Annotated in this window: 54 protein-coding genes (1 of these 54 running past the window's edge); 28 read left to right on the top strand and 26 right to left on the bottom strand. The window is 32.5% G+C overall.

Going from position 1 to position 57,671, the window contains the following annotated elements; translation table 11 throughout:
- The 16 genes from B0A75_RS17295 to B0A75_RS17220 all read right to left on the bottom strand — a co-directional run.
- Positions 1 to 1,004, bottom strand: the 5' portion of a protein-coding gene (locus B0A75_RS17295) for a RagB/SusD family nutrient uptake outer membrane protein (RefSeq protein WP_089055519.1). It extends 883 nt beyond the left edge of the window; the window shows 1,004 of its 1,887 coding nt (coding positions 1-1,004); it begins with the start codon at positions 1,002 to 1,004; its stop codon lies off the left edge, out of view.
- A gap of 17 nt (positions 1,005 to 1,021) precedes the next feature.
- On the bottom strand, positions 1,022 to 4,171 hold the full coding sequence (locus B0A75_RS17290) for a SusC/RagA family TonB-linked outer membrane protein (RefSeq protein WP_165765137.1): 3,150 nt from the start codon (positions 4,169 to 4,171) through the stop codon (positions 1,022 to 1,024).
- A 758-nt stretch (positions 4,172 to 4,929) separates the two neighbouring features.
- On the bottom strand, positions 4,930 to 6,906 hold the full coding sequence (hepC, locus tag B0A75_RS17285; protein WP_089055517.1) for a heparin-sulfate lyase HepC: 1,977 nt from the start codon (positions 6,904 to 6,906) through the stop codon (positions 4,930 to 4,932).
- A 29-nt stretch (positions 6,907 to 6,935) separates the two neighbouring features.
- Positions 6,936 to 8,138 (bottom strand): glycoside hydrolase family 88 protein, encoded by a 1,203-nt coding sequence (locus tag B0A75_RS17280; RefSeq protein ID WP_089055516.1) that lies wholly within the window; start codon positions 8,136 to 8,138, stop codon positions 6,936 to 6,938.
- Positions 8,139 to 8,369: 231 nt separating this feature from the next.
- Positions 8,370 to 8,969, bottom strand: coding sequence for a hypothetical protein (locus tag B0A75_RS17275; protein WP_089055515.1), 600 nt, complete (start codon positions 8,967 to 8,969; stop codon positions 8,370 to 8,372).
- Between the two features lie 158 nt (positions 8,970 to 9,127).
- Positions 9,128 to 9,505 (bottom strand): DoxX family protein, encoded by a 378-nt coding sequence (locus B0A75_RS17270; protein WP_089055514.1) that lies wholly within the window; start codon positions 9,503 to 9,505, stop codon positions 9,128 to 9,130.
- Positions 9,506 to 9,511: 6 nt separating this feature from the next.
- Positions 9,512 to 9,982: an SRPBCC domain-containing protein gene (locus B0A75_RS17265; RefSeq protein WP_089055513.1), complete on the bottom strand. Its 471-nt coding sequence runs from the start codon at positions 9,980 to 9,982 to the stop codon at positions 9,512 to 9,514.
- Between the two features lie 4 nt (positions 9,983 to 9,986).
- Positions 9,987 to 10,313: an ArsR/SmtB family transcription factor gene (locus B0A75_RS17260; RefSeq protein ID WP_089055512.1), complete on the bottom strand. Its 327-nt coding sequence runs from the start codon at positions 10,311 to 10,313 to the stop codon at positions 9,987 to 9,989.
- A gap of 165 nt (positions 10,314 to 10,478) precedes the next feature.
- Positions 10,479 to 10,847 carry a hypothetical protein gene (locus B0A75_RS17255; RefSeq protein ID WP_089055511.1) on the bottom strand — a complete coding sequence of 123 codons (369 nt, stop codon included), beginning with the start codon at positions 10,845 to 10,847 and terminating at the stop codon, positions 10,479 to 10,481.
- A gap of 187 nt (positions 10,848 to 11,034) precedes the next feature.
- Positions 11,035 to 11,967, bottom strand: coding sequence for a transglutaminase-like domain-containing protein (locus tag B0A75_RS17250; protein WP_089055510.1), 933 nt, complete (start codon positions 11,965 to 11,967; stop codon positions 11,035 to 11,037).
- An 18-nt stretch (positions 11,968 to 11,985) separates the two neighbouring features.
- On the bottom strand, positions 11,986 to 12,837 hold the full coding sequence (locus tag B0A75_RS17245) for a substrate-binding domain-containing protein (protein WP_089055509.1): 852 nt from the start codon (positions 12,835 to 12,837) through the stop codon (positions 11,986 to 11,988).
- Positions 12,838 to 12,882: 45 nt separating this feature from the next.
- The gene (locus tag B0A75_RS17240) at positions 12,883 to 13,356 is read right to left on the bottom strand and encodes a DUF4265 domain-containing protein (protein WP_089055508.1); all 474 of its coding nucleotides are present in this window, start codon (positions 13,354 to 13,356) and stop codon (positions 12,883 to 12,885) included.
- Complete coding sequence (locus tag B0A75_RS17235) at positions 13,356 to 13,748, bottom strand: VOC family protein (protein ID WP_089055507.1); 393 nt, start codon at positions 13,746 to 13,748, stop codon at positions 13,356 to 13,358. Before B0A75_RS17235 ends, B0A75_RS17240 begins: the two co-directional genes overlap by 1 nt.
- A 29-nt stretch (positions 13,749 to 13,777) precedes the next feature.
- Positions 13,778 to 14,647 carry a nucleoside phosphorylase gene (locus B0A75_RS17230; protein ID WP_089055506.1) on the bottom strand — a complete coding sequence of 290 codons (870 nt, stop codon included), beginning with the start codon at positions 14,645 to 14,647 and terminating at the stop codon, positions 13,778 to 13,780.
- A 221-nt stretch (positions 14,648 to 14,868) separates the two neighbouring features.
- Entirely contained in the window at positions 14,869 to 15,201 is a 333-nt protein-coding gene (locus B0A75_RS17225; RefSeq protein ID WP_089055505.1) for a translation initiation factor, read from the bottom strand.
- 105 nt (positions 15,202 to 15,306) lie between these two features.
- A complete protein-coding gene (locus B0A75_RS17220) occupies positions 15,307 to 16,257 on the bottom strand; it encodes an isopenicillin N synthase family dioxygenase (protein WP_089055504.1) in 951 nt (316 codons plus the stop codon).
- A gap of 169 nt (positions 16,258 to 16,426) precedes the next feature.
- Between B0A75_RS17220 and B0A75_RS17215 the strand changes: the two genes are divergently transcribed.
- Positions 16,427 to 18,403, top strand: coding sequence for an alpha-ketoacid dehydrogenase subunit alpha/beta (locus B0A75_RS17215; RefSeq protein ID WP_089055503.1), 1,977 nt, complete (start codon positions 16,427 to 16,429; stop codon positions 18,401 to 18,403).
- Positions 18,404 to 18,471: 68 nt separating this feature from the next.
- Complete coding sequence (locus B0A75_RS17210; protein WP_089055502.1) at positions 18,472 to 20,214, top strand: DUF885 domain-containing protein; 1,743 nt, start codon at positions 18,472 to 18,474, stop codon at positions 20,212 to 20,214.
- Positions 20,215 to 20,553: 339 nt separating this feature from the next.
- On the opposite strand, the gene B0A75_RS17205 is transcribed toward B0A75_RS17210, so the two are convergent.
- Positions 20,554 to 20,958, bottom strand: coding sequence for a glyoxalase (locus tag B0A75_RS17205; RefSeq protein WP_089055501.1), 405 nt, complete (start codon positions 20,956 to 20,958; stop codon positions 20,554 to 20,556).
- Positions 20,959 to 21,027: 69 nt separating this feature from the next.
- Between B0A75_RS17205 and B0A75_RS17200 the strand changes: the two genes are divergently transcribed.
- On the top strand, positions 21,028 to 21,411 hold the full coding sequence (locus B0A75_RS17200) for an acyl-CoA thioesterase (protein WP_089055500.1): 384 nt from the start codon (positions 21,028 to 21,030) through the stop codon (positions 21,409 to 21,411).
- 89 nt (positions 21,412 to 21,500) lie between these two features.
- Complete coding sequence (locus tag B0A75_RS17195; protein ID WP_089055499.1) at positions 21,501 to 21,926, top strand: hypothetical protein; 426 nt, start codon at positions 21,501 to 21,503, stop codon at positions 21,924 to 21,926.
- A 30-nt stretch (positions 21,927 to 21,956) separates the two neighbouring features.
- Here the strand turns inward: B0A75_RS17195 and B0A75_RS17190 are convergent, their stop codons facing one another.
- Both B0A75_RS17190 and B0A75_RS17185 read right to left on the bottom strand, forming a co-directional pair.
- Positions 21,957 to 22,400, bottom strand: a complete 444-nt coding sequence (locus tag B0A75_RS17190) for a thiol-disulfide oxidoreductase DCC family protein (protein ID WP_089055498.1) — start codon at positions 22,398 to 22,400, stop codon at positions 21,957 to 21,959.
- Between the two features lie 114 nt (positions 22,401 to 22,514).
- Positions 22,515 to 24,680: an endonuclease MutS2 gene (locus B0A75_RS17185; protein ID WP_089055497.1), complete on the bottom strand. Its 2,166-nt coding sequence runs from the start codon at positions 24,678 to 24,680 to the stop codon at positions 22,515 to 22,517.
- Positions 24,681 to 24,792: 112 nt separating this feature from the next.
- On the opposite strand from B0A75_RS17185, the gene B0A75_RS17180 reads away from it, so the two are divergent.
- Together B0A75_RS17180 and B0A75_RS17175 are read left to right on the top strand one after the other, a co-directional pair.
- Positions 24,793 to 25,146: a hypothetical protein gene (locus B0A75_RS17180; RefSeq protein ID WP_089055496.1), complete on the top strand. Its 354-nt coding sequence runs from the start codon at positions 24,793 to 24,795 to the stop codon at positions 25,144 to 25,146.
- Between the two features lie 9 nt (positions 25,147 to 25,155).
- Complete coding sequence (locus B0A75_RS17175; protein ID WP_089055495.1) at positions 25,156 to 25,827, top strand: uracil-DNA glycosylase; 672 nt, start codon at positions 25,156 to 25,158, stop codon at positions 25,825 to 25,827.
- Positions 25,828 to 25,985: 158 nt separating this feature from the next.
- Here the strand turns inward: B0A75_RS17175 and B0A75_RS17170 are convergent, their stop codons facing one another.
- The 6 genes from B0A75_RS17170 to porX form a co-directional block, all read right to left on the bottom strand.
- Positions 25,986 to 26,372, bottom strand: coding sequence for a DUF4258 domain-containing protein (locus B0A75_RS17170; protein WP_089055494.1), 387 nt, complete (start codon positions 26,370 to 26,372; stop codon positions 25,986 to 25,988).
- Between the two features lie 36 nt (positions 26,373 to 26,408).
- A complete protein-coding gene (locus B0A75_RS17165; RefSeq protein ID WP_089055493.1) occupies positions 26,409 to 27,608 on the bottom strand; it encodes an alanine dehydrogenase in 1,200 nt (399 codons plus the stop codon).
- A gap of 84 nt (positions 27,609 to 27,692) precedes the next feature.
- On the bottom strand, positions 27,693 to 28,166 hold the full coding sequence (locus B0A75_RS17160) for a GNAT family N-acetyltransferase (RefSeq protein WP_089055492.1): 474 nt from the start codon (positions 28,164 to 28,166) through the stop codon (positions 27,693 to 27,695).
- Between the two features lie 18 nt (positions 28,167 to 28,184).
- On the bottom strand, positions 28,185 to 28,982 hold the full coding sequence (locus tag B0A75_RS17155) for a hypothetical protein (protein ID WP_123872390.1): 798 nt from the start codon (positions 28,980 to 28,982) through the stop codon (positions 28,185 to 28,187).
- Positions 28,979 to 29,389, bottom strand: a complete 411-nt coding sequence (gene tsaE / locus B0A75_RS17150; protein ID WP_089055599.1) for a tRNA (adenosine(37)-N6)-threonylcarbamoyltransferase complex ATPase subunit type 1 TsaE — start codon at positions 29,387 to 29,389, stop codon at positions 28,979 to 28,981. The genes B0A75_RS17155 and tsaE overlap by 4 nt, the downstream gene beginning before the upstream one ends.
- Positions 29,390 to 29,489: 100 nt before the next feature.
- Positions 29,490 to 31,043, bottom strand: a complete 1,554-nt coding sequence (gene porX / locus B0A75_RS17145) for a T9SS response regulator signal transducer PorX (RefSeq protein WP_089055490.1) — start codon at positions 31,041 to 31,043, stop codon at positions 29,490 to 29,492.
- A gap of 219 nt (positions 31,044 to 31,262) precedes the next feature.
- On the opposite strand from porX, the gene B0A75_RS17140 reads away from it, so the two are divergent.
- The 21 genes from B0A75_RS17140 (at position 31,263) to B0A75_RS17040 (ending at position 55,455) form a co-directional block, all read left to right on the top strand.
- Positions 31,263 to 32,492: an HD domain-containing protein gene (locus tag B0A75_RS17140; RefSeq protein ID WP_089055489.1), complete on the top strand. Its 1,230-nt coding sequence runs from the start codon at positions 31,263 to 31,265 to the stop codon at positions 32,490 to 32,492.
- Positions 32,493 to 32,531: 39 nt separating this feature from the next.
- On the top strand, positions 32,532 to 33,575 hold the full coding sequence (gene lpxD / locus B0A75_RS17135; RefSeq protein ID WP_089055488.1) for a UDP-3-O-(3-hydroxymyristoyl)glucosamine N-acyltransferase: 1,044 nt from the start codon (positions 32,532 to 32,534) through the stop codon (positions 33,573 to 33,575).
- On the top strand, positions 33,568 to 34,956 hold the full coding sequence (locus tag B0A75_RS17130; protein ID WP_089055598.1) for a bifunctional UDP-3-O-[3-hydroxymyristoyl] N-acetylglucosamine deacetylase/3-hydroxyacyl-ACP dehydratase: 1,389 nt from the start codon (positions 33,568 to 33,570) through the stop codon (positions 34,954 to 34,956). Before lpxD ends, B0A75_RS17130 begins: the two co-directional genes overlap by 8 nt.
- A 72-nt stretch (positions 34,957 to 35,028) precedes the next feature.
- The gene (gene lpxA, locus B0A75_RS17125) at positions 35,029 to 35,814 is read left to right on the top strand and encodes an acyl-ACP--UDP-N-acetylglucosamine O-acyltransferase (protein ID WP_089055487.1); all 786 of its coding nucleotides are present in this window, start codon (positions 35,029 to 35,031) and stop codon (positions 35,812 to 35,814) included.
- A gap of 92 nt (positions 35,815 to 35,906) precedes the next feature.
- A complete protein-coding gene (efp, locus tag B0A75_RS17120) occupies positions 35,907 to 36,473 on the top strand; it encodes an elongation factor P (RefSeq protein WP_089055486.1) in 567 nt (188 codons plus the stop codon).
- Positions 36,474 to 36,609: 136 nt separating this feature from the next.
- Positions 36,610 to 37,539 (top strand): UDP-3-O-(3-hydroxymyristoyl)glucosamine N-acyltransferase, encoded by a 930-nt coding sequence (locus B0A75_RS17115; RefSeq protein ID WP_089055485.1) that lies wholly within the window; start codon positions 36,610 to 36,612, stop codon positions 37,537 to 37,539.
- 1 nt (position 37,540) lies between these two features.
- Positions 37,541 to 37,903, top strand: coding sequence for a nuclear transport factor 2 family protein (locus tag B0A75_RS17110; RefSeq protein ID WP_089055484.1), 363 nt, complete (start codon positions 37,541 to 37,543; stop codon positions 37,901 to 37,903).
- An 86-nt stretch (positions 37,904 to 37,989) separates the two neighbouring features.
- Entirely contained in the window at positions 37,990 to 38,862 is an 873-nt protein-coding gene (gene sucD, locus B0A75_RS17105) for a succinate--CoA ligase subunit alpha (protein WP_089055483.1), read from the top strand.
- A gap of 144 nt (positions 38,863 to 39,006) precedes the next feature.
- Positions 39,007 to 39,435 (top strand): hypothetical protein, encoded by a 429-nt coding sequence (locus tag B0A75_RS17100; RefSeq protein WP_089055482.1) that lies wholly within the window; start codon positions 39,007 to 39,009, stop codon positions 39,433 to 39,435.
- A gap of 328 nt (positions 39,436 to 39,763) precedes the next feature.
- Positions 39,764 to 40,375: an RNA polymerase sigma factor gene (locus B0A75_RS17095; protein ID WP_089055481.1), complete on the top strand. Its 612-nt coding sequence runs from the start codon at positions 39,764 to 39,766 to the stop codon at positions 40,373 to 40,375.
- Positions 40,376 to 40,464: 89 nt separating this feature from the next.
- Positions 40,465 to 41,577, top strand: coding sequence for a FecR family protein (locus B0A75_RS17090; protein ID WP_089055480.1), 1,113 nt, complete (start codon positions 40,465 to 40,467; stop codon positions 41,575 to 41,577).
- Positions 41,578 to 41,884: 307 nt separating this feature from the next.
- Entirely contained in the window at positions 41,885 to 45,613 is a 3,729-nt protein-coding gene (locus B0A75_RS17085; protein WP_089055479.1) for a SusC/RagA family TonB-linked outer membrane protein, read from the top strand.
- Positions 45,614 to 45,624: 11 nt separating this feature from the next.
- The gene (locus tag B0A75_RS17080) at positions 45,625 to 47,100 is read left to right on the top strand and encodes a RagB/SusD family nutrient uptake outer membrane protein (RefSeq protein WP_089055478.1); all 1,476 of its coding nucleotides are present in this window, start codon (positions 45,625 to 45,627) and stop codon (positions 47,098 to 47,100) included.
- A 16-nt stretch (positions 47,101 to 47,116) separates the two neighbouring features.
- Positions 47,117 to 47,977 carry a substrate import-associated zinc metallohydrolase lipoprotein gene (locus B0A75_RS17075; RefSeq protein ID WP_089055477.1) on the top strand — a complete coding sequence of 287 codons (861 nt, stop codon included), beginning with the start codon at positions 47,117 to 47,119 and terminating at the stop codon, positions 47,975 to 47,977.
- Positions 47,978 to 47,987: 10 nt separating this feature from the next.
- Positions 47,988 to 49,334, top strand: coding sequence for a DUF4302 domain-containing protein (locus B0A75_RS17070; RefSeq protein WP_089055476.1), 1,347 nt, complete (start codon positions 47,988 to 47,990; stop codon positions 49,332 to 49,334).
- A 267-nt stretch (positions 49,335 to 49,601) separates the two neighbouring features.
- Complete coding sequence (locus B0A75_RS20540; protein ID WP_165765136.1) at positions 49,602 to 49,760, top strand: hypothetical protein; 159 nt, start codon at positions 49,602 to 49,604, stop codon at positions 49,758 to 49,760.
- Positions 49,761 to 50,044: 284 nt separating this feature from the next.
- A complete protein-coding gene (gene fabG / locus B0A75_RS17060; protein ID WP_089055474.1) occupies positions 50,045 to 50,791 on the top strand; it encodes a 3-oxoacyl-[acyl-carrier-protein] reductase in 747 nt (248 codons plus the stop codon).
- Between the two features lie 103 nt (positions 50,792 to 50,894).
- Positions 50,895 to 52,922, top strand: a complete 2,028-nt coding sequence (locus B0A75_RS17055) for a hypothetical protein (RefSeq protein WP_089055473.1) — start codon at positions 50,895 to 50,897, stop codon at positions 52,920 to 52,922.
- 31 nt (positions 52,923 to 52,953) lie between these two features.
- Positions 52,954 to 53,514, top strand: a complete 561-nt coding sequence (locus B0A75_RS17050; RefSeq protein ID WP_089055472.1) for a TPM domain-containing protein — start codon at positions 52,954 to 52,956, stop codon at positions 53,512 to 53,514.
- 3 nt (positions 53,515 to 53,517) lie between these two features.
- Positions 53,518 to 54,414, top strand: coding sequence for a LysR family transcriptional regulator (locus tag B0A75_RS17045; protein WP_089055471.1), 897 nt, complete (start codon positions 53,518 to 53,520; stop codon positions 54,412 to 54,414).
- 75 nt (positions 54,415 to 54,489) lie between these two features.
- Entirely contained in the window at positions 54,490 to 55,455 is a 966-nt protein-coding gene (locus tag B0A75_RS17040) for a YeiH family protein (RefSeq protein ID WP_089055470.1), read from the top strand.
- A 5-nt stretch (positions 55,456 to 55,460) separates the two neighbouring features.
- Here the strand turns inward: B0A75_RS17040 and B0A75_RS17035 are convergent, their stop codons facing one another.
- Positions 55,461 to 56,264: a hypothetical protein gene (locus tag B0A75_RS17035; protein ID WP_244284413.1), complete on the bottom strand. Its 804-nt coding sequence runs from the start codon at positions 56,262 to 56,264 to the stop codon at positions 55,461 to 55,463.
- A 322-nt stretch (positions 56,265 to 56,586) separates the two neighbouring features.
- On the opposite strand from B0A75_RS17035, the gene B0A75_RS17030 reads away from it, so the two are divergent.
- A complete protein-coding gene (locus B0A75_RS17030; protein ID WP_089055469.1) occupies positions 56,587 to 57,585 on the top strand; it encodes a zinc dependent phospholipase C family protein in 999 nt (332 codons plus the stop codon).
- Positions 57,586 to 57,671 lie beyond the last annotated feature (86 nt).

Raw genomic sequence — 57,671 nt, 5'->3', positions numbered from 1 at the left:
ACGACGCATCTTGAGTTTGTTGAAGAATAAAAACCATTTGCAGTTGTTACACCGTTAAAATTACCAATGTTAGAGGAGTTTTCTCTATATCCTGCTGGATTGTAAAAGGCAACTTGAAAAATGTTTTCAGTAGGCTCTAAAACGTGCAGACATTGGTTTTTAAAAACCTTTGAATACGATGGATTCAACTTATACGGGTTTTGTGCCATTACTTCGTTGATTTGCTGTTGTGCCAATTTATAAAAGTCTTTATAGTTGGCAGGACGGCTCATTACACCGTCAGCACCTAATGAATATCCGCCTGCAAATAGGGCAACTCTTGCCAGCATAGCTTTGGCAGCCCATTTATTTACACGTTCATCTGTAGGGATTTGTTCCGGCAATACGAGGGCAGCTTCCTGCATATCTTTGATAATCTGGGTGTAGATTTCTTTTCGATCTACAAGACCGCCTTTTAAATCATCTCCTGCCTGTGAACTTTTTATTTTAAAGGGAACATCGCCCCATAAACGCACTAACTCAGAATAGTAAAAGCCGCGTAAAAATTTAGCTTCACCAATGAATTTGTTTAATTGATCTTTCTGAGCCTGTGTTCCTTCGGTGTACAATGTCATTTGCGGAATTCTTTCAATCGCAACATTGGCTCTGTCAATTCCTTCGTATAATTTACTCCAAACGGCATAAAAAACGTTTGTCTGTGAAATACCTTGATAATGGGGTATCATACGCCAGTCATCGGCACTTAAACCGTTGATTTGTTGAATGTCAGTATCGGTATCAAAAAGTATAGAGATATTCCATCCATAACTGTCAAAAGAGGACATTGCTTCATAAACTCCTAATACAGCCATATTGGCTTCGTCTGAAGTTTTAAAGAAATTGGCTGTTGTAAAATAAGAATATGGAGTAACTTCTAATTCTTTTTCACATGAATTAAGCGGCAGTAAAAGAAAAGATACACTCGCTGCTATAATTGCTCCAGAGGAAAATATTTTGTTTTTCATTTTTTCTAATCTTTAAATTATAGTGAAATATTTAAACCAGTGATAAAGGATTTACTTCTTGGATAAGCACTAAAATCTACTCCTCTGGTAATAGCATTATTAAGTACGCTGACTTCTGGATCAAATCCTGAATATTTCGTAAATACATATAAATTATAAGCTGTAAAATAAACTCTCAAATTTGAGATATACGATTTTTTCAGCCACGCTTTAGGCAATGTATAACCTAAACTAATATTGTTGATTCTTAAAAAAGAACCATCTTCAATAATATCGCTGTACAAACGTCCTGTAGCATTACCGTTGAAAGCAGGATTCGTTTTTCCAACATTTAAAGCGGCAAGTTCAGCAGGATCAGTTACACGTTGTCCAGCAGCATTAATAGTTGTCCATCTGTCAGCAAACATTGCGAATGTATTTAGATTGTCTAAATTAAGTCTTGAATTGTTTAGTACGTTGGCATTGTAAATGTCGTTACCAACTGTAAAATCTAAAAAGATACTTAAGTCAATCCCTTTATAACTAAAAGTATTGTTTAAACCTCCTGTATATTTCGGGTTTGCATCTCCTATTGCAGTTCTGTCAAGATCATTGATAACACCGTCTGGAGTACCATTTGGACCGCTGATGTCTTTAAATTTAATAAAACCTGGCTGTACAGCAAGATTATCACTTACTACACCGCTTTTTAAAGTATAAGTTCCGGCAGTTGCGTTATAATCAAAATCACTTACTTGATACAAACCGTCGTTTACATAACCATACATTACTCCAACTGGTTGTCCGACTTTTAGAATGTAGTCATTCTTGTCTGTATAACTATTAGTGATAAGTGATGTTTCGCCTTCACTTAAAGCCAGTACTTTTGTTTTGTTAAAAGCAATATTAAAAGTGGTGTTCCAGTTAAAATTGTCGTTTTTAACATTAGTTGTATTCAAGGTAAATTCTATACCACGGTTTGAAGTTGCTCCAATATTCTGAAATTGTTTTTTAAATCCAGAACTTGCAGGAACACGAGTGTTGTAAAGCAAATCTTTAGAACGATTTTCATACAACTCAGTAGTAAGAGAAATTCGTTGTTTAAAGAATCCTAAATCTAAACCTATGTTGGTCGATTTAGTAGATTCCCATTTCAAATACGGGTTTGGAAGATTACTTTGAAAAGCAGTAATATTTACTTGATTGTTTAATGGATATGATCCTGAATTGAAAATACCTAAAGCGGCATAATTTGCAATTCTGTTATTTCCAGCTTCACCATAACTTAAACGGAATTTTAAATCAGAAAATGCAGGAATGTTTTTCATGAAATCTTCTTCAATAACTCTCCAAGCGGCAGAAACCGAAGGGAAAATTCCCCATTGATTTTCAGTTCCGAATTTAGAAGAACCGTCTGCACGTAAACTTGCCGATAGTAAATATCTGCTTTTGAATGAATAATCTGCTTTTCCAAAAAAGGATAATAATTTATCATCTTCAGCAAAAGAGGTTGGCATTGCCGCAATTGTTCCCAATTGTAATTTATCCCATCCTAAATTTACATCAGGAAATGCCGATGCAGATGCAGAGATTCCTTCAGAATAATTATAAATATACTCTTGACCTGCAGTTACACTAAGTTTGTGTTTTTTAGCGAATGTATTATTGTAGGTTAATACGTTGTTGTAATTTAAACGAGTCGAGAGATTATGTGTAATACCTCCATTTGCTCCGCCGGATCTAATAGCTTGAATTCCATCAGCACCATTAAAGTACTTACTTTTAACGCTGTTATCCGTGTAACTTACCAAGCCGCTGTAAACTAATTTTGGTGTAAGGTAGTACGAAAGTTGAAAGTTCATGTTGATAGAACGATTTACTGTTTCTCTTTTTTGACTGTCAATAGTAATAAGCGGACTTTGAAATGCTGGTGAAGCTTGATTGTCTAATGGATCAATCAACAAATATTTAAGATCATCGTCAGAACCATTTTTTCCAATAGTAGGACGATACTGTAATAGCGTTTGCAGCATACTTAATCTAGCATTTCCACCATCATTTGTAGATAATCCTGTAATTTTTTGATTCGAATAATTGACAATAGCATTAACTGTAAATTTTTTGCTTATCGCTTGTGTTACCTGCAATTTTGCAATGTTTTTTAAAGATTCACTGCCAATCATGATTCCTTGATCGTTATTAACAGAATAAAACGCATTGTATTTTGTATCGCTTTCGCCGCCGCTGATACCTATTTTATGATATTGATTTACAACAGCGTTTCCAAAAACTTCATCTTGCCAGTTGATTCCCGATCTATTTTTGTAAAGCCCTTCCATTTCTTCATAGGTGCCAAAAGTGTTCAGGTATTTTTGCATTCTGGTGTCATCTGTCGCACTTTCGTAAACCAATTGTGTGTATTGGTACGGATTCATTACCGGTAAAGTTTTGGCAATGGTTTTTATACCGCCGTACGTATCGTAACTTAATCTAAGTTTTCCGCCGGCCGATTTTTTTGTCGTTACCAAAATTACTCCATTTGCACCTTGCGCACCGTAAATAGAGGTTGAGGATGCATCTTTTAATACGTCAATAGATTCGATATCCATTGGATCTAAAAAAGCAAGACCGCCAGTTTGTGCAACACCATCAACTACATAAAGTGGTTCATTACTCTGCGTAATCGAAGTACCACCTCTAATTCGTAACGTAGGCTGTGCTCCAGGAGTTCCGTCTGGCATGGTTACTTGTAATCCGGCAATACGACCTTGCATTGCCTGTGCTACATCTTGTACTGGAATTTTGGCTATTTCGGTTCCTTTTACAGAAGATATTGCCCCAGTAAGATTTTTTCGTGTTTTTGTTCCGTATCCTACCACAACAACTTCATCAAGATTATTGGCATTATCAATAAGTTTTGCATTGATAAGAGTTCTGTTCTTTACTTGTTCTTCAGTAGTTTTAGTTCCTATAAAAGTAAATACTAAAACAGCATTAGATTTTACTTTAATTTGATATTCACCATCCATAGAGGTAACTGTGCTGTTTTTAGTTCCTTTTTCAGAAACAGTTGCCCCAGGCATAGGCATATTTTGGGAGTCGGTTACAACACCTTTAACTGTAATAACATCTTGCCCGTACATCACACAAGTTGTCAGCAGTAAAAATAAAAATAGAGTCCTTTTCATAGTTTTGGTTTTTTACCGGAATACTTTTTCATTATTCCTGATAGCTATTATTTAAGTTAGTTTTTTAACCTTGTTAAGTAAAAGTTATAACTGCTTTAATTTGAAAGCTGTAAAAATTGACTTTAATAAGGTTTGGTTCAATGTCGCTTAAATTGTTTTCTTTATAAACTACAATTGGTTTATTGTGGTTTGTGGAGAAAAGTATAACAATTTATGAACTTGTAAAAATGCCTTAGGTATTTTCTGTCGTATAAACAAAAAATGATTTTGTAATAAATGATTCATTAGCTTTTGATTAGTCATGTTGGTTATTATTTGATAGAAACAAATATAGAAATCGACCTAAAATGACAGTTTTGAAAACGTCCAAAATACTATTGATTTTGATTAAAACAAGCTTTAAACCCCAAAAAATTAAGGGTAAAAATGTGTTTTTAATATTTTTTCTTACTTTTTATTTAGTATTATCTTTTTCTATTTCATGCAAAAGATCAAGCAGGTTTAAAATGTGTTTAAATAAGTGAAAAATAACGACGATATAAGCCGCTGATATTTAAATAGAAAGTCATTTTAATCTGTTACGGCTTATTTCTTGTACCTAGATTTTAAAAACTATATGCATTGATTATTTGCTAAAAGATTGGTTTAGTTTTTTTGTAAAAGACAAGATAAAAACAAGATAAAAACAAGACAAAAAAAAGACGTCCAGTTGAGACGTCTTTGAAATAGAATATTTGAAATATTTTCTTTTACTGCTTTTACAAGGATGTTTTAATATCGCTTTTCTTGCCGTCAATACTAATTGTAAGGCTGACGATTCCTTTTTCCAGATTATGATCAGCATTTGGTTTAATACTGATTTCAGGGGCTTTAGAACCATTGTAAGGATATACGATACTTATAAAATCTTGTGTTTTGTTATCAATTTTATTTTTTTCGAATACAAAAGCAGGTCTTGGAGTTTCTTTGCCGTATGCATAGGATACTTTCCCCTCTTCTTCACTAAGAGCTGTTTTATCTGAATTTAAAGATTGTATCAACAAGTTGTTGCCGTCTTCATAAGTGGTATATACCTTATTATTAGTTTTGTCAAAAAATGGTTTACTGTCTTCTTTTAACTGAAAATGAACACCTAATTTTCCAACTGCTTTTCCAATAGCTTTATCAACGATCAAGAAATATTTTTTATTAATAAAAAGCACACTTCTCTGATGGTTTAAATCTTTATAACTTGGATTTGTGTAGGTTAAAATATCTAAATTTTGTCCAGTCTGCCATTTATCTTGTTTTGCTTTGGTGATAACCATATTTTGGTTGTCTAATGTCAAGGTGCTGTGTACTTTGGTTTGACGATACCAATTTCTCATTTTGGTAACTTCGGCATCACCGCTGTAAATGTAACAGCCTGTGTCCGGCATAAAATTACGTCCGTTATTCCAAAGTTCAAAAGTTCCGTTATCAGGTTGTGCGTGAAATTCTCCTGGAGGGCCGGCTTTTAAAATCATTACGGTTGACTGCTCATTCCATCCATTTCTAAAGGTGTAAAAACCGCCGTCTGGCAATGCATTTGATAAGTTTGACGGTAATTTTCCTGATGCACCATCTGTTGCAAAATATTTGATTTCTTCGTTTTCAGGGAAAGCTTTTGACCATACTGCAAATTGTTTTAGTCGTGCATTTTTTTCAACCAGCCATGCATCACCAAACATTGGAATGTTGTAGTTAGGGAAAGTGATGTTTGCCAGTGCAATAATCATTTTTTCAATTGTTTTTGAAAAAGAGTCTGGAAATTCTTTTTCAACTCCTGCCATTTTAGCCGAATTATAGGCTTTTAAGAAAATGTCTATCGTAGCAACATGGTAAGTTGGCGAAAGTTCCCACTGAACTCCATCTGGCAATACCTGTGATTTTATTTCTCGGTTTAAAACATCAATTCCGCTTTTACGCCAAGCAGCCGCTTCTTTTAGTTCTGGAAAAAAAGCGCCAGCGCCTAAAATACGCTGTGCTTCAAACAATAAGTGGTTTCCATCTTTAGTGTAATGAGCTGGAATATAAGCCGCTTGTTTAGCATAACAGTTTAAAAATTCCATTAAAAAAGCAGGTGTAAAATTTGGAGAAGGCACAAACAAATTGAAAGTTCCCGGGAGACTTTGTACACGATCAGAAACTTCGAGCGGACGCCACGCATATCGATCATTGTCTTTAGAAAGTCCTAAAGGATTCTTTTTTTCCCAATCACGAAATTGAGCAATCCATTCTTTTGCATATTTTTCATCGCCAGAACTTCTATAAGCAATTCCCATTGGCTGCCACCAATTTACACGGTGCAGCTGCCAGCGCATTTCATTATCTTTTATAGGCCAATAATTCCAGTCTATATCTGCACCATAATCAAAATAGCTGTAACCTTTTATAGGCTGGAATTTGTGCTGCAAAGCGTTATCAGCCTTTTCTTGATTTGCTTTTCCAACATCTTTCCCTTTTAATCTATTTTCATCTCCTATATTAAATTCAGGATGTTTTATGTTTTTGCGATTGCGGTAGTAACTTAATAATTCTTTTGCGGCATCATTGTATTTTGCGGCATCATAAAGCTGTTTTGTTTTTTCAAGACCTGGATAGGAGAGGTTGATATTATCAAAGCTCTCTTTAGTAACAGGTTTTTCTTGTGCTCTTACAGGATTCATAAGCAGTATGAATGCCAGTATTGCAATTTGGGTTATGATTCTTTTCATTTTATAGTTTGTTAAGGCAAGTTATTCTTTTAAATTGTAATTTTTTTGATTGCCGCATATTTCTTTAGTGCTTCCAGATAGTAATAATCTGCATAATCTAAAGGTGTATCAATTTCTGAATTGTATAAAAATGCGCCCACACTATGTTTTAATAAAAAGTAATTATTCTCGCCTGGTTTAGCTAAATAAGCTTCAGAAGATAAAGATTTTAGTATTTCTTCGGCGTAATCTAAGTATTTTTTTCCGTCCTTAACCTCTGTGCTTAAGTCCAATAATCCGCATGCAATTACTGCTGCTGCCGATGCATCTCTTGGGGCTAGTTCATCTGTATCCATTGCATTATGAACATCAAAATCCCAAACTGGAACTTTGTCTTTCGGCATACGAGGATGATTCATTATAAACGAAGCAATATTTTCTGCCTGTTGTAAAAACTTCTGATTTTTAGTATTTGCATAACACATTGCATAACCGTAAAGTCCCCAAGCTTGCCCGCGCGCCCAAGCCGAATCGTCTGTTACTCCTTGATGTGTTGCTTTACGCAGTACTTTGCCTGTTTTTGGATCATAATCTACCAAATGATAAGAACTGTAATCTTTTCTAAAATGGTTTTTAATTGTCGTTAAAGCGTGTAAATTGGCAGCATTTGCATATTCAGGCTTATTAAACTGGTTTGCTCCCCAATACAAATATTCAAGATTCATCATGTTGTCGATAATAACAGGGTAGTGCCACCAAGCAAAATCCCAAGAACGAATGGCTCCAACGGTTGGACTAAAACGTGCGTAAAGATTTCCTGCTCCGTCTGCTAGTGCTGGAAGATAAGTTTTGTCGCCAGTAATTCTGTAGGCATTCCCATAAGAACAATAAAGCATAAAGCCTAAATCATGCGTATTTTTTATATGTCGGATAGAATCAAGTGCTAGAGTGAATTTTTGTGCATCTTGAGCTAGTTTTTTGTCGCCGGTTAATTCATATCCGTACCAAAGACTTCCAGGGAAGAATCCAGTTGTCCAATCCGTTAAACCAGCAAGTCTAACTGTTCCGTCGGGATTTGTTGAACGAGGATTTTTTCCGGGTTTATACGTTTCTGCAGCTTTGCTCAGTTGGTAATGGATTACTTCAGATGTTTTTTTTAACCAATCCAGTGAGGGATCATTTTGATTGGTTTGTGAAAACGAACTGAAGGTAATTAGAAAGGCAGTAAAAAAGAGGTTAAAGGTTTTTTTCATAGTTTAATCGTTTTTAGATCTATATCCATTTTAATTGGAGATTTACAAAAGCGAAGTTAAACTTGAGGTGCAAATTGGTCTTTCAGTTTTTGTTATAATTGTTTTGAATTTGTCTAAACACTCCTGTTTTATTGGGATTTTTTAGTTATTCTATTGAAAATAGTGTAAAAACAAAAAACGGTCTGCTAAGACCGTTTTTAATTTAAAATAAGAACTAAAAAATTTAGATTTTTATTCTTTCACTATTACAATTGTTGCTTTGTAACCTGTACCAACATTCCATTGACTAGCTTCAATCACAACGCCTTTGTCATCATAAACTTGAAACTCTGCTGTATTTGGCGAAGCAGATCCTTCATTCAAAGCTTCAAAGTCAATTTTATTAATTCCGTTTACTAAATTGATTTTAAAACCTTTAAACTCTCCGTCTAAGCTTACTTCTGGCTCAACAACTTTATCGTTTAAATATACTTTTATTTTATCGCCATCTACAAAAGCAGCATCGCGATAACGAATTGTAGAAGTAAAAGATGTTGTTTTAAAACTTCCTAAAAATTGATTTCGTCTATAAAAAATACCGTCAACATTTGATTCTTTTTTATATATACTGGTATCTTTAAAAAGCTCCTCTGGATTAACTTTTAAAGGATCTGGTTTTTCGGCAGCAACTGGTGGTTCTGCTTTTGGAGTGTTTTCTTTAGGAGGAGGAATTACTTCTTTAATTTCTGCATTCTTTTTAGGAATCGGTTTAAATTTGGCATTCAGTTCGTCCTGCGAATATCCTTGTAAGCAAACACTAAACATAATAACTAAAAAAACTATTTTTTTCATATCTCTGAACTATTTATTTATGGATTAAACACTATTGAGGTGTATTTATAAAAACAATTAATTGAAATATTTATTGTCTTTACAGATAAATTAATGCGCTTAATACGAAAACTAATAGATGCAGTTTGAGTTCAAAGTTTTTATGTTTTTCACTCTTTTTAGATTGTACTGGTTTTTCTTTCGGCAGGTCTAAAATACCAAGACACAATAGTTAAAACGATTAACAATATTGGACCAAAATAATCCTTAGCGGCATCTCCTACAGCAAAATGTGAAAAAACAGCGCCCGTCATGGCAAAAAAGAATCCGGCATATGCCCATTCTTTTAACAAAGAAAATTTAGGGATTAATATTGCAATAACTCCAAGAAGTTTCCATACACCTAAAAGAGTTAAAAAGTATAAAGGATAACCCAAACGTGTTATCATTTCTGCTTCATCTTTCATTTTTAATAATTGAACGATTCCTGTTGCAGTCATTCCTAATGCCAGCCAAAGCGTAGCAATCCAATAGATAATTTTGTTTCTTTTACTCATAATATTTTAGTTTAATGTTTTACTTAATATTTCTTGTAATCGATTATGTGCCATATTGATACCTTGTGCAAACGGCATTTTTAATGTTTGATCTCTAAGTTCAATTGATCTGTAAATAATTTGAATAGTAAGTCTGCTGGTTTCATCAGTAAGTTTTTCAAATTCTAAAAACTCCAATTGAGGAGAAAAGTTTGTATTTTCCATTTCAAAAGTTCGTGTTATTTTTTGATTAGGAATGTATTCATGTATGACACCGTTTGCTTTAAAAACTACATTTCCATTAGGATCTGAAGTTTCAAACTGCCAGCCGCCGTATTTTTTATTTTCTAGTTTCAGTACTTTGGTTCCCATCCATTGCTCAACAAATTCGGCTTCGGTATATCCTTTGAAAAGTAATTCCAAAGGAAGATCAAAATCTCTAGTAATCACTAATTGCTGCTGTCCATTTACGGCGCTGACTTTAGTTTTTGGTTCCATAATATTAATCGTTTTTGGGTTTATAGTTTTTCATTATACTTTCTAATTTATTAAACCTGTCATCCCACATTTTACGAAAAGGTTCAATAAAATTGTCGATTTCCTTAATTTTTTCAGGATTTAAATGATAGTGAATTTCTCTTCCTGCTTGTGTTTGGCGGAGTAATTCGCATTCACTCAATATTTGTATGTGTTTTGAAATAGTCTGTCTAGACGATTTAAAATTTTCGGCAATAGCTCCCGGAGTCATTGCTTGTATAGCGACTAAGCTCAAAATAGCTCGGCGGGTAGGATCGGCGATCGCTTGAAAAACATCTCTTCTAATTTCCATTGTGCAGTTATTTGACTGCAAATATAATGCAGTTATTTGACTGCGCAATATTTTTTCAAACTTTTTTCATAAAAAAACTCCTAAACGAGTAGTTTAGGAGTTTTGAATGTCTTTATTTTTTTTGAATTATGATTCTGATTTTAAAAATGTTACATTAAACTTAAGTTAGATTTTCTTAAGTGTAAGCTTCATTTCCTTGGTATCTAAAACCAGTTCATCTGATGTAATCGTGCTTTCACAAGGGTATGGAGTACCAACTTCATCTTTTATCACTAAACTTTTTCCACCTTTTGTCAATGCATAAGTACCATTTGTAATCTCTCTTGTTAAAAAGCCAGTTACGTGCCCATCTTCAGTAAAAGTTAGGGTTCCGTCGCTTAGAATAACTGCTTTTAAAGAATCTGAAAGTGGCATTTTAGCTTCTACAGCAGTAATTTTCCAAGAATTTACTAGTTTATTTCTACCCTTAGCGCATGAAATAATTAATACTGCAGCCAATGCAATTCCGAAGATAAATAATTTAGATTTTTTCATGATTTTGTGATTAAAAATTAGACAGGAAAAGTTACAAAAAAAAGTATTACTCCTAACATTTTATTAACACAAAATGAATTAATGTATCTGATTTATAATATTTTATTGAAATTGTTATTGCTTGCTTTGGTTTTATTTATTTCTAGAAAGAGTTTGATAAGATGCTATTTTCTTTCCATTAAAAAAGCTAATTAAGAGTCAAAGCTCCTAAAATTTCTTCGTACATAAATGGCCCTCCTGGATACTTAGCAGTATAATCGAGATTCATCCATACCTGACCACGCTCATCAATGTGATAGTGAATTTTCTTTTTATAACTTTCCTTTGGAAAAAGTACATTTTTGATTAGATAATTGACTTTTTCCAAATCGATTAAAGAACCAATTAGTATTTCAGGATATATATGACCTTTTGTATGAATTAATCGCGGAGTGCCGCCAATAGAACGAATTGCGGCCGCCATTAGAATAGAGTGATCGTCGCAGTCTCCAGAAAAATATTCTAATGACTCGCTAGCAGTTGCAATATAATCGCCTTCTTTGGGATCATTTACATAATTCCAGCGGCTGTTTATCTCTTTAAATACAGCAAAACATTGAATTATAGTTCTATAGTCAGAATATCCTTTTATGCCTTTAAAATGTTTAGTAGTCGCCATGATAGCAAAATTCCTAACTTTTGGATTTTGATATTCGATCGCATTTATGATTTTTGATTTGTTTGGAAACGGCAGTAGTTTTGCGACAATAATATCCTGAGGAAAAGGATTGTCTGACATGGTGTAAATCATCGAATTATAATCCTCAGATATTTCGCTGAAACCATAATTTCCAATGACTGTTCCATAAATTAGAATCAATAAATAAACAGCAACACATAAAATTATTATGGTTCGCAGCAGCATTAAGAGAAAGAAAATTGCAGCAAAAACGAATATAAAAATAAACACACGATCTAAATTGAATGCCCAATTTAAATCGCGTAAATTTTGATGCAGTATGATAAAAATAGGTATCGTTATCAAAAGACTCAACAGCATAATAATCACCCTATCCCAAGGTGATTTCACCTGTAATTTGGATTTTAATTGCGGAAAGTCAATTTTAGGAAAATTTATCATAAGAATCGAAAGCAGTTTTTACAGCGCTTTTACCGTTTCAACAAAAGTACTTTTTTTATCAATAATTCCCAGATCAAATAATTGATTTTGGATTTTGATAAAAGCTTTCTCATTTAAATGTTTTTGAGACCATTGGGTTAATTTCAGCCATTCTTGAATATCTTCTGCTTTTTGGTTGAATAATTCAGCCAATGTTTTATCAATACTAGGAATTTGAGCAAAATCAACAGTAGTCCTGTTTATAATTTCCAAGACTTTTTCAACAATTTTTGGATTTTTCTTCAAAAATTCGTCGCGAACTGTTATTACAAAAGACGGCCATGGAGTAGGACAGTCGCCAATGCGTCTAAAAATACCTTTATCTACAAGAGGTTTTGTCATAAAACGTTCCCACATAAAATAATCTGCAGTTCCGTTTGTCAAAGCTTCAACAGCGCCATCAATTGTATTTATAATCTCAAATTGCAAATCATCACTATTCCAGCCTTGCTCGTTTGCATTAACATAAGCCATCAATTGAGAACCTGATCCAATTCTAGAAATCGCTGCTTTTTTATTTTTTAAATCTGTGATATTCTTAAAATCAGATTTTGCAGCCACGTGAATTCCCCAGATTAATGGCGATTGTACATAAATTTGAACAATTTTACTAGGATTCCCTGCAACAATATCTTTTACAATTCCTTCGGTCAAAATAACCGCCATATCCGTTTCTCCATCGCGCAGCATTTGGCACATTTTACCAGTTCCTTCTGGAATGTCTTTCCATTGCAAATCAATATTTTCTGCTTCAAATTCGCCATTTTCAATGCATAAATGCCATGGCAGATTGAAGTGTTCCGGAACACCTGCAATTTTTACCGTTTTCATTATAGTTAAGTTTAAGTTAAGTTTGGTATGCGTATTTAAGTTTGTTTAGTTTTTTAATAAATCAGCTCGATGTTTTTCAGAAAGACATGGCTCTGCAAATTCAAAAACAGAAAGCGTTTCATATTCATTTAAAACACTTCGCACAATCGAATAATCTGTTTCTCTTGCAATTTCGACAGCTAGAAAAGTATCGTTTAAACTTTCAGACAAACAATTAATTGCTTTTAGTTTTTCGATTATAATTTCCTTGTCAAAATCTTTTTCTAAAATTAAAATCTGAACTATTGAATTTCCTGAACTTTCAATCGTTTTTTGATAGACCAAACGTTCTTCTTTTTCATCTAATTCAGCATAAAACAAATCGTCTGTTGCAATTAATGCTCCAAAAAAAGGAATATTATCTAATTTAAAAAGTCCCTTTTCTAAGTCTACAATTTCAGCCCACATAGTTTCTGAAACGGTTTCTTCTAGATAATCGCTGTAATATTTAAATAGTATTTTTTTATGTGTTTCTTTCATTAGTTAATTTCACTTATTATTGCTTTCAATGGAGATATAACAATTCTATAACCATCAGGATCCTGAAACATTTTTCCGTTTTCATTCCAAAAAGGATTTACGGCAGTTATAGTCGAAATGTTATGATGCTCAATCTTATCTATTAATTCATTGTAATCTAAAATTGTTTTTGGATAAAGGATAATAACATCATCTTCATCAAAAGAATGATTGGCTTTTACTTTAGATTGTGTAAACTCAAAATGCCAGTCTAAACCTGTCTTTCCAATAAAAACGCCGTCATAATCTTTATGATTCTGAAAATCACCTAATCGCTCAAAACCAAGAATATTGATATAAAAATTTTCAATTATTTCTAAGTTATCTGTATGTCTTGCAACTCTTAAAAACATAATTTTAGATTTTTAAATTAGCAGATTATTTAATTCCCAGCCAATTTATTCAATGTATAAGTAATAAGCTCATCAACTGCTCTGTAAGGATCCTCGCTGAATGTTCCTGATACACGGTTGGCAATAATGGCATTTAAAGATAAAGCATTATGACCTAAAAGTGCCGAAAGTCCATAAATTGCAGCAGTTTCCATTTCTAAATTGGTGATTCTGTCCTCCTCAAATTTAAAATTGTCCATTTTACCGTTTAATTCCTCATCCTGAATATTCAAACGTAAAACTCTTCCTTGCGGACCATAGAAACCTCCAGCAGTTGCAGTAATTCCTTTAAAAATTTTATCAGATTCTATAAGTTGTTCCAGTTTTTCTGAACACGGAATTACATAAGGTCTTCCTTTACGGCTGTCCCAATTAGTATGTTTGATAAAAGCATCTTCAAGAGCTGGATTTGAAACTTCGTCGATTAAATAGGAGCGAAGCATATTATCTAAACCAAGTCCAAATTTCGACATTACAAAACTATCTACAGGGATATCTTCTTGTAAAGAACCAGAAGTTCCAATTCTAATAATATTTAATGAAGTTAAGTTTTCTTTTGGCTCGCGGGTTTTTAAATCGATGTTTACCAAAGCATCCAGTTCATTTACAACAATGTCAATATTATCAGGACCAATTCCCGTTGACATTACAGAAATTCTTTTGCCTTTGTAAATTCCGGTTTGAGTTTTAAATTCTCTTTTTTGTGTCGAGAATTCAATTGAATCAAAAAACTGAGTGATTTTTTCAACTCTATTTTGGTCGCCAACAAAAATTATATCATTGGCAATATGTTCAGGACGAAGGTTTAAGTGGTAAACACTTCCGTCTGGATTAAGTATTAATTCTGATGATTGTATCATTTTTTTTTAGGTTCTAAGGTTCTGAGATTCTAAGGTTCTGAGGTTTTTTGTAGAGACGCACTGCTGTGTGTCTTATTGAAATTCCAATTTTGGGCAAAGCTTTGCGGACTTTGCATTTTTTATAAGAACCTATCATTATAATTCTTTGTTCCCGATAGCTATCGGGATTGCGGTTAAATAAAAAAAATGCTGTTTAGAATTTAAAAATTGAAATTTTCCATTTATCCGCCAACGCGTTTCGTTTTAAATCCTTTTTCTTTTAAAATAGCCATAATTTTATCGCGGTAATCACCTTGAATAATTATAGAATCATCTTTAAAAGTACCGCCAACGCTTAATTTGGTTTTTATTTCTTTGGCCAATAGTTTAAAATCTTCATCACTTCCTTCATAACCTTCGATTATGGTAGTTGCTTTTCCTTTTCGTTTTTCAAACTTGCAGATCATGGGTTCTTTCTGAATGTAAAGAACATGATCCTGCGCTTGAACCTCTTCTGGTTCGTTTGATTCGATATGATCGGGGAATAAATTTTTTAATTGATCTTTAAAATCCATATGTTTTCTTCTTCTAAAAAAATAAGCTCCAATTTAAAAATTAAATTCCAAATTCCAATGAAAATTTGGAATTTGGAATTTTTAAAATTGAAACTTAAATAAGTTTTATTTTTTGATTAAACCTAGATCTACCAAACGTTCGTATAAATAATCACCAGCGGTAATATCATCGAACTTTTTTGGGTTTTCTTCATCAATACAATTTTCTAAACAATCTAAACGCATATCACTTACAGGATGCATAAAAAACGGCACAGAAAAACGTGAAGTTCCCCATAATTCTCTAGGAGGATTCACTACTTGGTGAATGGTTGATTTAAGTTTGTTATTAGTATGTCTAGACAACATATCTCCAACATTAATAACCAATTCGTCATCAGCTGCAATAGCGTCAATCCAGTCGCCATTGTGGTTTTGAACCTGAAGTCCTTTACCTTGAGCACCCATTAATAATGTAATCAAGTTAATATCGCCGTGAGCCGCTGCACGAATTGCATTTTCTGGCTCAGAAGTAATTGGCGGATAGTGAATTGGTCTTAAAATAGAGTTTCCGTCTTTTGCATATTGATCAAAATAAAATTCATCTAAACCAAGGTGCAAAGCTAATGCTCTTAATACATAAACTCCAGTTTTTTCAAGCATCTGGTAAGTTTCTTTTCCTACAGCATTAAAACGAGGTAACTCGGTAACTTCTACATTTTCAGGGTATTCTGATGCGTATTTTGAGTTTTCGTCAACGTATTGGCCAAAATGCCAAAATTCTTTCAAATCTCCCTCTTTGCGTCCTTTAGCATGCTCTTTACCAAAAGAAACATAACCTCTTTGTCCGCCAATTCCAGGAATTTCATAATTATGCTTAGTTTCTACTGGCAAGGCGAAAAATTTTCTAATTTCACCATAAAGTTCGTCTACCAATTGGTCGTCAAGAAAATGACCTTTTAGGGCTACGAAGCCAATGTTTTCAAATGCACTGCCGATTTCATTTACAAATTTTTGTTTACGTTTCGGGTCGTCCGAAAGGAAATCACGTAAGTCTACACTAGGAATGTTTTGCATACTTTACATTTTTATTTAAGAAAAAAAGGCCTTTTAAAGCCTTTATATAACAAAGGTAGAGAATATTTTAGAATTGAATTTTAAAAGTTATAATAAAATTAAAATTTTATAACATAAATAAGTAAAATTGTTATATTTTTTTATATTTGATATATAAAAACCAAGAACTATGATCTTTTATAGAGAAAACCTTACAGATGAGCAGTTGTTAGACCTGTATAAAAAACTGCTTAAGCCGCGTTTAATCGAAGAAAAAATGCTCATTTTAATTCGGCAGGGTAAAGTATCTAAATGGTTTTCAGGAATAGGGCAGGAAGCAATTTCTGTAGGTGTTACTTCTGTTTTAGACAAGTCTGAATATGTTTTACCAATGCATAGAAATCTAGGAGTTTTTACTACACGAAATATTCCTTTGCACCGATTATTTTCGCAATGGCAGGGAAAAGCAAATGGTTTTACAAAAGGACGTGATAGAAGTTTTCATTTTGGAACTCAGGAATATAATATTATTGGAATGATTTCGCATTTGGGTCCGCAGTTAGGAATTGCTGACGGAATTGCTTTAGCGAATAAACTTCAAGATAATAAAAAAGTTACCGCTGTTTTTACTGGTGAAGGCGGTACAAGCGAAGGCGATTTTCATGAAGCGTTGAATATTGCTGCTGTTTGGAAACTTCCCGTAATGTTTATTATAGAAAATAATGGTTACGGATTATCTACACCAACTAAAGAACAATATTCATGCGAGAATTTAGCTGATAAAGGAATTGGTTATGGTATTGAAAGTTATATTATAGACGGCAATAATATTTTGGAGATTTATAATAAACTGTCAAAATTAAAACAAGATATGCAAAACGATCCGCATCCTGTTTTGCTCGAGTTTAAAACTTTTAGAATGCGCGGCCATGAGGAAGCAAGCGGTACCAAATATGTTCCAAAAGAATTAATGGAAGAATGGGAAACTAAAGATCCTGTTGTAAATTATAGAAACTATTTAACTGAGATTGGCGTTCTTACAACTGAACTTGATGAAGAGTTTCACAACGAAATAAAACAGGAAATTGACGAGAATCTTGCCATCGCCAATGCTGAACCTGAAATCATACCTACTTACAGCGGTGAATTAGAGGATGTTTATAAGCCATATGAATATGAAGAAGTTGTTTCGACAGCTGAAATTAAGAATATTCGTTTTATAGATGCTATTCGAAATAGTTTAGAACAATCGATGAAGCGTCATAAAAACCTTGTCATGATGGGACAAGATATTGCTGAATATGGTGGTGCTTTTAAAATTACCGACGGATTTGTAGAGTTTTTTGGAAAAGATCGTGTTAGAAATACGCCCATTTGCGAAAGTGCGGTTGTTTCGACTGCGATGGGATTGTCTATAAATAATTATAAAGCAATTGTCGAAATGCAGTTTGCTGATTTTGTTTCAACAGGATTTAATCCGATTGTCAATTTATTGGCAAAATCACATTACCGCTGGGGCGAAAAAGCCGATGTTGTGGTTCGTATGCCTTGCGGAGGCGGGACTCAGGCAGGACCATTTCATTCGCAGACAAATGAGGCTTGGTTTACTAAAACTCCGGGTTTAAAAGTGGTTTATCCTGCTTTTCCTTATGATGCAAAAGGTTTATTGAATACTGCGATTAACGATCCAAATCCAGTTTTGTTTTTTGAGCATAAGCAATTGTACAGAAGTATACATCAAGATGTTCCTACTGATTATTATACAATTCCGTTTGGAAAAGCAGCTTTGTTAAAAGAAGGAACTTCGATAACTATCATTGCTTTTGGTGCTCCAGTGCATTGGGCGCTGGAAACGTTAGCGAAATATCCTGAAATAAAAGCTGATTTAATCGATTTAAGAACATTGCAGCCACTTGATACTGAAACTATTTTTACCTCAGTAAAAAAGACAGGAAAAGTAATTATTTATCAAGAAGATACCCTATTCGGCGGTATTGCAAGCGATATTTCGGCTTTAATTATGGAGGAATGTTTTGAGTATTTAGATGCTCCCGTAAAAAGAGTGGCAAGTCTCGATTCGCCAATTCCGTTTACAAAAGCTTTAGAAGATCAATTTTTACCTAAAAATCGTTTCGAAGAAGTTTTATTAGAATTATTGAAATATTGATTATAAAAATCACATTGTTTTGCATAATGAACATTTTTTTTATCTTTAAACCATAAAAAAAATGACTTATGAAAAAACTGTTTGTTTCAATTTTTGCTATTGCATTGCTTTTTTCTTGTAATAAAGGTGCTAAGTCTAATGCTGACAAAGCTTTAGATGAAAAATTTGATAAATACAAAGACGGCTTTGTAACGGCTTTGTGGGAAATTAATCCTGGCTGGGCTTCTGGTGTAGGATATCACAAGTTTGATAATCTTTTAGTTGTTCCAAACGCAGCTGAAGAAAAAAAACAACTTGATTTTGCAAATGCACAATTAGATTCATTAAAGCAGTTTAAGCTTGAAGATCTGTCAGATAATAATAAGACTGATTTTCAAATGATAAAAAATCAGCTTGAAAGTACAATTTTCAGCATTAAAGAAGTAAAATCATCGCAATGGAATCCAGCGGATTATAATGTTTGCGGTGCTTTCGCTGAAATATTAAATGGAAAATACGACTCATTAGAAACTCGTCTTCGTGCTTTTGGTGCTAAAATGGACAATGTTCCTGCTTATTACGAAGCGGCAAAAGCCAATATTAAAAATCCTACGATAGAACACACAGAACTTGCAATTGCACAAAACTTAGGCGGTTCGACAGTTTTTGATGTTGATCTTAATGAAGCTTTGGGAAAAAGTAAATTGAGCGATTCTGAGAAAAAAGAAATGCAGGATAAAGCTAAATTGGCTAAAAAAGCGATCACAGATTATGCTGCTTGGTTAAAAGCTTTACCGAACAAAACACCTAGATCTTTTAGACTTGGTTCTGCATTGTATGCTAAAAAATTCAATTTTGATATCCAATCAAGCTATACTGCCGATGAGATTTACAAAATTGCAATTGACCATAAAAAAGATTTACACGATAAAATGTTTGTTCTGGCTGATAAACTTTGGGCAAAATACAAAGGAAAAGATCCAAAACCAGCTGATAAATTAGATTTAATCAAGCAGGTTATTGATAAAATATCATTGCAGCATACTACGCCGGAAAAATTTCAGTCTGAAATTGAGAAACAAATCCCAGAACTAACAGCTTATGTAAAGGCTAAGGATTTGTTATACATCGATCCATCAAAACCACTTGTAGTTCGTAAAGAACCTGCTTATATGGCGGGAGTAGCAGGAGCATCAATTTCGGCTCCGGGACCATATGATAAAAATGCGAATACGTATTACAATGTAGGAAGTATGACAGGATGGACGGCTGAAAATGCTGAAAGTTATTTGAGAGAATACAACGATTATATTCTTCAAATTTTAAATATTCACGAAGCAGTTCCTGGACATTATACGCAATTGGTTTACAGTAATCAGTCTCCAAGTATCATTAAATCTATTTTAGGAAATGGCGCAATGATCGAAGGCTGGGCTGTTTATGCAGAAAAAATGATGTTGGAAAGCGGTTACAAAAACTCAGATGAAATGTGGTTGATGTACTATAAATGGAATTTAAGAGCGACTTGTAATACAATTTTAGATATTAGTGTTCATACTAAAAACATGTCTAAAGAAGCAGCTATCGATTTATTGACTAAAGAGGCTTTTCAGCAGCAAGCTGAAGCTGATGGTAAATGGAAACGTGTAACTTTATCTCAAGTGCAGTTATGTTCTTATTTTACAGGTTATACTGAAATTTATAATTTAAGAGAAGAACTTAAAAAGAAAGAAGGAGATAAATTTAATTTGAAAAAATTCCATGAGAAGTTTTTAAGTTTTGGAAGCGCTCCAGTTAAATACATTAAAGAGCTAATGCTTTCTGAGGAATAATTTTCTTAAAAAAAGATAGTTTTAAAAACAGGTTTGGTAAGATTAATAATCTGGCTAAACCTGTTTTTTTATTCAAATGCTCTAATTGAAATACAACTAATAATGATTAAGCTGTATCGTAGAATCAATATTGTTCGTTGAAATTTGACTATTTAGTAAAAAAGCTCCAGCGGAGCATAATATTTATAGNNCTATAAATATTATGCTCCGCCGGAGCTTTCATAACAAGTGAAGAAATCAGTAATGGATGGGTATTCAATCAAAAAATCGTAACTGAATGACATTAGGCTTCAGGAAACGGACTAGGTATTGAAACTAATTACATCTGATGAATACTTATTAATTATTAGTTTCCATCTCAAACAACTGCACTTGACTTTTTAATCGGTCAATCAATAAATTCATCATACGTTTGTTTAAATCAGAAGAATTCTGGATATAAGTATCGTATTCTTCAATCGTAAAAAGTGCCATGACAATTCCTTTTAGAGAATTTCGAAACTTAATATCTTTTTGAATCGAATTTTCTATAGTTTGGAGTTTCTTTTCGATGGTGTACGAATAAAAATCGGCTTTGTTTTTATTTACATAATTAATAAAAACGGCTATAAATAAATCATTTTGAAGCTTTAAAATAGGTCTAATCGTTTGATTTTGAAATAACTCATCTGCCGAAGATTGAGCACTTACAGTTCCTAAAGTTTCGCCTCTGAATTCTTTTAAAAAAGTGTCTCTATCTGCCATGTTTTTTCTTTAAATTTATAAAAATTTCAAATACAAAAAACTCTATTTTTACTTTTATAAATTAAAATTATGCGATTTCATACCAGAAAGTGGGTTAAGCCCGAAGATTTAAATCCTAACGGAACTTTATTTGGAGGAAAATTATTAGCGTGGATAGATGAAGAGCTCGCGCTTTATACTATAATTCAGTTAGAAAATCCGAGAGTTGTAACCAAACATATGTCTGAAATTAATTTTAGAAGTTCTGCAAGACAAGGAGATATTGTCGAGATTGGGATTGACGTGGTTAAATTTGGGAATACTTCGGTAGTTTTAAAATGTGCAGTTAGAAATATGATGACGCGTGAAACCATTATTACAATCGATGAAACTACAATGGTAAATCTAGACGAAAATGGTAAACCTAGAGCTCACGGCAAAACTCAAATTGAGTTTGTAAAAGATCGTTTATAAATTATTTAAATCACTATAAATGATATAAGTAAACTACTTAACAAGTGAGTTGTGAATAATGTTAACTTATGTCAAAATAAATATATACTATGAATTTAAAATCACTTTTGTTTCTTTTTTCGGTTTTTACAATTATCGTTTCTTGTAATTCTAAGGAAGAAAAAACAGGTTACAAACAAGTTTTTTACCGTGCTGTTACTAATAATGATACCGCAATTTTGGTTTTAAATATAAGTGATAAACGTTTTTTTGGACGTTATGAAATATTGTATAATAAGATTGGTAAAGATTCTGGAGATGTGAGAGGCGATATAAAAGGAGATACGTTTAGGGGCGATTTTCATTTTATATCTAATGGAGGAAGCTGGAAAAGAGTTCCTTTGGCTTTTTTGCGAAAAGAAAATAAACTAGTTTTAGGAAGCGGTGTAGTGGGGACTTATATGAATCTTCCTTGCTTTTTGCCGGGAACTTTAAATTATAAAGACCCAAAATTCACTTTTGAAGAGGTTAAATAGTGAATTTAGTTTTTGATTTCAGGATGTTTTTTACAAAAACTTTGCTTTTAGTTCTGGCGTAGGAATCATGCAGCTTTCTTTTTTGCCATACCATTTGTAACGATTTGCCGCAATATAATCGTAAATGTAATTTCGAAGCTTTTCTGGAAGGATTTTAAAGATTGTCATTATACTGTATAAACCACCCAAATCTTCGGCAATTTCAATTACAGCGTTAGATTTATAATAATAAGCGACAGCAGGATGATACATAATTATGCTGTCAATTTTAGCTTGATCGACACCAATATAAGTACAAATTTCTTTTCCTAAGTCAGATTGTAAAGCCACAAAACGAAAAGTATCTTTTTTATCGTGTTTTATAATAAATTGAACGGCGCTGCTGCATAAATTGCAAACGCCGTCAAATAGTATTATTTTTTTGTTTTCTGCAGTTTTTTGAAGCAGCGAAACAATCTCACTCTGTTTTTCCATTTTATATATACGCTTCATTTCATCGTTTTCCGAATAAAGCTCTTATTTATCTAAAAAACCATTGAAGATCAAGAATCAAGTATTAATAAACAGCCATCAGCCACAAACCATCAACTATTTCTTAACAGCCTCAACAAGCTCTAATTCGTCTAAACTTACTTTTGAGGTAAAGATACCGTAGTTTACGGTTGCTTTATTTTTTTCGATAGAATCTATGCTTCCTACAGATCTTCCGTCGAGCATTCGAACTCTGTCGCCCACTTTTAAAACGGGTTTTGGTTTTTCGATAACGGGTTTGAGTTTCTTTTCCTTTTTCTCTTTTCTAATCTCTTCGACTTTCACAGAAACTTCTGCAATTACTTCTTTTTTCTTTTCAATAATTGCTTTGCTTTCTTTTGGAGTTGCTTTTTTACGTTTAGAGTTTTCGATTTCAACAATTTTTAAAAACTCACCAATAAGTTCTTTCTTGTTTTTATTGTTAAAGTACTTCTCCGCGATATCTTCTATTTTTTGACCAATGTAAATTGTTTTCTGATTGCTGTCGTATAATTCCTGATAGCTTTCTAGTTTTTGTTTGATTTTTACATTGATGTTTTCCATCTTTTTGCTTTCCTCACGTGCTCGAGTTTCTTCTTCTTTTAAATTTAAAGAAGTTTTCTCAAGCTTCGATCTTTCTTTTTGAAGTGTTGCAATGGTTTTGTCAAAGCGAACTTTTCCAACTTCAATTTTCTTCTTTGCACGGTTAATCAGCCCAAATGGGATTCCGTTTTTCTGAGCAACCTCAAAGGTAAACGAACTTCCTGCTTGTCCTAAAGCTAATTTATACATTGGTTCAAGCGATTTTTCATCAAACATCATATTTGCATTTGTAGCAAATGGCAATTCGTTTGCCAAAATTTTCAAATTCGAATAATGCGTTGTAATAATTCCGAATGCTTCACGATGGTAAAATTCCTCTAAGAAAATTTCGGCTAAAGCGCCTCCTAATTCGGGATCAGAACCTGTACCAAATTCGTCAATTAAAAACATAGTTTTCTTGTTGCACTTCTTCAAGAAATAATTCATGTTTTTTAATCTGTAGCTGTATGTACTTAGATGATTTTCGATAGATTGATTGTCTCCAATATCTGTTAAAATTCGATCAAACAAAAAGGTTTCGCTTCGCTCATGCACAGGAATCAACATTCCAGATTGCAGCATCAATTGCAGTAAACCTACTGTTTTTAATGAGATCGTTTTACCTCCGGCATTCGGACCAGAAATTACAATAATTCTATTTTCTTGTTTTAGTTCAATAGTCTGCGGATGCGTAACTTCGTTTTTTTGTTTGTTATTGAGATATAAAATTGGATGATAAGCTTCTCTAAAAAACAATCTTCTTTCTTCTGTAATCGTTGGTAAAATGGCATTAATTCGGTTAGCGTATTTTGCTTTTCCGGCAACAACATCAATATCACTCAGGAATTCTTGATATTCAATTAAAAGCGGTAAAAACGGACGAATTGAATTTGATAACTGTTTTAAAATTCGTGTGATTTCTTCTTTTTCTTCGTATTCTAAATTACTTAATTCACGCGAGTATTTTAAAGTCGCTTCTGGTTCGATGTAAGCAATACTTCCCGTTTTAGAACTTCCTAAAATAGAACCTTTTACTTTACGACGATACATAGCAAGAACCGCCAAAACGCGTCGATTTTGAACGAAACTTTCTTTAATATCGTCCAAATATCCTAAGCTGTTGTATTGTGTTAATGCAACACCAAAACTTTGGTTCACTTTTCCGCGGACTAAATTCATGCTCTGACGAATACTCAAAAGAGCAGGAGAGGCATTGTCTTTTATTTCCCCGTATTTGTCTACAATTGCATCAATTAAAGAAACAATGTCTTTTGTATATTCAACTCTTGAAGCTCTTGCATTTATATTGGGATAATAATCATCAAACTTTTTTAGAAAAGTAAGTAAGGTATTTGTTGTTGACGAAAGTGTGGCAATTTTTCTAAAACTTCCTACTTCTAGAAAACTGTCTTCGATTGCCAGAAATTTAATTTCATGTGTTATCGCATCAAATCCGTGATTTGGGAGCGCATTATTGTTTTGAAAAGAAGAAACGTACTCTGAAGTTTGCATTAAAGCCTGCATCAATGTTTCTTTATCTCTAAAAGGTGTTATTTGTAAAGCTTTTTCTTTTCCAATATCTGTGTTACAGCCATCCGAAATAGTTTCGAGCACTGTTGGAAATTGTAAATCTTGTAATGTTTTTTCGGTAATAGATATCATTATATATCGTAAATTGTAAGGTTTCAAAGTTACAAAGTTTTAAAAACTAAATAGTACTATTGATTAGTAGTTTGAAAAAAACTTTGCGTAATTTGTGATAAAATTTTAATTGATGAAAAAGAAATTAGTTGATTATGATGATAATTTAGTTTTTGGAATTATTAGAAATAATATCTTGAATGGAAAATTAGAATATAAAAAGGCGAAAGTTTTTGTAAATGGTTCAGATATAGATTTTAAGAATGAGATTAATACAGATCCATATGTAATAAAAGTAGATGTTGCTGGTTTCGACGAAGAGTTGATAAAGGAAGCAGTTGTTAAAATGTCAAAAAGTTCCTTTATTGAAGGTGATGGTTTTAGTTTTTCTGCTTCTATATCTTCTGCATGGTGCAAAGAAGAAAGCTGGTTGGAAATTAATATACCACACTTTTTATTTTATATTATTTTTGATTTTAACTTATAATTTATTGGAATGAAAATTAATTTATCTCAAGATTGGCAGGATGTTTTAAAAGACGAGATTCAAAAACCTTATTTTTCTATATTAATGGAGGCTTTAGATGTTGAGTATAAAACGCATACTTGTTATCCTCCGGCTGAGTTGATTTTTTCAGCTTTTAATAATTGCAGTTTTGCCGATTTGAAAATTGTAATCATTGGTCAAGATCCTTATCATGGAGAAGGAGAAGCCAATGGTTTGAGTTTTTCAGTAAATGATACAGTCAAAATTCCGCCGTCACTTCGTAATATTTTCAGAGAAATAAATACTGATCTTGATTCGATTTTTATGCCGTCATCAGGAAATCTTGAAAAATGGGCAAAGCAGGGAATTTTACTTCTAAATGCTTCACTGACTGTTCGTAAAGATAGTCCAAATAGTCACAAACATTTGAAATGGAATCTCTTTACAGATGCTGTAATTCAGGCTGTTTCTGACCAAAAAGAAAATGTTGTTTTTCTGTTATGGGGAAGTTTTGCTCAGAAAAAAGGATTAAAAATAGATCGCTCTAAACATTATATTTTAGAATCAGGCCATCCGTCTCCTATGAGTGCCAATCAAGGAAAATGGTTTGGGAATAAGCATTTCAGTAAAACAAATGCTTTTCTAAAATCAAAAGGGATTAAAGAAATAGAATGGTTTTAAAGCTCTAATTACACAGATTAACACGAGTTTTTTTACAATTTTGTCATTTCGACGAAGGAGAAATCTCCGTAAGGAACTAGTATTAAAGAGCCAATCTTTGTCGAGCTTCTCATGAAGATTTCTCCTTCGTCGAAATGACAAAGTGTTCCTGTTATATGCTATTTATCTGTAGGTTTCTTTGTTATTTCTTCTAAAACCGCTTTCTTTTCGTAGTTTACTACTTTTAGAATAATCTCTTGATTTTTAGCTGTTTTTCCTTCAATAATGTATATTTTTCCGTTTTTGAACGGAACATTACTTTGGTCAAAATCTACATCGCCATACGTCAATGTGTTTTTTACATCGGCAGTATCAACCCATTTTTCATTTAAAGTCTGAACGGCTTTATCAGAATATTGAAAAGGTTTTGTTCTTAAATCATTTAAAACTCTGGCATTTGGGAAATAGTTGCAACGAGTATCTTTACCACTAAAAATAAGGGCTACAACAAAACAACCCATTACTAAACCAATCAAATAATATGCAAAACGGTGTACGAACTTCATGAAATAAAATTTTTGCAAAGGTACATTAAAGTTCCTTTAAAATACAAGTAAATTAATATCGTTGTCTGGCAGATCAAACCAGTCGCCAATTGCTTTATTTGTTAGAATTCCATGATATAAATAAATTCCGTTTTTAAGTCCTTTGTTACATCTAATAGCACTCTCTAATCCGCCGTCTTCAGCAATTTGATGAAGGTAAGGAGATAGTATGTTACTTATTGATAATGAAGCAGTTTTAGAATATCGAGAAGGGATATTTGGTACACAATAATGCAAAACATTATTTTTAATAAAAGTAGGCTTCTCGTGTGTTGTTACTTCAGAACTTTCAAAGCAGCCGCCAGTATCAATACTTACATCAACAATAACAGCACCTTTTTTCATGTGTTCGACCATCGTTTCAGTAACAATAATCGGGCAGCGTTCTTTACCACGCATGGCACCAATGGCAACATCACAACGGCGTAATGCTTTTAATAATGCCTTTTGTTGAATGGTAGATGTAAAAATACGCTGACTTAAATTATTCTGCAGTCGGCGTAATTTAGTGATAGAATTATCAAATACTTTTACATTTGCACCTAACCCTATTGCGGTTTTTGCAGCAAATTCGCCAACAGTTCCCGCTCCTAAAATAACTACTTCGGTTGGAGGAACGCCGGTAATGTTTCCAAATAACAGTCCTTTACCAAATTCAGTTGTAATCATTAATTCGGCAGCGATGAGTATTGAAGCAGTTCCAGCAATCTCGCTTAAAGATTTTACAGCAGGATAAGTGCCGTCTTCGTCTTTAATATATTCAAAAGCTAATGCTGTAATCTTTTTTTGTGCTAAAGCTTCAAAATAAGATCTTTTTTTTGTTTTTAATTGAATTGCCGAAATGATAATAGTTTCTGGATTTATCATTTCAATTTCGGCTAAAGTAGGTGGTTCTACTTTTAATAAAAGCGGACAACCGAAAACTCTTTTAGTATCTTTAGTGATTTCTGCGCCAGCATCAGAATATTCTTTGTCTGTATAACTTGAACTTTCTCCTGCGCCAGATTCTATCATTACACGATGACCTTCATAGGTTAGGGAGTTTACTGCATCTGGAGTCAGGCAGATACGCCTTTCCTGATAGCTGGTTTCTTTTGGAATTCCTATAAAAAGTTCTCTTTTAAAACGACCAACCTCAAGTTTTTCTTCTTGTGGAATTAATTGTTGCTTTGTAAATGGAGTTAAGGTAATTGACATGAGTTATGCAAAAAATTAAGAGTACAAATTACGTAAAAAGTTTTAGAATTAGTGTAAAAATTCTGCTAATACTAAGGTCAAATGTTAAGATATTATTTTCTCCATTTTAATGTCGGCTCTTTTGTAAACCCCTGCTTCTAAAGGGATTTCTGCGAAACCAAATTTTTTATACAAATGAATTGCAGGAAGTAAAGTTGTATTAGAGTATAAAAAGAGTTTTTTTATGTCATTTTCTTTCGCAATATCGATACAATGTTCAAGTAGTTTATTGCCAATTCCTAATCCTTGTGCAGTATCAGAAACAGCCATTTTGCTTAGTTCAAATGTTGAATCGTCAACTTTTAGTAAAGAAACTGTTCCAATAATTTCGTCGTTGTATTTTGCGTAGAAAATCATTCCGCCTTTGTCGATAATTTCTTCCTGCGGATTTGAAAGCGTTATTTTGTCTTTTTCTTCAACTTTAAAATATTTGGTTAGCCAAGCTATATTTAAAGTTTTAATGTGCTCTTTTAAATCGGGAGAAAAAGGGATTATTTTTACGATATTTTGAGAATTCATTTTAAAAATTTGATAAAATTATTCTTTGTATTTTATTTCTCGTTTTACAACAGTTGAAATTGATTCACTGTTAGCACTAAAGTTTTTTTTGATTCTTTTAGTCCAATTTCCTTTTTTGTCGTACTTGTATTCAAAAGTGATTAAAACTTTATTTGAAGAAAGAGGCCAAAACATTTTTGTAATATCTCCAAACTCATTCTTTTCAATTATATATTTCGGGTTATAGTATTCTGTTTTATTTAAAACTATTTCATTGTTATAATTGTACACTTTGTAATTATATGTATTTGTTTTGTAATTGTAATCGGCAGTTTCTTTAGATTGAATTTCATTGTTAGAATTGATGGAGGTTATTCTAACAGGAGATTGCAACGAATCCATATCTACAATTGTTTTAGCTTTGATCATCGAATTGTTATCTAAAAAGTTTAAAATTTTGAAATGATCAGTTATCTCGTATTTTATATGTTGTTTGTCATTTTTTACATATGGACTAAAAAAATTGACTTTCATTTCTATAATTCTTTTTTCTTCATTTAAAACATATTCAAAAACAGATTTTAATTCTTCATTTTTGAATAATTTTCCACTGATGATTGTATCAGATGAGTAATTGAAAATCCATTTATTTACATAAGTTTCATTTTTTAAATAATTGGTTTCAGATGCGATAACTCTTTCAATATTTTTTTCTTTAACTTTATACAAATCATCAGTTCTGGGTTTATTCATTAATTCTGATGGAATAGAAGTCTGTGAAAATAAGCTTGATATATTTAAAGTAAAAAATAGAATTATAAGTTTTTGGCTTCTCATAGAACCAATTCTAAGTTTCGTTTTCCATCTGCCAACAACTCAATTGTAATAGTTGAAGTATTTTCAGGAAGAAGACTTGCAATTTTTTCAGACCATTCTATAAAACACCAGTTTCCAGAATATAAATAATCATCTACGCCCATGTCGAGTGCTTCTGTTTCTTTATTTAAGCGATAAAAGTCAAAATGATAAACAATTTGATTGTCAGAAGTATAATATTCGTTAACCAATGAAAAAGTTGGACTGCTCGTGGCATCTTTAACGCCTAAATTTTTGCATAACTGCTTGATTAAAGTAGTTTTTCCAACGCCCATTTCACCATTAAAAAGAATGATTTTTTTAGGATTTGAATCTAAAATTTGTTTTGCGGCTTCTTGAATTTGATCTAAAGAAAAAACGATGTTCATTGCTATGTTATTTTTGCCACGAATTTCACGAATTTTCACGAATTAAAATTTACTTTTTTTACATAAAATAAAAATTCGTGAAATTCGAGGCGATATTTTTTTATTTCGGGTTAAATACCAAAAACGGAATAATCATTTCTTCTAACGAAATACCGCCGTGCTGATAGGTGTTTTTATAATAACTTACATAATGATTGTAGTTGTTTACGTAAGCCAGAAAAAAATCATTTTTGGCAAAAATAAACGAACTACTCATGTTTATGGCAGGTAAACCAATTGTTTTCGGCTCCTTTACTACATAAACATCTTTTTGTTCATAAGTTAAGCTGCGACCCGTTTTATAGCGTAAATTTAGACTTGTATTTTTATCACCCACAACTTTCGATGGGTTTTTTACATTTATGGTTCCGTGATCTGTTGTTAGAATTAATTTAAAACCTAAAAGTTGTGCCTGCTGAATAATTTCTAATAACGGAGAATTTTTGAACCAGCTTAATGTTAAGGAACGATACGCTTTATCATCTGATGCCAGCTCTTTTACAACTTCCATTTCTGTTTTGGCGTGCGACAACATATCTACAAAGTTGTAAACTACTGTAACTAAATCATTTGTTTTTAAAGCCTTGAAGTTTTCTGCTAGTTTTTTACCGCCGGCATAATTGGTGATTTTAAAATAGTCTTCTTTAATATTTAAACCCAAACGTTTTAATTGTGCCGATAAAAATTCTGCTTCATACAGGTTTTTTCCACCGTCTTCGACATCGTTTTTCCAATATTGCGGAAATTGTTTTTCCATATCCAAAGGCATTAAACCTGAGAAAATAGCATTTCTTGCATATTGAGTTGCAGTTGGCAGAATTGAAAAATATGGAACTTCTTTTTCTAATTTGTAATAGTTAGAAATTACAGTTTCAAATGATTTCCATTGATCATATCGAAGGTTGTCGATTACAACAAATAAAATAGGTTTGTCTTTCTTTTTAAGTTCTGGAACAACTAATTCTTTAAATAAGTTGTGAGACTGAATAGGTTTGTCGGCTTTTGGAGCAAACCAATCTTCGTAATTTCGTTCAATAAATTTTCCAAATTGTGAATTGGCTTCTACTTTTTGAGATTCCAGAATTTCAATCATCGCTTGATCGTTGATGTTTTCTAGTTTTAATTCCCAAAAAAGCAGCTTTTTATAAAGCTCAACCCAGTCTTCATACGAATTAACCATTGCTAATTCCATCGAAATTTTTCTGAATTCTTTTTGATAATCTAAAGTGGTTTTCTCTGAAATCAATCTTGAATCGTCTAGATTTTTCTTTAAACTCAGTAAAATCTGATTTGGATTTACAGGCTTAATCAAATAATCGGCAATTTTAGATCCAATTGCTTCTTCCATTAGGTATTCTTCTTCACTTTTGGTGATCATAATCATAGGAATAGCTGATTTTTTCTCTTTCATTTCAGAAAGCGTTTCCAAGCCACTCATTCCAGGCATATTTTCATCTAAAAAAACGATATCAAAATTGTCTTCTTCAAATAAAGCAATTGCGTCAAGACCATTGTTACAGGTTGTTACAGCATAATTCTTTTTTTCAAGGAATAATATATGTGGCTTTAAAAGATCGATTTCATCATCGACCCAAAGTATTTTTATTTTGTCCATAAACGATTAATTTTAATGCAATTTAGAAGTATAGAACTTAAAAAGTATTAAAAATAGTATAAAATTAGGAATGTTAAATATAAATTAATTCTACTGTAATTTTTGTCTTTCCTTAAAGATTAAGAAAATACTGATGTTAAATGTCGATATTTTAAATTAAAAACTAAAACCTGTTTATAGTTAATTACTTATATTTGTTGACCAAAAAATAGCCAACTAGTGACTCATTATAACAAGCTTAAAATATTCAACGACCCTATTTACGGGTTTATCTCTATCCCGAACGAACTTATTTATGATTTAATTCAGCATCCGTATTTTCAGCGTTTGCGTCGTATTTCGCAAATGGGAATGTCGTATTTGGTTTATCCAGGAGCAAATCACACCCGTTTTCATCATGCTCTTGGCTGTATGCATTTAATGCAGAAAGCTGTTGATACGCTTAGATTTAAAGGTGTTGCGATTTCTGGAGAAGAAGAAAGTGCATTGTATATTGCAATTTTACTGCATGACATTGGACACGGACCATTTTCGCATGCTATGGAAAAAAGTATTGTGGAAGATGTAAATCATGAGGCTATTTCACTGTTATTCATGAATCAGTTAAATGATGAATTTGACGGAAAATTAAGTTTAGCCATTCAAGTTTTTAAAGGAGATTATCATCGAAAGTTCATGCTTCAATTGATTTCAAGTCAGTTGGATATGGATCGAATGGATTATCTAAAACGCGACAGTTTTTATACTGGTGTTGCTGAAGGGAATGTTAACTCTGAACGTTTAATTCAGATGATGAATGTGGTTGACGGTGTTTTGGTAATTGAAGAAAAAGGGATTTATTCAGTAGAGAAATTTTTACTTTCAAGAAGATTGATGTATTGGCAGGCTTACTTGCATAAAACAAGTTTGGTGGCTGAGCTGATTTTGATGAAAGTTTTAAAAAGAGCAAAAGAATTGACTTTAAAAGGAGTTAAACTGCCTTGCAGTGAACCGCTTTTGTATTTCATGCAAAATAAAATTACAATTGAAGATTTTGATGCAGAGAAATTGGATCTATTTTCTCAATTAGATGATTTTGATATTATCAGTGCGCTTAAAGCTTGGCAGAAACAGGATGATTTTATTCTTTCTACTTTAAGTAAAATGCTTATCAACAGAGATTTATTGAAGATAAAACTGAGCGCAGAGAAAATTCCGATGGAAGAATCACAATCTTTAAAAGAAGAATTTGCTGAAGAACATCATATTTCACAGTTAGAAGCAGGTTACTTTATATTTAGAGGAAAAATTAAGAATCAGGCTTACAGTAAAGAAGCGGAACCGATTCGAATTTTGAAAAAAGACAAAACAATTGAAGATGTTGTAGAAGCCTCTGATCAGTTGAATTTGAAATCGTTATCTAAATTGGTGACAAAATATTACATCTGTTTTCCAAAACAACTTATCTAAAATTAACATTTAAAATCTATTTTTTATATTTTTGTCGCGATGAAATTTACAGCAGAACAAATAGCGGGAATTTTAGAAGGAGAAGTTGTTGGGAATCCCAATGCTGAAGTTTCTAGGCTTTCTAAGATAGAGGAGGGCGAGGAAGGATCGCTTACTTTTTTGGCTAATCCCAAATATATCAATTACATATATACTACAAAAGCAAGTGTTACAATTGTTAACGACAGCTTTATACCGGAACAGGAAATTACTACAACTTTAATAAAAGTAGAAGATGCTTATGCTTCTTTTTCTAAACTTTTACATTTTTATAACCAAGTAAAATTGAATAAGAGCGGAATTGAAGCGAACTCTTTTATGTCGGAAGGAACTAAATATGGTGAAAATCTATATTTGGGCAGTTTTAGTTATGTAGGACAAAATGTTGTTTTAGGTAATAATGTAAAAATTTATCCAAACAGTTTTATTGGTGACAATGTAGTTATTGGTGACAATGTATGTATTTTTGCAGGCGCAAAAATATATTCAGAGACGGTAATTGGAAACAATTGTACAATTCATTCAGGTACTATAATAGGTGCAGATGGTTTTGGTTTTGTGCCAAATGAAGAGGGAGTTTATAGTAAGGTACCACAAATTGGTAATGTTATTATTGAAGATAATGTTGACATTGGTGCTAATACTACGATCGACAGAGCAACTCTTGGTTCTACAATTATTAGACAAGGAGTTAAATTAGACAATCAAATTCAGATTGCTCATAATGTAGAGATTGGTAAAAATACTGTAATTGCTGCGCAGAGCGGTGTTGCAGGTTCTACAAAAATAGGCGAAAACTGTATGATTGGCGGACAGGTTGGTATAGCAGGCCACTTAATAATAGGAAACAATGTTAGACTTCAGGCGCAGTCTGGAGTAGCTAGAAACATTAAAGATGATGAAATTCTGCAAGGAACACCGTCACTTGGATATACAGATTTTAATAAATCGTATGTTCATTTTAAAAATCTGCCTAAAATTGTTGCCGAACTGGAAGAATTAAAAAAACAAATAATAAACCCAAAAAATGGAAATAATGGTTAAACAGAAGACCATCAAAAATGAAATTTCACTAACAGGAGTTGGATTACACACTGGAAAAGAAGTTACAATGACTTTTAAACCAGCTCCAATTAATAACGGTTTCACTTTTGTAAGAGTTGATTTGCAAGGTCAGCCAGTCATTGAGGCTGATGCTAATTATGTTGTTAATACACAAAGAGGTACTAACTTAGAAAAATTAGGTGTTAAGATACAGACTCCAGAACACGTTTTAGCTGCATTAGTTGGCTGCGATTTGGACAATATTATTATTGAATTAAATGCCTCTGAACTTCCTATCATGGATGGTTCATCAATATATTTTGTTGAAGCAATTGAAAAAGCTGGAATCGAAGAACAAGATGCCAGTCGCAATGTTTATGTTGTAAAAGAAGTTATCTCATTTACTGACGAAGCAACTGGAAGTGAGATTCTTGTAATGCCAAGTGATGACTATCAAGTAACAACTATGGTTGATTTTGGTACAAAAGTATTGGGTACACAAAATGCGACACTTAAAAGTATAGCTGACTTTAAAAATGAAATTGCTAATTCAAGAACTTTTAGTTTTTTACATGAATTAGAGTCGTTATTAGAGCATGGATTAATTAAAGGTGGTGATTTAAATAATGCAATTGTATATGTAGATAAAGAAATTTCTGAAACTACAATGGCTAATTTAAAGAAAGCTTTTGGTAAAGACGAAATTTCAGTTAAACCAAATGGTGTTTTAGATAACTTGACTTTACATTATCCAAACGAAGCGGCTAGACACAAACTGCTTGATGTTATTGGTGATTTATCTCTTATTGGAGTTCGTATTCAAGGAAAAATCATTGCAAATAAACCAGGTCACTATGTGAATACTCAGTTTGCTAAAAAATTGGCAAAAATCATTAAAATCGAACAAAGAAATCATGTTCCAGTTTATGATTTAAACCAAGAGCCATTAATGGATATCCATAAAATTATGGCAATGCTTCCTCACAGACCTCCATTTTTGTTAATCGACAGAATTATTGAAATGTCTGACCGTCATGTTGTTGGTTTGAAGAATGTTACTATGAATGAAAATTTCTTCGTAGGTCACTTTCCTGAAGCTCCAGTAATGCCGGGTGTTTTAATTGTTGAAGCAATGGCACAAACAGGAGGGATTTTAGTATTAAGTACTGTTCCTGATCCTGAAAATTATTTAACATATTTCATGAAAATTGACAATGTTAAGTTCAAACACAAAGTATTGCCAGGTGATACATTAATTTTCAAATGTGAGCTTATTTCTCCTATCAGAAGAGGAATCTGTCATATGCAGGCAAATGCTTACGCAAACGGAAAATTAGTTACCGAGGCAGAATTAATGGCACAAATCGCAAGAAAACAATAATAAATAATCAATTTTATTGTTTAGGTTTACTGCCCCAAATTAGATTATTTTAATTTAAAATATAAAACATAGATGAATCAACCATTAGCATATGTTCATCCTGGCGCTAAAATCGCTAAAAACGTTGTAATTGAGCCTTTTACAACAATTCACAATAATGTTGTTATTGGTGATGGTACTTGGATTGGTTCAAATGTAACCATCATGGAAGGTGCCCGTATTGGTAAAAATTGCAATATTTTTCCTGGTGCTGTAATTTCAGCTGTGCCGCAGGATTTGAAGTTTGGCGGCGAAGATTCTCTTGCTATTATTGGAGATAATTGTACAATTAGAGAGTGTGTTACTATTAATAGAGGTACAGTTGCATCTGGGCAAACTATTCTAGGTAACAATTGTTTAGTTATGGCTTATGCACACATTGCGCACGATTGCGAAATTGGTAACAATGCCATTATTGTAAATGGTGTAGCGTTGGCAGGTCACGTAGTAGTGGGTAACCATGCTGTAATTGGAGGTTTAGCAGCTATTCATCAATTTATTCATATTGGAGATCATGCCATGATTTCTGGTGGTTCATTGGTTAGAAAAGATGTTCCGCCTTATACAAAAGCGGCAAAAGAACCATTGTCTTATGTTGGAATCAACTCTGTTGGTTTAAGAAGAAGAGGTTTCAGTACAGATAAGATCAGAGAAATCCAAGAAATTTACAGAATTCTATATCAAAAAAATTACAATACAACACAAGCTTTAAGTATTATTGAAGCTGAAATGGAAGCTACTCCTGAGAGAGATGAAATTCTAGATTTTATTAGAAATTCATCAAGAGGAATTATGAAAGGTTATTCAGGAAACTATTAAAAATAAAATTTAATTGTTTATTTGTATAATCGTTTAGTCGAAACAAATAAACGATTAAGCGATTGAAAAAAAATTAAATAAAACAAAAACAAATGGCATCTACATCAGATATTAGAAACGGATTGTGTATTAAATTTAATCACGATATTTATAAAATTATCGAATTTCTTCACGTAAAACCTGGAAAAGGTCCAGCTTTCGTAAGAACTAAATTAAAAAGTTTAACAACAGGAAAAGTATTAGATAATACATTTTCTGCTGGACATAAAATTGAAGATGTTCGTGTTGAAACACATACTTTTCAGTTTTTATATGCTGAAGGTGATGAATTTCACTTTATGAATGCTGAAACTTTTGAGCAGATTTCTTTAAACAAGAACATCTTAGATGCGCCGGGATTATTGAAAGAAGGAACAAATGTAATGGTTCAGATTAATACTGAAACAGATTTGCCTTTATCAGTAGATATGCCGGGATCTGTAATTCTTGAAGTTACTTACGCTGAGCCGGGAGTAAAAGGAAACACGGCTACAAATGCAACTAAATCTGCTACAGTAGAAACTGGTGCGTCAGTAAACGTTCCGTTGTTTATCAACGAAGGAGATAAAATTAAAATTGATACAGCTTCAGGTTCTTACATGGAGCGTGTAAAAGAGTAAATTATTAATTAAGATAATTTGTCAATGAGTCAATTAGATAATTTATGAATAAACATAATTTTGAATATTCATTTTCTATTTGACTCATTTTCTAATTGACACATTTTCTAATTGACAAATTTTCTAATTATAAAATATGAAATTTCCAAAAGTTCACTCTTTAGAAGAAATTGCAAATTTGCTTAACTGCGAATTTATTGGTGATAAAAACTTTCCTGTTTTAGGTATGAACGAAATTCATGTCGTAGAACCTGGAGATATTGTTTTTGTTGACCACCCGAAGTATTATGACAAAGCTTTACAATCTGCTGCGACTATTGTTTTAATTAATAAAGAAGTCGAATGTCCAGAAGGTAAAGCTCTTTTAATTTCTGATGATCCTTTCAGAGATTTCAATACCTTAACTAAACATTTTAGACCTTTTCAAGCAACAACTGTATCGATAGCGCTTTCTGCGACTATTGGAGAAGGAACTGTTATTCAGCCCAACTGTTTTATTGGAAACAATGTAACTATTGGTAAAAACTGCTTAATACATCCAAACGTTACTATTTACGATCATACTGTAATTGGAGATAATGTTATGATTCATGCAGGAACTATACTAGGAGCAGATGCTTTTTATTACAAAAAACGCCCTGATGGATTTGATCAGTTAATTTCTGGCGGCAGAGTGGTTATTGAAAACAATGTTGGAATAGGAGCTCTTTGTACAATTGATAAAGGTGTAACTGGAGATACAACTATTGGAGAGGGAACAAAACTGGATAACCAAGTACATGTTGGACACGACACAGTTATTGGTAAAAAATGTTTAATTGCTTCTCAAACTGGTATTGCCGGCTGTGTGATTATTGAAGATGAAGTGACTATTTGGGGACAAGTAGGAACAACAAGCGGAATTACAATTGGAGCAAAAGCAGTTGTAATGGGGCAGACAGGTGTCACTAAATCAGTAGAAGGAGGTAAGTCTTACTTTGGAACACCAATTGAAGAATCAAGAGAAAAGTTAAAACAATTAGCCAATATCAAAAAGATTCCTGAAATTCTAACTAAATTGAAGTAATATGTCTATAAAAGAGTTTGTTCAAAAATTTTATAAGTCGGATGCCTTAATTGATAGTGAAATTCTTAAAACGTATCTCCATCCTGAAGTTATATTAGAATGGAATAGCAGTAAAGGATATATTGAGATGAATCATGACTCAATGCTGGAAATGGCCAATGAGCTAAGTCGAGCGTATGTTCGTTCGAAAGTGCGAATCAGTCACATTATTGCTGAGGAAGATCTAGTTTCGGTACGTTATTCTCACTATGTAAAAACAATTGAGAATCCTCGTGAAGAGATGCTGTTGGCGCATTTTTCTGCATTTTGGCAGATAAAAGATGACAAACTTTATAGAGGTTATCAGATGAGTCAATTTTCTTAATATTTTTTTGACAATAAAAGAGGCAAAATACATTACAAAACCTTATTTTTGCAACACAATTTTAAAAACTACATAAAATATATATCATGAGTGTTTTAGTTAATAAAGATTCCAAAATAATTGTTCAAGGATTTACAGGGAGCGAAGGAACTTTCCACGCTTCTCAAATGATTGAGTACGGTACTAATGTTGTTGGTGGTGTTACTCCAGGAAAAGGAGGAACGAGCCATTTAGATCGTCCAGTTTTTAATACAGTAAAAGACGCTGTTGATCAAGCTGGTGCTGATACATCTATCATTTTTGTACCGCCTGCTTTTGCTGCAGATGCAATTATGGAAGCTGCTGACGCTGGAATTAAAGTAATTATTGCTATTACAGAAGGAATTCCTGTAGCAGATATGATTAAAGCAAATAATTATGTTAAAGAAAGAAATTCTAGATTAATTGGACCAAACTGCCCAGGAGTTATTACTCCAGGTGAAGCTAAAGTTGGTATTATGCCAGGTTTCGTTTTCAAAAAAGGTACAGTTGGAATTGTTTCTAAATCAGGAACTTTAACTTACGAAGCTGCTGACCAAGTTGTAAAACAAGGTTTAGGAATTACTACAGCTATCGGAATTGGTGGAGATCCAATCATTGGAACTACAACTAAAGAAGCTGTTGAATTATTAATGAATGATCCTGAAACTGAAGTAATCATTATGATTGGTGAAATTGGAGGTCAATTAGAAGCTGATGCTGCAAGATGGGTAAAAGCTGATGGTAACCGTAAGCCAGTTATTGGTTTTATCGCTGGAGAAACTGCTCCTGCTGGTAGAACAATGGGTCACGCAGGTGCTATTGTTGGTGGTTCTGATGATACAGCTGCTGCTAAAAAACAAATTATGAAAGACAACGGTATTTATGTTGTTGATTCACCAGCTGAAATTGGTAAAAAAGTAAAAGAAGTACTTGGATAATCTTCAAGTTATTTAAAATAACAAATTCCAAAAAAGTCTCAATATTTTGTTGAGACTTTTTTACATTTTTAAAATGTTGGAATATAAATTAAAAATTTAGCAACTTTGTGCCTCAGTACATTAGAAGCTTAAAAATAAAAAAAGATGAGTAAAGAATTAGAAAAGTTTAAATCAAGTAATAGTTTTACTTTTACTGTAAATGATAGTTTAGAAGAAGTTTGTAATGCTCCTGAGGGCAGTGCTGGGATTTTTGTAGTTTATGAAATTGACGGAGATGCAAAAGAGCTTATCATGGTAGGTTCAACGGGAACAGTACAAAACGACGGAACTCTTAAAAGCAAAAGCGGAGGATTATACGATAAAATTGTAAATGGACATCAGTTTGCAAAAACAGGAAGAAAATACTCTTGGCCGGCGCAAATGAAATTAGAGAATATCTCTGTTCTTGAAGTAGTTTGGTATGAAACTTTTAATGCAGATGTAAAAGCGATTCCAACTGCTGTTGAAGGGCAGGTTTTACAAAATTTTCTAGATGAAAACGGAAAATTACCAAGATGGAATGTAGCTTTCTAAAAGCAATTTCTTAATGTAAATTAGCAAAGCCTTACTTTTTAGTAAGGCTTTTTTATTGAGGTTATATAAAATTGTTTAGAGTAGTAAAAATCTTATCTTTTGTTATTCTGGAAGAATAAATATTTTTTTAACATTTATTTAAGAACGCTGATGCAGTCTAAGTTAAGGATAGTTTCTGTATTAAGAAACCGCTTCGTTTTTGTAAAATAATTGGTTTTAAATATTTGCTTTTATATATTTAGCGAACAAAATAAAAATTTAATGTTAAAATAATGTGTTCTCTGCATTAATAAAAAATGTCTTCTTGTTTAGATAATAATTATCAATTATGAAAACCCGAATCTTACCAGTCAATTCTATTGATGACAATACACTTTGGAATGATTTAAAAATAGGAGATGAAAAATCATTTTCACTGCTGTTTGAAAGATACTACAGCGATTTGGTGAGTTACGGGAACTCGCTTTCTCCATATGCAGAAAAAGTTCAGGATTGCGTTCAAGATGTATTTACAGATATTTGGCTTTATAGAAATTCATTGCAAGGCTCAGTTGTCGTAAAAGCTTATTTGTTATCAAGCGTAAGAAAGAGAATTGCTCGATTGTACGAACGTGATCATATTTTTAGAAAAACGGCAAGCACAGATGCTGTTGAATTTTTATTAGAATTTGCTGTTGATAATGAACTTTTGGATGATGATTATGCTACAAAAGAAAAAGTGATTCATTTGAATAAATTGCTTAACGAATTACCTCCAAGACAAAAAGAAGCTCTTTATCTGCGTTATCATCAAGGACTTAATGTTGAACAAATTGCCGAAATGCTGGATATTAATTATCAATCTGCAAATAACTTACTGCACCGCGCTTTACTTACTCTTCGTAAAGAATGGAAAGGCAGTTTAACTATTATTACAATACTGTTTTCAAGTACTTTTTAAATAAAGTAAAAAAAAATAAAAAAAAATCACAATTTAGTGAGTATATAATAAGAAAGCTGTCCTCTATGTTTTTGTAACCTTATTTTTAGATGCAAAAACGTAACACATATACCGAAATAGAAGATTTTTTATCTGATGAATCATTTCAATCTTGGATTCTGTTTAAAATAGATCAAGATGGATGGGAGGAATGGACCTTAGAAAGTCAACAGAGAGCAAAACTAGTAGAAGATGCTAGGTTAATGCTTCTTTCTATGAAAGTTCCCGAAAGTGAACTTACAAAATCTGATATTCACAGAGCGTTACAAGACACTTGGATAAAGATTCGTGAAAAAGAATCTCAAAACGCACAACAAGATTCAAAAACTACTTTTTTTAGAAGATATCTTCTTTCAGGAATTGCGGCATCTTTTCTTTTATGTTTGATGTCAGTTTGGTGTTACAATCAATATTTTAAATCCGAAAGTAAAATAGTCACTTACAAAGAACTTATCGATGATAATAATGAAGGTTTGGTAGAACAGACTAATAATTCTAATAAACCGCAAATTATTACATTATCAGACGGCAGTTCTGTTTTGCTGCAGCCAAACAGTAAATTAAGTTACCCTAAAATCTTTACCGGAAACGAAAGAAAGGTGTATTTATCCGGCGAAGGTTTCTTTGAAATTAGTAAAAATCCTCTTAAACCTTTTTACGTTTATGCGAACGAGATTATCACAAAAGTTGTAGGAACTAGTTTTAGAGTTAAAGCTTATTCTGATCAGCCTGATGTTGAAATTCTTGTTCGTACCGGTAAAGTTAAGGTAAAATCAAACGATATGATTTCTAAGTCAGATCAGCAAGAGATTGTACTACTGCCAAATCAAGCTTTGCGGTTTTTACGAAATGATTTGAAATTTAATAAAATAACAGATATTACTCAAGATGTAGTACTTGCTAAAAGTGTTGGTAATATTGAGCAGTTAAGCTTCGAATTTAACGATATTCCAGTTTCTCAAATTTTTGAAACGATCGAACAAGCTTATTTAATAGATATTGATTATCCAAAAGATAAATTAAAAGATTGTCATTTAACCACTTCCTTGAGCGATCAGCCTTTAACCGAAAAATTAAAAATTGTTTGTAAAAGTATCGGGAATAGTACAAGTTTTGAAATGAACGGAAATCAGATAATTATAACATCCCAAGGCTGTAATTAATCTCTAAATGCAACTGTAATTGCATTTAAATGTTTTGTCACTAATAGTAAGTTTTTCGATGTAAAAACTTTCAGTTAGGATATTAATTATAGTTTATTTCGTATTTAAAAATATAAACAAGAAGACCAAAAACTAAACCAACCAAAAAAAATGAAACTGCCTATGTGAAAAAGAATGTTGTAAAAAAAAGTGCCGCGATGCTGTAACATCACGACACTTATTAAATTGAATTTTCTCTCTGTAAAGAGTAATTCATTCGTTTCTTAGAATACACTCGAATAAGTATTAATCAAAACAAATCAAAATTATGAAAAAACCAGTTGTTAAACAACGATTACTCTATAGAATCATGAAAATAACACTATTTCAGTTTGTCTTAGCACTTGTGTTTTCAAGCTTTGCTATGGCAAATAATGTAAATGGGCAAAAGAAATTAGATACAAAAGTTACAATTACAGTTGAGAATTTGACTCTTGATAGTGCTTTGTCTAAAATCGAAAAGTCTGCACATGTAAAATTTTCGTATAATTCAAGACTTCCTCAATTGAGCCGAAAGGTTAGTATTGAGGCAAATCAAGAGACATTATCTAGTATTCTTAGTCGAATATTAGTGCCTTTTAATATTGCATTTTCAGAAGTAAGTAATCAAATTATCTTGCAAAAAACGACAAGTGAAGATCCGTTTGCAAGTGCAGATAATCATGATTCACTTTTTGAAGTATTAACGGCAGGACCAATTATAAAGGGAAAAGTAACTGATGCAAGCGGAAGTCCTCTTCCTGGTGCAACAGTAATGGTAAAAGGAACAAAAACTGCTGTATTGACAGATTTTGATGGTAATTTCTCTATCGAGATGCCTTCAAACTCTGATAAGCTTGTTATTTCTTATGTTGGTATGGAAACCAGAGAAATTGGCATTTCTAATACTACGCCAACAATTGTTCTTAGTGAATTAGGGCAAAACTTAAAAGAAGTTGTTGTAACTACAGGTTACGAGAAAACATCAAAAAGAACCTTTACAGGGGCGATCAGCAAAATTTCTGGTGCTGAATTGAAAGTTGATGGTGTTGTTGACGTAAGTAGAATGATTGAAGGTAAAGCAGCAGGGGTTACAGTACAAAATGTTACAGGAACTTTTGGTACTGCACCTAAAATTACAGTTCGTGGATCATCTTCTATTTTTGGAGATACAAAACCATTATGGGTAATTGACGGAGTTGTTCAAGAAGACATTATCAATTTATCGTTCGCAGATTTAGCTTCAGGAAATTCTGAAACATTGTTAAGTTCGTCAGTTGCGGGATTAAATGCAAACGATATTCAAAGCATTGAAATTCTTAAAGATGCATCTGCAACTTCTATCTATGGATCAAGATCATTAAATGGTGTTGTTGTTGTAACTACAAAACAAGGGCGTAGAGATTCTCCATTAAAAGTAAGCTATGGTTTAGAACAAACAGTAAGAGCAGTACCAAACTACAGCCAATATGATATTTTGAATTCTCAGGAGTCAATGAGTATTTTTAAAGAAATGGAGTCTAAAGGGTATTTAGATCTTCCTTCAACGGTAAATGGAAGGTATGGCGGAGCTTACAATATTTTAGGGCGTGCTATTAATACTTATGTTCCTGAAACAGGAGGTTATTTAGTAAATAATGATCCAGTTAGCCGTAACAATTTTTTAAAGAAATACGAATTAGGAAATACAGATTGGTTTAATGTACTTTTCAGACCATCAATTACTCAAAATCATTCCTTAAGTTTTTCTGGAGGAGGAAAAAACAATACATTTTATGCCTCTTTAGGCTATTATACAGATCCGGGATGGACTATTGCTGATGATGTAAAACAGATTTCAAGTAACATCAAAGGGACATTTTATGTAAATGATAGATTGAATATTACACTTTCGACTCTTGCGTCTATTCGCGATCAAGGTGCGCCTGGTAGTTATGAAAGCGAAAAAGATGTTGTTTTTGGTAAAATAACACGTGATTTTGATATTAACCCCTTCAACTATGTTTTAAATACAAGTAGAACTTTGAGACCTTACGATGAGAACGGAGAACTGGAGTATTACAGAAACAACTGGGCAAAGATGAATATCATCAATGAGTTAAAAAATAACTATATGGAAATTGAAGTAAAAGACATTCGTTTTCAATTAGATTTAGATTATAAAATTAATAAGCATTTAACGTATAATTTAACAGGTTCTGCTCGTTATGCAAACACAAGCCGTGAGCATAAAATTTTAGAAGGTTCAAATGTAGTAGGAGCTTATAAAGCGGGTACTCCTGATGGTGAAGATGGAGTTAATACATTGGTTAGAGATCAAAACATCTTTTTGTATCAAGATCCTAATGATTTAACAGCTCCAAAAGTTTCAGTATTACCAAATGGAGGTTTTCTAAGAAAATTTACAAATGATTTAACTTCTTACAACTTAAGAAACAGTGTTAATTATAGAAACACATTCAATGAAAAACACGAATTAGAAGGTTTATTTGGAACAGAAATGAGAGTTGTAGACAGAACAAGTGATAATTTTACTGCTGCAGGTTTACAATACGACAGAGGTTTAACAGCATTTACAGATCCAAGAATAATCGAAAAAATTATCAACGGAGGAGATTCGTATTATGGTTTCAATGAAGAAAAAGAAAGAACAGTAGGTTTCTTCGGAAAAGTTGGTTACACTTATGATCGTCGCTATACAGCTTCTGTAACAGGCCGCTATGATGGATCAAACAGACAAGGAAACAGCGATTCATCAAGATGGCTTCCAACTTATACTTTTAGTGGAAAATGGAATGTTGCTGAAGAAAAGTTCATGAAAGATGTTGAATCGGTAAATACTTTAGCGCTTAGAGCATCTTATGGTTTAACAGCTACTGCTGGTCCGGCAACTAACTCATTGGCAATCTACAAAAGCTTTATCACAGATCGTTTTCTTCTAGATGACAGAGAATCTGGAATTAGAATTGACGAGTTGCAAAATGGTGACCTAACTTGGGAAAAACAGTTTGAAACCAATATTGGGGTTGATCTTGGAATGTTTAACAACAGATTACAGCTTACAACAGATGTTTATCGTCGTCAAGCATTTGATCTAGTGGATTATGTGATCACTTCAGGAATTGGAGGTCAAAGAATTAGACAAGGAAATAATGCTGATATGGAAACGGAAGGTTTAGAGATTGGTGTAACTGGAAAAATTCTAAGTTCTCCGAGTTTTAATTGGTCTTCTACGGTTAATTTCTCTGTATTTACACAAAAAATTACAAGATTGCAAAACACTCCAACAGCTTTTGATTTAGTTGATCCAAATGGAGGAAACACACTTAGTCATCCAAGAAATTCGATCTATTCTTATCAGTTTACAGGATTAAATAACCAAGGTTTACCAACATTTATCCTGCAAGATGGTGCAGAGAATAATATTACGGGTGCTAATTTTCAAGACAATATAGATGTAACAAAATATTTGAAATATGAAGGTTCAATTGAGCCAAATAAATCAATAGGATGGGCAAATACATTTACTTATAAAAATTGGTCATTATATGTGTTTTTTGTAGGCTCAGGAGGAAATAAAGTTCGTTTAAATCCTATTTATGATAGTGCTTATGACGATTTAACTGTTTTTACTAAAGATTTTACAAATCGTTGGATAAATCCGGGGGATGAAAATCATACTAATGTTCCAGTAATTGCAGACAAGCGTTTGAATGCAAATTACGACGGAGAACGTACTCTTGCAAGAGCATACAATACTTATAATTACTCTGATGTTCGAATTGCTGATGGTGATTTTGTGAGATTAAAAAATATCTCTTTGAGCTGGGAATTTCCTAAAGATTTTAAAAGAAAATTAGGACTTAGCACTTTTACGTTAAAAGGTTCGGCTGTTAATCCATGGTTGATTTATTCTGATAAAAGATTAAACGGCCAAGATCCTGAGTTTCGTAATTCTGGAGGAGTTGCATTACCAGTAACATCTCAATACACATTTACTTTAAATCTTTCATTATAATAGTCAAAAACATGAAAAACTTAAAAATAACACTATCCCTATTAATACTTATTTGTATTACTGGTTGTGATGATTTTCTTTCAGAAAAACCAGATAATAGAACTGAAATAAACACGCCCGAAAAAATATCAGAATTGCTAGTTGAAGCTTATCCTCAAATGAGTTATTTTGAGATTGCCGAAACGATGTCTGATAACGTTTTTGATAGCGGACTGCCGGAAACAATAAGAAAAAATGAGCAAAACTATAACTGGGAAATTCAAACAGAAACAACAGAGATTGATACTCAGGCTTATTATTGGGATGCTTGTTATAGAGCTATTGCACATGCAAATAAAGCTTTACAGGCAATTGATGAATTAGGAAATACATCAAATTTAAACCCGCAAAAAGGAGAAGCATTAATAGCAAGAGCTTATTCTCATTTTATGTTAGTTTCACTTTGGGCCAAACGTTATAATCCAGCTACAGCGGCTACAGATTTAGGAGTTCCTTATGTAACAAAACCAGAAACAGAATTAGTGACTAAATACAAAAGAAATACAGTTGCTGAAGTTTTTGATTTTATAGAGAAAGATCTTGAAGAAGGTTTAAAGTATGTAACAAACAATTACAAAGAGCCTAGATTTCATTTTAACGTAAATGCTTCAAAAGCTTTCGCCAGCAGATTTTATTTAATAAAAGGAAACTGGGATAGAGTAATTGAATTATCTAATGACTTAGGTTCAAAACCAGAAGGAAAACTTAGAGATTATTCAGCTTACGAATCTTTAGGTGTAGAAGATCAGCAGTTAAAGTATTCAAGCAGCGCAGCCGAAACAAATTTATTGATCGTTTCTGCAAATACAATTGTAAGCAGAGTATATCATTTAAACCGTTTTAACCTTTCAGGTGCGCGTCAGCCGGAAGTTTTTGGCCCGACCACAAACCTTTTTGGAAAACCATACTATTACAACCTATATTCATCAAACAGCAGTATAACTTTATTTGTGCCTAAATTTTATGAGTATTTCAAATATTCAAATGTAACTGCAGCAATTGGAGAACCATTTGTCGCTGAAGTTTTATTAAGCAACGATGAATTCTTTTTAAATAGAATTGAAGCTCATGTAATGAAGGGGCAAACTGCTTTAGCAAACGATGAATTAGAATATTTCTTAGCAACAAGAACACCAACTTATGCACCAACAGATAAATTAACGGAAGCAAAAGTAACAGCTAAATTTCCAGTGGTTGCAGATGAATATACGCCATTCTATACAATGACGCCAGTACAGACATCATATATAAAAGCAATTGCAGAAACAAGAAGAAGAGATTTTATACACGAAGGACTTAGATGGTTTGATATCAAGCGTTTTAATATTGTTGTAAAACACGAAACGGCAAATAAACCAGTAAATACATTAGCTAAAGATGACAACCGCAGAGCTTTGCAAATTCCATTGCATGCATCAAGTACGGGCGTTGAACTGAATCCTAGATAATCTTAAAAGTAAAATTATGAAATTATTAAAATATAATAAAATTGCGATTTTAGCAATAGTTTCTACAGTACTAGTTTCATGTGGAAGTGATGAAATGCCGGGAGAAAGCCAGTTAGACTATACACAGCCAATAAAAACGGAGCTAGATAATTGGATAACAACAACCTATTTAAATCCATACAATATTAATGTGCAATACAAATGGAATCAAAATACAGTAGATAACAGTCGTTTTCTTTTTCCTCCACTAACAGAAAAAGTACAGCCAGCACTTGAAATTGTGAAAACAATATGGCTTAATAGTTATTTAACGATTGGAGGCCCTGACTTTGTGAAAAAAATTGCTCCAAGAGAAATTGTCTTAATAGGCGGTGTGAATTTAAATAGTGTAGGAACCAGAACTTTAGGTTTAGCCGAAGGAGGACAGCGTGTTACATTATTCGAAACCGATTATATAGATCAAGACGATAGAGAAAATGTATCAGAGTTTGTACATACAATTCAGCACGAGTATATACACATCTTAAACCAAAATAAACCATTTGATGAAAAAGCGTGGAAAACACTGACACCAGGTGGTTACACAGCAGACTGGTACAATTATGAGATACCTGAATCAAATGAACTTGGGTTTATAACCAGTTATGCAAGATCAAACATCAATGAAGATTTTGCCGAAACTGCATCTATGATCTTAATCTATTCAAAAGCTGAATATGCGGCATTTTTAAAAGGTATTAAAAGTCCAACTGCATTAGCCGCATTAAAAGCAAAAGAAGCAATCGTAGTAAAATATTTTAAAGACGCTTTTAACATGGATTTCTATGCTTTAAGAGATGAAGCAGAGAAAAATACAAGTGCAGTAATAAACAATTAATAAAAGTATTATGAAAATAAAACACCTATATAAATACTTATTTGCAGCTGTTTTAATACTGCAATTAACCGCCTGTAATAATAATACAGATGCTGAGCAATTTTTTGAAGAAACGCCTACAACGCGTTTAAATAATCAAAAATCTGAACTAAATGATGCATTACTTTCATCAGAATTTGGATGGAAAGCAGTCTATTTTACAGATAATACTGTTTTAGGAGGTTATACACATTTATTTAAGTTTGCAAAAGATGGAAGTGTAGAAATGGCATCAGATTTTGATGCAGATACAGATGTTTATAAAAGCGAGTACGCTATTCAGCTTGGAAGTACAGTAAGTGTGACTTTTACAACAAAAAATAGAATTCACCTTTTATCAGAATCAGATAATTTCCCAATTCCAGCCTTAAGAGCGAAAGGATATTTAGGGGATTTTCAGTTTTTGTATTACGGTCAGGAAAAAGGAGAGATTGTTTTTAGAACCAATAGAAATAATCGTGAATTACGTTTCGTAAAAGCAACAGCTCAAGATTGGGCAGATTTACATAAAAATATTGAAATGATTCCTAATGTAATTGGAGCTCCTACAAGACCATTGTTTAGATTATTAGAAACAAATGATGGAACAACAAAACATCAGTTTGATTTTTCATTTTCTGCAGTAACTCGTTTTGCAGAGTCAAATTCTATCGAAGCAGGTTATTCTGTAAGCTATAATATGGGAGTAGGATATACCTCAACCGGTATTGTTGTGAGTCCTGCAGTAGTAGTGGGCGGACAAAACCTGACTAATTTTGTATATAATGATACTGATGGAAGTTTTACAGCAACAGGAACAGGCGGTGTAAGTGCTGTTATTAAATATACAGACAAACCTTTATCACTAACAGATGATTATAAATTATTTCTTCCTGGGCAGCCATTTACTGCATTTGGATATTATACTAATGATCACACTGTAAATGCTCCAAGTAATTCAGTATTGTTTAATGCTGAAATAGCTAAAATTAATGCGGCTTTGCCTAAAGGACAAAGTATTGCAACTGTTGAAATATATAGTAATCATGCTATTGGAACATTTATTTATTACACTTTCGTAGGAAGAGGAGCTTTACAGCATCATGTTACTATTACAGAAGATGCAGTTGGTAAAAAGGTGATTTTAAAGCATAAATCTTGGAACGGAAATACAACAGTAGCTACGCCGGCATTCCTTGCTAGTTTTGATAAGTATCTGATGGATCCAAATGGAATTTATGTGAAAAAAGAAAGCTTTAGAGTATTTTACACTGATCCAGTTTATACGTTTACAAGTTCTTCAAGTCCGTTTAGGATGACGACTTGGAGGCTTAACTAATAGTTTTAGTTTTGTTTTTAATTTTGGAGAAAAAGCGACTCAATTCGAGTCGCTTTTTTTATATATTTAAGTAAAATAGTATGATTTATATTTTTAATAGATTTATTTTCTTATATTTATTATTTAAAATTAGAAGGTTATGCTTAATTTCTGTCTGAAACTCAACGGACCTAAAATGATTGAGGTATTTAAAATTTTTATAATTATTTTATTATGTTAAAAACAATTTTGAATTTAAAGGGGGTAGAAGCACTTAGTTTAAACGAGATGAAGAGTGTAATTGGTAGTGGGGAACCTATTCAAGCAGTTTGTATGATTCCTTATACATCTTTACCTTACCATGGTCCATGCATTATGGGGCCTGCAGCAATACCAGATCCAATACCTGCTTACCCTACTCCATTTCCTTATCCTGATCTAGGTTAGAATGACAAATTGAGATAGTTTTATTAGCAAAACCGGTAGATCATGACTGCTGGTTTTTTTATTTGATTTCTCAGATTTAGATTAGTGATTATATTTCCTATTTGTAATGATTTACTATTGTTATTTTTTTTAAAAAGGGAATTATCATATATTTGACAAGTCATTATTAGCACTGTTCTTATAGAAATTAGAGAAAAAACTCTTGAATTTTACTTCTTATAATTGTAAAATATTGTGTATAAGGATCAGACTGTTAAAAATAATTATTTAAATTAATTTTCAATATGAAATTACTAGAAGGAAAAGTAGCAATCATTACTGGCGCGAGTCGAGGAATTGGAAAAGGAATTGCAGAAGTTTTTGCTAAACACGGAGCAAACGTAGCATTTACATATAGCTCATCTGTAGAATCTGCTCAAGCTTTAGAAGCGGAGTTAAATGGTTTAGGTGTTAAAGCAAAAGGTTACAAGTCTAATGCAGCCGATTTTAATGAAGCACAAACTTTTGTTGATGCAGTTTTGGCTGATTTTGGTACAGTAGATATTTTGATTAACAACGCAGGAATTACAAAAGATAACTTGTTAATGCGTATGTCTGAAGCTGATTTTGATCAAGTAATTGATGTAAACTTGAAATCAGTTTTTAATATGACAAAAGCAATTCAAAAAACATTCTTGAAGCAGCGTGCAGGTTCTATCATTAATATTAGCTCTGTTGTAGGAGTTTCTGGAAATGCAGGACAAACAAATTACGCAGCATCAAAAGCAGGTGCAATTGGTTTTACAAAATCAGTAGCTTTAGAATTAGGATCACGTAACATTCGTTGTAACGCAATTGCTCCAGGTTTTATTGAAACAGAAATGACTGCAAAATTACCAGAAGATGTAGTAAAAGGATGGAGAGACGGAATTCCGTTGAAACGCGGAGGAACTACAGAAGATGTAGCAAATGCTTGTCTTTTCTTAGCATCAGATATGAGTGCATACGTTACAGGACAAGTTCTTAATGTTTGCGGAGGAATGCTTACTTAATAGTTTTCAGTGTTCAGACTTTAGTATTCAGTTTTTATCTGACTCTGAACACTAATTTTTTTAATTTGATCACTAAAAATTGATTACTGAATACTAGATATATATGACTACAAACACGATTTTATTATTATTGCTTTCTTTAGTAATAGCGGGTGGGTTATCGTATTTTCAATATTTTTTTAAAGCCAAAAACAAATCGAATCTGATTTGGTTTTTGGCTTTTTTACGTTTTCTAGCCATTTTTGGATTATTGGTGTTACTTATAAACCCTGTAATTTCAAAAAGTTCGCTGGAGATTACCAAAACACCTTTGGCAATTGCTGTCGATAATTCAAGTTCAATAACCGCATTAAAAGCAGACAAAAAAGCAGTTGAATTATACCAAAAGCTAATTTCAAATCCCGCATTAAAAGAAAAATTCGATATTCAATCCTATCAATTCGATGCCGATTTTAAAACGTCAGATAAATTTGATTTTAGCGGCAAACAAACCAATCTAGACGAAGCAGCAAAGAATTTAAAAAGCATCAATAAAAATCTGATTTTCCCAACAGTAATTATTACTGACGGAAATCAAACTACAGGAAACGATTACGTATACCGATTTGATCCTGTCAATAAAGTTTATCCTTTGGTTGTGGGAGATACAACCACTTTTCTTGATTTAAAAATAAATCAGTTAAACGTAAATAAATACGCATTTCATAAAAATAAATTTCCTGTAGAAGTTTTTCTTCAGTATGCAGGCGATAAATCTACAACTGCCGATTTTACAATTTCGCAGGGAAATACCGTTGTCGCAAAAGAGAAAGTTTCTTTCTCACCATCTAAAAAAACAGCAGCATTAAATTTACTTTTACCAGCCGATAAAGTAGGACTTCAAATATTTAAAGCCAGTATTTCGTCAACCGCAAAAGAAAAGAACAGCTATAATAATATCAAGAACTTTGCAGTAGAAGTAATCGATCAAAAATCGACAATAGCAATTGTGTCAGCCATAAACCATCCAGATATTGCTGTTTTAAAACGCTCAATCGAAGTTAATGCACAACGCAAAGTAATTTTAGTTAAACCAAATGATATCAGCCAGCTGCAAGAAGCATCAGTTTTAGTTTTATACCAGCCAACATCAGCTTTCAAAGCTGTTTTTGACAATAATAAACAAGCTGGAAGAAACACATTTATCATAACAGGAAACAACACCGATTTTAATTTTCTAAACCAGCAGCAAAATAATTTGGTTTTTAAAATGAGCGGACAAATCGAAGATTATTTGTCTGAATTTCAATCTCAGTTCAATTTATTTGCCGTTGATAATATTGGTTTCGAAAATTTCCCGCCTTTGCAAAACTTATTCGGAACAATTTCAACAAACGGAAATGTGTCCGTTTTGCTTTCTTCAAAAATTAGAAATGTTTCTACAAATGCTCCTTTGTTGGCTTTTGCCGAAAATCAAGGAAAGAGAACAGCTTTTCTTTTAGGTGAAAACAGCTGGAAATGGCGTTTGCAAAGTCATATCGACAATCAGTCGTTTGAAAAGTATGATGTATTTGTAGATAAAATAATTCAGTATTTAGCCACATCAACATCAAAGAAATCACTTGTAGTAACACACGAAAGTTTTTACAATTCGGGTGAAGAAATTATAATCAATGCACAATATTTCAATAAAAACTATGAGTTTGACGAAAAAGCAAGACTAACAATTACCGTTACAAATGCTGAAACCAAACAAGTAAAAAACTACGATTTATTAAAAGGAAACAATTCTTTCTCTGTAAACTTAGAAGGATTAACCGCAGGAAAGTATAATTTTACAGTAAAAGAGCTAAACTCAAATACATCTTATTCAAGTCATTTTGAAATTTTAGATTTTGACATCGAAAAACAATTTGTAAATCCTGATGTTGCAAAACTGAAACAATTAGCATTGCAAACCAACGGAAAAGCGTTCTTTGAAGATCAAGCTGATGATTTGATTCAAGAGCTTTTAGAAAGCAAAGAATACAAATCGATTGAAAAAAACGTTTCAACAAAAACTCCAATTATTGACTGGGTTTGGTTATTGGTCTTAATTGCTGCTTTATTGACCACGGAATGGTTTGTTAGGAAATATAATGGGTTGTTGTAGTTTGTTGCTATAAATTGACTAATTTTTAATAATGAAAGAAGTAATTTTTACTATTTTATTTTTTATTGCGATTTCTGCAACCGGTCAAACTTTTGAGAAAGAGCAAAATGATTCGTTAAAAGATAAAACGATTACAACATTTCGAGAAATTTATTGGAATAATTTGCCAAGTCCCAAAGGCTGGATTAATGATTATGAAAGAATTTTTTCTGATGACGAAGAAAAGAAGTTAGACAATGTAATTTCAAATTTTGAAAGGGAAACATCTATTGAAATTGCAATTGTAACCATTGATACTGTTAAGACTTCTAGTGACAAGTTTGAAGCGCTATCACTTCATATTGCTAAAACTTGGGGTATTGGAAAGAAAGGAAAAGACAACGGAATTTTGATTGGACTGTCAAAGGGATATAGAAAAATCAGAATAGAACTTGGAAATGGAATAGCAAAAGTACTTACAGAACAAGAAACAAAAGAAATCATTGATCATGATTTTATTCCAGAATTCAAAAAAGGAGATTACTATCAAGGAATTGTTAACGGAATTACGAAGCTGATGGAAGTTTTAAGAACAAGAATTAAAAAGGAATAAATTATGGATTTCAGGTTAAAAGTATTCTACACCGTTGCGCTCCGCCTTAATTTTACTAAAGCGGCAACAGAGCTATACATTACGCAGCCTGCCGTTTCTAAGCATATTCAAGAACTCGAGGAAACCTATAAAACAAAGCTTTTTGAACGAAACGGTTCTAAAATTGCTTTAACTCCAGCTGGAGAAATTCTGCTAAAACATGCAAAAGAGATCTTTGAAATTTATCGCGAGATCGATTTTGAAATGAGTTCTTTTATTAACGAACGCCAAGGTTTATTGCGATTAGGAGCAAGTACAACAATTTCTCAATATATTATTTCTCCAGTTTTAGCGCATTTTCATCAAAAGCAAAAAGACATAAAAGTTAATTTGTTAAACGGAAATACAGAACAAATCGAAAATGCTTTAATAAACAAAGAAATTGAAATTGGAATTGTCGAAGGGCAGTCAAAAAATCAATCCATAAAGTATATTCCGTTTTTAAAGGACGAATTGGTTTTGGTATGCAATAGTAATAATCCGTTTGTGAAAAAAAATGAAATTTCAGTAAGTGATTTAAAATCAATGAAATTCATAACGCGTGAACGTGGATCAGGAACACTTGAAGTTATAGAATATGCATTGAAAAAAGCAGGTTTGAAATTTTCAGATTTACAAATCGAAATGCAGTTAGGAAGTACAGAAAGTATTAAATCGTATTTATTAAATTCAGACTGTTTTGCTTTTATGTCTATTCATGCAGTAAGTAAAGAGTTGAAAAATAAAGAATTAATGGTTTTGGATGTAGAAGAATTATCTGTAGATAGATACTTTTATATCATCACATTGTTAGGTAAATCTGATTCGTTATCAGAGCTTTTTATCCAAAATATGTCAAATCATTATAACTTAAAGTTATAGTCGATTGTAATTTGCGATTGGGAGTTTCGTGTAAAAGGATAGAACTTTGCAGAATAAATTTTTAATTATTCTATTTTGAAAACAAAAGAACATACAGCCTCACAATTATTCGAAGTTAATCGTTACTTACAACAAGCCATTTTTGCAGCTGTTATCTTTTTATGCTTATTTTCGATCATTTCACCACCAATTGCTTTGCTGTTTGGAGTTGTAATTGTAAACATCTTTGGTAATCCATTTGTAGAATTCAATAATAAAGCAATCACTTTTTTATTACAGTTCTCTGTTATTGGTTTAGGATTCGGGATGAATGCATCAAGTGCCATTTCGGCTGGAAAAGAAGGCTTCTTACTAACTATATTCTCCATATTCAGTACTTTAATTCTAGGAACTTTTTTAGGAAAATGGTTAAAAACCGATAAAAAAACATCTCACTTAATATCGTGTGGAACTGCAATTTGTGGAGGAAGTGCCATAGCAGCAATTTCACCAGTAATAAAATCAAACGAAAACCAAACCTCAATAGCTTTAGGAGTAATATTTATATTAAATTCAATCGCCTTATTCGTTTTTCCATTTATTGGTCATCAGCTTGATTTATCGCAAAAAGATTTCGGATTATGGTGTGCCATTGCTATTCATGATACTAGTTCTGTAGTTGGCGCTGCAAATAAATATGGAGCCGAAGCTTTGCAGATCGCTACAACAGTAAAACTAGCGAGAGCTTTATGGATTATTCCAATTTCGATTTTAACAGCGGCAATTTTTAAAAGTAAAAATTCAAAAATTAAAATTCCTTATTTCATAGGTTTGTTTATTGTCGCTATGCTTTTAAATAGTTATGTCCCTGCAACAGCAGTAATTGCACCGCATATTGTAAATATTGCAAAAATTGGATTAACAATAACCCTGTTCTTAATAGGAGCAACATTGAATATAAATACTCTAAAATCCGTAGGAGTGAAGCCTTTATTGCAAGGCGTATTTTTATGGATTTTTATAGCAGTTTTAGGTTTAGTATCAATTTTGTATCTCGGTTAAATCGATTATTTTATATTTGAGAATTTGACAGTTGGTTTGCCTGTTATTTTATACCATTTTCCTGAAAAAGAAAGTCTTTTTTCAATTACGAAATTAAACTGTTTTTTAGTTTTTGCCAGTTCAATAATTTCTGTTGGTAAATCTACATCATAATCATCTTCTGTACCTTTTGCTTTTTTATAAAAACCAGTCGTAGTAATGGCAAAATCTCTAAAAAACTTTTTCGTACCATCGTTGATTACTTTATACGAACTAGACCATTCAGAGTTTCCACCATTATTAAATAAAGAATAATAACCTAATTCCATTAAAGGCCGATATTTACCATCAAAACCAGCAATAAGATATAAGTAACCATTATAAGGAGCACCTGCGCCGCCGTTTGCATGTTCTATCGTAAACGCATATTGATCTTCGCCAATTTCAACAAGTTTTGGTGAAGGTGCTCTCGAAAATGCACCAAATGCTGCAAAAGCAGGTTGAAAAGATTTCATTTCCCAGACCGCTCCATTTTTAGCAAATTTAGCAACACCAATTAATCCGCCAGAGAAACGCCCAGTTTGTGCACCATCAGCATCATAAAAAGAATGGTTAAAAGTCAATAGTTTGAATTGATTTCCTTTCGAATCAGAGTAATCATAATTACTTAAAAGTCTTGTTGCAACGCCCTCTTTATATGGAAAAATCTGATCTCCTTCAACACCATTTGCATCAATAAAAGGCTGCGGTTTACAATTGTTGCATTTCCAGCTTATAAAAGTATTATGATCTGATAAATTGTATAATTTACCGGGAAACAATTTTTGCATTGTTTTTACGGGATCAAGTGAACCAGATATTTTAAGTACTCTTTTTGTGTTTAGGATGGTATCGCTGACATTTTTTAATTGTATATCAGTTTCTTGGGCTAAACAAACTGAACTAAAAAAGAGAGCGAAATTTAGAATAAAGCGGCGCATATTTGTAAGATTTAATACCGAAACAAACATACAAGAAAAATTCTCACGATTTTATATTTACCATACTTATATGGTTTAAAAAAGGTTAGAGGTTAAATTAAAAGAATCTTAAAAGCGATTCTTTTAAATTATCTTTAAATAAGGTAAATTTGTCTCTCAAATAAAAACAAAAATGAAAAACTTCAAAATGAGACCAAAATTAATTGCTTTTTTTGCATTAATCATAGGTTTTTTTACTTTATCATGGGGAATTGTAGGCCATGAAAGAATTAATAAAGCTGCTGTAATGGCTTTACCAAAACCACTTCAGATTTTCTTTTACAATCACATCGATTTTATTACTCAAGAAGCATCTGTTCCGGATATTCGTAAATATGCTTTAAATTACAAAGACGAGAATCCTAGGCATTATTTTGATATGGAAAACTTTGGTGCTGCTGATAGTATTCCAAAAACTTTAGAAGAAGCAAAGAAAAAATACGATAGTAAGTTTTTGAACAATAACGGAATTTTACCTTGGTATATTGAGGATATGATGGTTAAATTAACCAAAGCCTTTAAGGATAAAAATAGAGCAGAAATTTTATTTCTTGCTGCAGATTTAGGTCATTATATTGGTGATGCACATATGCCATTGCATACTTCGGCAAATCATGACGGACAATTGAGCGATCAAAAAGGGATTCATTCTCTTTGGGAAAGCAGACTTCCAGAGTTGTTTGCTAAAAATTACAAGCTAAATGTTCCTGAAGCTCAATATTACGCTGATGTTCATAAAGCAACTTGGGATATGATAAACGATACTCATACTTTAGTGAAACCATTATTGGATATTGATAAAAAGTTGAGAACGGCAACTCCAGAAAATCAGGTTTTTAAAATGGATACAGATGGAAAAGTATTAAAAAGCAAATACAATACACCAGTTTTCTCTGATGAGTATGCGAAAAAACTTCACCAAGATTTAAACGGAATGGTTGAAACTCAAATGAAAAAAGCGATTACTGCAACAGCAAGTTTTTGGTATACGGCGTGGGTAAATGCAGGAAAACCAGATTTGAGCGATTTAGACTCGCCAGCTGTTACACAAAGAAATCATCAAGCTTTACAAGATGATTTAAAATTGTTTCAAAAAGGAGATTTGTTCGGAATGAAAAATCAAAACGACTAATTTTTTTCAAGTTTTAACTTGAAAAAATAAGTTACAATAAAAAAACAAATTCCAAAACTGGAAAGAACATATAAAAAAACAGAATC

The sequence above is a fragment of the Flavobacterium oncorhynchi genome (genome assembly GCF_002217355.1).
GTDB classification, from domain to species: domain Bacteria; phylum Bacteroidota; class Bacteroidia; order Flavobacteriales; family Flavobacteriaceae; genus Flavobacterium; species Flavobacterium oncorhynchi.
The sequence above is the reverse complement of the archived record's forward strand: the minus strand, read 5'-3'. Positions and strand labels throughout refer to the sequence as shown.

What these genes read in the sequence shown, in the direction of transcription:
- porX (WP_089055490.1), bottom strand. Translation starts at nt 31,043, where the DNA reads ATGGACAAAATAAAAATACTTTGGGTCGATGATGAAATCGATCTTTTA.
- B0A75_RS17225 (WP_089055505.1), bottom strand. Translation starts at nt 15,201, where the DNA reads ATGGATTTTAAAGATCAATTAAAAAATTTATTCCCCGATCATATCGAA.
- lpxA (WP_089055487.1), top strand. Translation starts at nt 35,029, where the DNA reads ATGAATCAACCATTAGCATATGTTCATCCTGGCGCTAAAATCGCTAAA.
- B0A75_RS17155 (WP_123872390.1), bottom strand. Translation starts at nt 28,982, where the DNA reads ATGAGAAGCCAAAAACTTATAATTCTATTTTTTACTTTAAATATATCA.
- B0A75_RS17205 (WP_089055501.1), bottom strand. Translation starts at nt 20,958, where the DNA reads ATGGCAGATAGAGACACTTTTTTAAAAGAATTCAGAGGCGAAACTTTA.
- sucD (WP_089055483.1), top strand. Translation starts at nt 37,990, where the DNA reads ATGAGTGTTTTAGTTAATAAAGATTCCAAAATAATTGTTCAAGGATTT.
- B0A75_RS17070 (WP_089055476.1), top strand. Translation starts at nt 47,988, where the DNA reads ATGAAAATAAAACACCTATATAAATACTTATTTGCAGCTGTTTTAATA.
- B0A75_RS17050 (WP_089055472.1), top strand. Translation starts at nt 52,954, where the DNA reads ATGAAAGAAGTAATTTTTACTATTTTATTTTTTATTGCGATTTCTGCA.
- B0A75_RS17055 (WP_089055473.1), top strand. Translation starts at nt 50,895, where the DNA reads ATGACTACAAACACGATTTTATTATTATTGCTTTCTTTAGTAATAGCG.
- B0A75_RS17200 (WP_089055500.1), top strand. Translation starts at nt 21,028, where the DNA reads ATGCGATTTCATACCAGAAAGTGGGTTAAGCCCGAAGATTTAAATCCT.
- B0A75_RS20540 (WP_165765136.1), top strand. Translation starts at nt 49,602, where the DNA reads ATGAAGAGTGTAATTGGTAGTGGGGAACCTATTCAAGCAGTTTGTATG.
- B0A75_RS17255 (WP_089055511.1), bottom strand. Translation starts at nt 10,847, where the DNA reads ATGAAAAAATCTAAATTATTTATCTTCGGAATTGCATTGGCTGCAGTA.
- B0A75_RS17165 (WP_089055493.1), bottom strand. Translation starts at nt 27,608, where the DNA reads ATGTCAATTACCTTAACTCCATTTACAAAGCAACAATTAATTCCACAA.
- B0A75_RS17240 (WP_089055508.1), bottom strand. Translation starts at nt 13,356, where the DNA reads ATGAAAGAAACACATAAAAAAATACTATTTAAATATTACAGCGATTAT.
- B0A75_RS17290 (WP_165765137.1), bottom strand. Translation starts at nt 4,171, where the DNA reads ATGAAAAGGACTCTATTTTTATTTTTACTGCTGACAACTTGTGTGATG.
- B0A75_RS17260 (WP_089055512.1), bottom strand. Translation starts at nt 10,313, where the DNA reads ATGGAAATTAGAAGAGATGTTTTTCAAGCGATCGCCGATCCTACCCGC.
- B0A75_RS17230 (WP_089055506.1), bottom strand. Translation starts at nt 14,647, where the DNA reads ATGATACAATCATCAGAATTAATACTTAATCCAGACGGAAGTGTTTAC.
- B0A75_RS17130 (WP_089055598.1), top strand. Translation starts at nt 33,568, where the DNA reads ATGGTTAAACAGAAGACCATCAAAAATGAAATTTCACTAACAGGAGTT.
- B0A75_RS17090 (WP_089055480.1), top strand. Translation starts at nt 40,465, where the DNA reads ATGCAAAAACGTAACACATATACCGAAATAGAAGATTTTTTATCTGAT.
- B0A75_RS17190 (WP_089055498.1), bottom strand. Translation starts at nt 22,400, where the DNA reads ATGGAAAAACAGAGTGAGATTGTTTCGCTGCTTCAAAAAACTGCAGAA.
- B0A75_RS17275 (WP_089055515.1), bottom strand. Translation starts at nt 8,969, where the DNA reads ATGAAAAAAATAGTTTTTTTAGTTATTATGTTTAGTGTTTGCTTACAA.
- B0A75_RS17245 (WP_089055509.1), bottom strand. Translation starts at nt 12,837, where the DNA reads ATGAAAACGGTAAAAATTGCAGGTGTTCCGGAACACTTCAATCTGCCA.
- B0A75_RS17100 (WP_089055482.1), top strand. Translation starts at nt 39,007, where the DNA reads ATGAGTAAAGAATTAGAAAAGTTTAAATCAAGTAATAGTTTTACTTTT.
- B0A75_RS17220 (WP_089055504.1), bottom strand. Translation starts at nt 16,257, where the DNA reads ATGCAAAACATTCCTAGTGTAGACTTACGTGATTTCCTTTCGGACGAC.
- B0A75_RS17085 (WP_089055479.1), top strand. Translation starts at nt 41,885, where the DNA reads ATGAAAAAACCAGTTGTTAAACAACGATTACTCTATAGAATCATGAAA.
- B0A75_RS17035 (WP_244284413.1), bottom strand. Translation starts at nt 56,264, where the DNA reads ATGCAAAAATTGTTTCCCGGTAAATTATACAATTTATCAGATCATAAT.
- B0A75_RS17185 (WP_089055497.1), bottom strand. Translation starts at nt 24,680, where the DNA reads ATGATATCTATTACCGAAAAAACATTACAAGATTTACAATTTCCAACA.
- efp (WP_089055486.1), top strand. Translation starts at nt 35,907, where the DNA reads ATGGCATCTACATCAGATATTAGAAACGGATTGTGTATTAAATTTAAT.
- B0A75_RS17265 (WP_089055513.1), bottom strand. Translation starts at nt 9,982, where the DNA reads ATGGAACCAAAAACTAAAGTCAGCGCCGTAAATGGACAGCAGCAATTA.
- fabG (WP_089055474.1), top strand. Translation starts at nt 50,045, where the DNA reads ATGAAATTACTAGAAGGAAAAGTAGCAATCATTACTGGCGCGAGTCGA.
- B0A75_RS17080 (WP_089055478.1), top strand. Translation starts at nt 45,625, where the DNA reads ATGAAAAACTTAAAAATAACACTATCCCTATTAATACTTATTTGTATT.
- B0A75_RS17270 (WP_089055514.1), bottom strand. Translation starts at nt 9,505, where the DNA reads ATGAGTAAAAGAAACAAAATTATCTATTGGATTGCTACGCTTTGGCTG.
- B0A75_RS17095 (WP_089055481.1), top strand. Translation starts at nt 39,764, where the DNA reads ATGAAAACCCGAATCTTACCAGTCAATTCTATTGATGACAATACACTT.
- B0A75_RS17180 (WP_089055496.1), top strand. Translation starts at nt 24,793, where the DNA reads ATGAAAAAGAAATTAGTTGATTATGATGATAATTTAGTTTTTGGAATT.
- B0A75_RS17075 (WP_089055477.1), top strand. Translation starts at nt 47,117, where the DNA reads ATGAAATTATTAAAATATAATAAAATTGCGATTTTAGCAATAGTTTCT.
- B0A75_RS17215 (WP_089055503.1), top strand. Translation starts at nt 16,427, where the DNA reads ATGATCTTTTATAGAGAAAACCTTACAGATGAGCAGTTGTTAGACCTG.
- B0A75_RS17250 (WP_089055510.1), bottom strand. Translation starts at nt 11,967, where the DNA reads ATGATAAATTTTCCTAAAATTGACTTTCCGCAATTAAAATCCAAATTA.
- B0A75_RS17160 (WP_089055492.1), bottom strand. Translation starts at nt 28,166, where the DNA reads ATGAATTCTCAAAATATCGTAAAAATAATCCCTTTTTCTCCCGATTTA.
- B0A75_RS17170 (WP_089055494.1), bottom strand. Translation starts at nt 26,372, where the DNA reads ATGAAGTTCGTACACCGTTTTGCATATTATTTGATTGGTTTAGTAATG.
- B0A75_RS17030 (WP_089055469.1), top strand. Translation starts at nt 56,587, where the DNA reads ATGAAAAACTTCAAAATGAGACCAAAATTAATTGCTTTTTTTGCATTA.
- hepC (WP_089055517.1), bottom strand. Translation starts at nt 6,906, where the DNA reads ATGAAAAGAATCATAACCCAAATTGCAATACTGGCATTCATACTGCTT.
- B0A75_RS17045 (WP_089055471.1), top strand. Translation starts at nt 53,518, where the DNA reads ATGGATTTCAGGTTAAAAGTATTCTACACCGTTGCGCTCCGCCTTAAT.
- B0A75_RS17235 (WP_089055507.1), bottom strand. Translation starts at nt 13,748, where the DNA reads ATGTTTTTAAGAGTTGCAAGACATACAGATAACTTAGAAATAATTGAA.
- B0A75_RS17195 (WP_089055499.1), top strand. Translation starts at nt 21,501, where the DNA reads ATGAATTTAAAATCACTTTTGTTTCTTTTTTCGGTTTTTACAATTATC.
- lpxD (WP_089055488.1), top strand. Translation starts at nt 32,532, where the DNA reads ATGAAATTTACAGCAGAACAAATAGCGGGAATTTTAGAAGGAGAAGTT.
- B0A75_RS17115 (WP_089055485.1), top strand. Translation starts at nt 36,610, where the DNA reads ATGAAATTTCCAAAAGTTCACTCTTTAGAAGAAATTGCAAATTTGCTT.
- B0A75_RS17210 (WP_089055502.1), top strand. Translation starts at nt 18,472, where the DNA reads ATGAAAAAACTGTTTGTTTCAATTTTTGCTATTGCATTGCTTTTTTCT.
- B0A75_RS17110 (WP_089055484.1), top strand. Translation starts at nt 37,541, where the DNA reads ATGTCTATAAAAGAGTTTGTTCAAAAATTTTATAAGTCGGATGCCTTA.
- B0A75_RS17175 (WP_089055495.1), top strand. Translation starts at nt 25,156, where the DNA reads ATGAAAATTAATTTATCTCAAGATTGGCAGGATGTTTTAAAAGACGAG.
- tsaE (WP_089055599.1), bottom strand. Translation starts at nt 29,389, where the DNA reads ATGAACATCGTTTTTTCTTTAGATCAAATTCAAGAAGCCGCAAAACAA.
- B0A75_RS17280 (WP_089055516.1), bottom strand. Translation starts at nt 8,138, where the DNA reads ATGAAAAAAACCTTTAACCTCTTTTTTACTGCCTTTCTAATTACCTTC.